We start from the raw sequence: 40,419 nt of genomic DNA, 5'->3' as shown, positions 1-40,419 counted from the left end.
TCAGCCCGATGCTCCCGGTGCGCGGGGGGGGCCGGGGGGGGGGGGGGGGGGTGCGGGGGGGCCCGGGGCCCGGGGCCTCCCCCGGGCCACCCCCCGGGGGCCGCCCCCCCCCCCCGCCCCCCACCCGCCCGCTGACCAGGCCGACTGCAGTGCTCGTCTACCTCCTCCGACGACTCGTCAATGTCGTCGTCATGCTGGTGATCGTCTCCATGGTCACCTTCGGCATCTTCTTCATGGTGCCGAAGATCACCGGAAGCGATCCCGCACTCCTCTATGCCGGCCGTGAGACCAACAAGACGGCCATCGAGGGCATCCGTAAGAAGATGGGCCTCGACAAGCCCGTGACCACCCAGTACGGGCTCTTCGTCAAGGGCATAGTCGTCGGCCGTGACTACGACACGGGCGCGACCATCACCCACTGCCCGGCGCCCTGCTTCGGTTACTCGTTCAAGAACGAGCAGCCGGTGTGGGAGGACCTGAAGCAGCGCGTGCCCGTCACGCTGTCGCTGGCGGCGGGAGCCTCCGTGCTCTGGCTGATCGGCGGTGTCTCCACCGGCGTGATCTCCGCACTACGCAGACGCACACTGCTCGACCGGGCCACCATGATCACCGCGTTGGCGGGTGTATCACTGCCCATCTACTTCACCGGGCTGGTCTGTTCGGCCGTCTTCGTCTACAGCCTGGAATGGCTGCAGGCGAGCGACTACGCGCCGTTCACCGACGATCCGTCGGCCTGGTTCAACAGCATGCTCCTGCCCTGGATCACCCTGGCCTTCCTCTTCGCGGCCACCTACGCCCGGCTCACCCGCGCCACCATGCTGGAGATCCTGGGCGAGGACTACATCCGTACGGCCCGCGCCAAGGGCCTCAAGGAGCCGGTGGTCATCCGCAAGCACGCGCTGCGGTCCACCCTGACTCCGATCATCACGATCTTCGGTCTGGACCTGGGCGCCCTGCTCGGCGGCGCGGTGCTGACCGAGTCGACCTTCAACCTTCCCGGACTCGGCAAGGCCGCCGTCGACGCCATCAACTCCGGTGACCTGCCGGTCATCATGGGCGTCACCATCATCGCGGCGTTCTTCGTCGTCATGGCCAACTTGATTGTCGACCTGCTGTACGCGGTCGTCGACCCGCGTGTGAGGCTGACGTGACCGACAACATCCCCACCCAGGACAAGCGGCCCGCCGCTCCGTTCGGTGCTCCCGAGCAGGGCGGCACACGGCCCGAGGCCTTCCTCTCCGTGCGCAACCTGCAGGTGCACTTCCCGACCGACGACGGCATCGTCAAGTCCGTCGACGGGCTCTCCTTCCAGCTGGAGAAGGGCAAGACCCTCGGCATCGTGGGCGAGTCCGGCTCCGGCAAGTCGGTCACCTCGCTGGCCATCATGGGCCTGCACCGGTCCGGTCACGCGCGCAGCCGCCCCGACATCAGCGGTGAGATCTGGCTGGACGGCGAGGAGCTGATCGGCGCGGGCGACGACCACGTGCGCAAGCTGCGGGGCCGGCAGATGTCCATGATCTTCCAGGACCCGCTGTCGGCGATGCACCCGTACTACACGGTGGGTGCGCAGATCGTCGAGGCGTACCGCAACCATCACGACGTCACCAAGAAGGTGGCCCGTGCGCGCGCCGTCGAGATGCTCGACCGGGTCGGCATTCCCGAGCCCGCCAAGCGCGTCGACGCCTATCCGCACGAGTTCTCCGGCGGTATGCGCCAGCGTGCGATGATCGCGATGTCGCTGGTCAACAACCCCGAGCTGCTCATCGCCGACGAGCCGACGACGGCCCTGGACGTGACCGTCCAGGCACAGATCCTCGACCTGATCCGCGATCTGCAGAAGGAGTTCGGCTCCGCGGTCATCATGATCACTCACGATCTGGGCGTCGTCGCCGAGATGGCCGACGACATCCTGGTCATGTACGGCGGTCGCTGCGTCGAGCGCGGCACCGCCGAGCAGGTCTTCTACGAGCCCCGGCACCCGTACACCTGGGGTCTGCTCACGTCGATGCCGCGCATCGACAAGGAGGAGACCGACCGACTCGTCCCGGTCAAGGGTTCCCCACCCAGCCTCATCAACATCCCGTCCGGCTGCGCCTTCAACCCGCGCTGCCCGTACGCGGATGTGCCCAAGGGCGGCATCACCCGGACCACGCGCCCGGAGCTGCAGCAGGTCGAGGGCGACCACTTCGCGGCCTGCCACATGTCGCCGGAGGACCGGACCCGGATCTGGACCGAAGAGATTGCGCCGAAGCTGTGAGCGACAAGAGCGAGAAGACCGAGAAGAGCGCCGCCGCGACGGCGATCCCGACGCAGGCGACGAGCTCGCCCGAACCGCTGCTCAAGGTCGACAACCTGGTCAAGCACTTCCCCATCAAGAAGGGGATGCTGCAACGTCAGGTCGCCGCGGTGAAGGCCGTGGACGGCATCTCCTTCGACGTGCGTGCGGGGGAGACCCTGGGGGTCGTGGGTGAGTCCGGCTGCGGCAAGTCGACGATGGGCCGGCTGATCACCCGGCTGCTCGAACCGACCGGTGGAAAGATCGAGTTCGAGGGCAAGGACATCACGCACCTGGGCGTCTCGGCGATGCGGCCGATGCGCCGCGACGTGCAGATGATCTTCCAGGACCCGTACTCCTCGCTGAACCCGCGGCACACGGTCGGCACGATCGTCAGTGCGCCGTTCAAGCTCCAGGGCGTCACGCCCGAAGGCGGGGTCAAGAAGACGGTCCAGGAGCTGCTCTCGCTGGTGGGCCTCAACCCCGAGCACTACAACCGCTATCCGCACGAGTTCTCCGGCGGGCAGCGCCAGCGCATCGGCATCGCCCGCGCGCTCGCGCTCAAGCCGAAGCTGGTGGTGGCGGACGAGCCGGTCTCGGCGCTGGACGTGTCGATCCAGGCGCAGGTCGTCAACCTGCTCGACGACCTCCAGGACGAGCTGGGTCTCACGTACGTGATCATCGCCCATGACCTCTCGGTCGTCCGGCACGTCTCGGACCGGATCGCGGTCATGTACCTCGGCAAGATCGTGGAGCTGGCCGACCGCGAGTCGCTGTTCAAGGCGCCGATGCACCCCTACACCAAGGCGCTGCTGTCGGCTGTGCCGGTCCCGGACCCGAGGCGCCGGTCGGCCAAGAGCGAGCGCATTCTGCTCAACGGTGACGTGCCGTCGCCGATCTCGCCGCCGAGCGGCTGCCACTTCCACACCCGCTGCTGGAAGGCGTCGGAGGCCTGCGCGACGCTGGAGCCGCCGCTGGTCGCGCTCAAGACCGGGCACCAGGTGGCCTGCCACCACCCGGAGAACGCGCCTGACCAGATGCCGGACGACACCGTGCTGGAATCGGCGCGGGACGCGGTGGAGATCGTGGCGCTGAAGAAGGAGCCGGAGCCGGCCGCACCGGAGGCCCCGGGCGAGATCACCGAGGTCTCCCAGGGCACCGGGGCCGCGACGGATTCGGAGGACGCGGCGGACTCCGCGGATGCGGGGGACGCCCCGAAGGAGTAGAACCGGCACAATTGCCCGGTGCTCAACGAACTGTTCACGCCCTCCGTCCAGCATGCGCTCGACATCGTCGGAATCTTCGTCTTCGCGATCTCCGGCGCACTGCTCGCCGTACGCAAGAACTTCGATGTCTTCGGCATCGCGGTACTCGCCGAGGTGACAGCGCTGGGCGGAGGGCTGTTCCGTGACGTGATCATCGGAGCGGTCCCGCCCGCCGCCTTCACCGATCTCGGCTACTTCCTCACCCCACTGCTCGCCGCCGGCCTGGTCTTCTTCCTGCATCCGCACGTCGAGCGGATCCAGGTCGCCGTCAACGTCTTCGACGCGGCGGGCCTCGGGCTGTTCTGTGTCGCCGGCACCGTCAAGGCGTACGACTACGGCCTCGGTCTCACCGCATCGGCTGCCCTGGGCCTGGCCACCGCGGTCGGCGGCGGTGTGCTGCGTGACGTACTCGCCAACGAGACGCCGTCGCTGCTGCGCTGGGACCGCGATCTGTACGCCGTGCCCGCGATCGTCGGCGCCACCATGACCGTGCTGTGCATCCGCTTCGACGCGCTGAACGCCTTCACCAGCGGCACGGCCGCGATCACAGCCTTTGTTCTGCGCCTGCTGGCGATGCGCTTCCACTGGCGGGCGCCCCGCGCCTACAACCGTTCCTCGGCCACGGCGGAGGAGAGCTCCGCGGCCACCTGACCGGACACCCCGTGCCCGCGATACGCCGATACACCGACGACCCAAAAAAGCTACCGCTCAGTAATGAGCTCGGTGTACGGTGCATCTCATGGCACAGGCAGCTCAGGCACTCATCGGTGACAGCGAGTTCGACAGAGACACCGCCGTCACCCTTCGCGAAGAAGGCGTCTACGACGCCGAGCTCTCCGCGGGCTGGACGATCATCCAGGCCGTCAACGGCGGCTATCTACTGGCCATGCTCGGCCGCGCGCTCGGCGAGGCCCTGCCCCACTCCGATCCTTTCTCGGTCTCCGCGCACTACCTCACCGCGTCCGTCCCAGGCCCCGCGGTGATCCGTACGCAGGTTGTCCGCACCGGCCGGTCCCTCTCCACCGGCCAGGCGTCCCTCTTCCAGTACGCGGAGGACGGCACCGAGGTCGAGCGCATCCGGGTCCTCGGCACCTACGGCGACCTGGACTCCCTCTCCGACGACATCCGTACGTCGGCGAAGCCGCCGGCCATGGCGCCGATCGAGCAGTGCTTCGGCCCGGACGACGGCCCGGCGCCCATCCCCGGAAGCTCCGCGATCACCGAGCGGCTCAGCATCAAGCTCGACCCGTCGACCGTGGGCTGGGCCGTCGGCGCCCCGTCCGGCAAGGGCGAGATGCGTGGCTGGTTCAGCCTTGCGGACGGCCGCGACGCCGACCCGTACTCCCTGCTGCTCACCGTCGACGCGCTGCCGCCGACCTCGTTCGAGCTGGGACTCAAGGGCTGGACGCCGACCATCGAGCTCACCACCCACATCCGCTGCCGCCCGGCCCCCGGCCCGCTGCGTGTCTCCATCACCACCCGCAACCTCGCGGGCGGCTTCCTGGAGGAGGACGCGGACGTCTGGGACAGCACCGACCGGCTGGTCGCTCAGTCCCGCCAGCTGGCCCGCGCCCCGCGCAGCTGACCCATGGGTTCGCCGGGCGGCGTGAAATCCGATGTCACCGGCCTGACCATCAACGAGGCGCGCGCCCTGCTCGTTCCGGCCGGGCAGGGCGCCCTCCTCGGGCTCGCGGATCTCGTCGTCCTGGCCTTCCCGGTCACCGGAAACGGCACCGTCTCCTGGAGCTTCGGCAGCCGGCCGACGGTGCGCCCCGGCACCGCTCCCGACCGGATCGGGCTCCGGGTCGGGACAGGCGGCACAGCACCCGCCCACCGTGCATGGGCACCGGACCGCGATGCGCCCGGCATGCGCCCCGCCACCGGCTCGTAGAATCGAGCCCACCATGGCTTACCTCGACCACGCTGCGACCACGCCGATGCTTCCGGAGGCGATCGCGGCGATGACCGCCCAGCTCGCCGTCACCGGCAACGCGTCCTCACTGCACGCCGCCGGGCGCCGGGCCCGCCGTACCGTCGAGGAGTCGAGAGAGACCCTCGCCGACGCCCTCGGCGCACGCCCCAGCGAGGTGGTCTTCACCTCCGGAGGCACCGAGGCCGACAACCTCGCCGTGAAGGGCCTCTACTGGGCCCGCCGCGACGCCGACCCACGGCGCACCCGCGTGCTCGCCGGTCCCGTCGAGCACCACGCGGTGCTGGACGCAGTCGACTGGCTCGCCGAACACGAGGGTGCGACCGTCGAGTACCTCCCCGTCGACACGTACGGGCGCGTCCACCCGGACGTACTGCGCGAGGCGATCGTGCGCAACCCCGACGATGTCGCGCTGGTCACCGTGATGTGGGCCAACAACGAGATCGGCACCATCATGCCGGTACGTGAACTGGCTGCCGTGGCAAACGAGTTCGACGTGCCGATGCATGCCGACGCGGTCCAGGCCTTCGGTCAGCTGGACGTCGACTTCGCCGGTTCGGGGCTGGCCGCGATGACCGTCAGTGCGCACAAGATCGGCGGCCCGTTCGGCATCGGCGCGCTGCTGCTCGGCCGCGAATACACCCCCGTACCCGTGCTGCACGGCGGCGGCCAGGAGCGGCATGTGCGCTCCGGGACCCTCGACGTGCCCGCCGTCGCCGCGTTCGCGGTGGCCGGACGGCTCGCCGCCGAACGGCGCGAGGAGTTCGCCCGCGAGATCGGCGGGCTCCGTGACGAGCTGGTCGCGGCCGTGCTGGCCGTGGTCCCCGACGCCATCCTCGGCGGCGACCCCGCCCCCGGCGGCCGGCTCCCGGCCAACGCCCACTTCACCTTTCCCGGCTGCGAGGGTGACTCCCTCCTGCTGTTGCTGGACGCCCAGGGCATCGAATGCTCCACCGGCTCCGCCTGTACGGCGGGTATCGCCCAGCCCAGCCATGTGCTGCTGGCCACCGGCACCGATCCGGACCTGGCCCGCGGCACGCTGCGGTTCTCGCTCGGTCACACGTCGACCAAGCAGGACGTCGAGGACGTGGCACGGGCGATCGGGCCGGCGGTCGAGCGCGCCAGGACGGCGGGGCTCAGCTGAGAGGAGCTCACACCATGGGCGCCCGGCTCGCGGCGTCTGGTGCGTGCCGGACGCCGCGAGCTGATCGGACGCCCATGGTGTGAGCTCCTCTAAGGGCTGTCGGGCCCTGATCCGCCGGACGCCTCCTGGGATCTCTGGCCCCCGGGGCCCTTCGTCGGGCCGGCAGCCGCGGTCCGTACCAGCTTGAGATACCGGTCCCAGTCCCAGTGCGGACCGGGATCGGTGTGGTCCGTGCCCGGCACCTCCACATGCCCGATGATGTGCTTGCGGTCCACCGGAATCCCGTACCGTCCGCATATCGCCGCCGTCAGCCGCGCCGACGATGCGTACATCGCCGCCGTGAAGTCCTGCGGCCGGTCCACGAACCCCTCGTGCTCAATGCCGATACTGCGCTCGTTGTACGACCTGTTCCCGGCGTGGAACGCCACATCCAGCTCGCGGATCATCTGCGCCACATGGCCGTCCCGGCGCACCACGTAGTGCGCCGCGGCCCCGTGGGCCGGGTTCTGGAAGACCTTGACCGCGCTGCGGTAGCTGCCCTGAGTGACATGGATGACGACCCGGTCGATGTCGTAGTCGGCGGGCCGGTCCGCCCGCCGCCAGTTCGCCGGGGACGCCGCTATCCACTCCGCCGGGGCGTAATCCAGTTCACCCGGCTTCCTGGGCTTGTTCACTCCTGGCAGGCGCCACCAGGCATGCTCCAGCTTGTTCCGCGCCAGCGCCGCCGTGCCCACGGCTGTGACGGCAGCGCCGATCAGCAGCCCGCGCCGGCTGATCCCGTGCTCCGACTTCGCCCCCGCGGAGCCCTTGGCGCCCGCCGTCCCCTTGGTCCCCATGCGATCGACAACGCATATCCGCGAGCGTTCGGTTCCCGGCGACCCGTACCCTGGAGGAGCTATGAACCAGACTTCTCCGCGCCCCCTCCGGGTGCTCGCCGCCATGTCGGGCGGTGTCGACTCCGCCGTCGCAGCCGCTCGCGCCGCCGAGGCGGGCCACGACGTGACCGGTGTGCACCTCGCCCTCTCCGCGAACCCGCAGTCGTTCCGTACCGGAGCGCGCGGCTGTTGCACCATCGAGGACTCCCGCGACGCCCGCCGCGCCGCGGACGTCATCGGCATCCCGTTCTACGTCTGGGACCTGGCGGAACGCTTCCGCGAGGACGTGGTCGAGGACTTCATCGCCGAGTACGAGGCGGGCCGCACCCCCAACCCCTGCCTGCGCTGCAACGAGAAGATCAAGTTCGCGGCGCTGCTCGACAAGGCGCTCGCCCTCGGCTTCGACGCCGTCTGCACCGGCCACTACGCCACGGTCGTGCTGAACGCGGACGGCAGCCGTGAGCTCCACCGCGCCTCGGACATGGCCAAGGACCAGTCGTACGTCCTCGGCGTCCTGGACGAGAAGCAGCTCGCCCACGCCATGTTCCCGCTCGGCGACACCCTCACCACCAAGGAAGAGATCCGCGCCGAGGCGGAGGCCCGCGGCCTGGCCGTCGCGAAGAAGCCCGACAGTCACGACATCTGCTTCATCGCCGACGGCGACACCCAGGGCTTCCTGGCGAGCCGGCTCGGCACGGCCGAAGGCGACATCGTTGACGAGTCGGGTCTGAAGGTCGGCACCCACGAGGGCGCCTTCGGCTTCACCATCGGCCAGCGCAAGGGCCTGCGCATCGGCCACCCGGCCCCCGACGGCAAGCCGCGCTACGTCCTGGACATCTCCCCGGTGAACAACACGGTGACGGTCGGCCCGGTCGAGGCGCTCGACGTCACCGCGCTGACCGCCATCAAGCCCCGCTGGTGCGGCACCGCCCCGGTCGGCCCCGGCACCTACACCGCCCAGCTCCGCGCCCACGGAGGCGAGACCGAGGTGACCGCCGAGCTCGTGGACGGCACACTGAACGTCACCTTCACCGAGGCGGTACGGGGCGTGGCCCCCGGCCAGGCGGTCGTGCTGTACGACGGGACGCGGGTGGTCGGCTCGGCGACGATCGCGACGACGATGCGGCGCACCGAAGCAGCGGTCGGCCAGGGCTGACCCCTGGCGAACACGCGGGGGAGTGACTCCGCAGCATCGCCGAACTCATCTCTTCGGCACGTGAGAACTGTGCCTGACGGTCAGCCGGATACCGTCTCGGTGTCGTAGAAGCAGAAGTGGTCCTTGATCGCGGCGACTTCGGGCTTCGGGTCCGGATAGGCCCAGACGAGATCGGCCGCGCCCGGCAGTGACCAGTAGGAGGCATCTCCCTTGAACGGACAGTGGGTGTGGGTGTCCGACGCCGTCAGCAGTTCCGTACGGACGTCGGCCGGCGGCAGGTAGTAGCGCACCGGACAGCCCGTCTCGCGCAGTACGAGCGGACGGCGGCTCTCGGCGAGCAACTGTCCGTCGCGCACCACGCGCACGTGCTCGGTGCCGGGCTCGACGGTGATGCGGTGTCCTGGAGTGGCAGTCATGTCAGGTGCAGCCGCTCCGTCCGCCGTTTTCTTCCCGGGCTCCGTGGAGTGTCAGTGGCGTCGCATACGGTGAATCCATGAATATCTGCGTCTTCCTCTCCGCCGCCGACCTCGACGACCGCTACACCGTGCCCGCCCGCGAATTCGCCGAGCTGCTCGGCAGGGGCGGACACACCCTGGTCTGGGGCGGGTCGGAGAGCGGGCTGATGAAGGTCGTCGCCGACGGCGTGCAGGAATCGGGCGGACGGCTGGTCGGGGTGTCGGTCGACTTCCTGGCCGCGAAGGCGCGTACCAACGCCGACGAGATGGTGATCGCGCGCGATCTCGCCGAGCGCAAGGCGCTGCTCCTGGAGAAGGCGGACGCGATCGTGATCATGGTCGGCGGCACCGGGACGCTCGACGAGGCGACCGAGATCCTGGAGCTGAAGAAGCACGGGAAGCACGACAAGCCGGTGGTCCTGCTCAACACGGCGGGCTTCTACGACGGGCTGCGCCAGCAGTTCCAGCGCATGGAGGACGAGGGCTTCCTGCCGGTTCCGCTCGCCGATCTGGTGTTCTTCGCGAAGGACGGGGTCGGGGCCCTGGCCTACCTGGAGGAGTGGTCCGGCCTGCGGTAGGCCCATGGGCGGATGCGACCATGGGGCCATGTCCACTCATCTCATCACCGGCGCCGGCTCCGGCATCGGCGCGGCTGTCGCACGCCGTCTTCTGGAGCGGGGCGACGAGCTCGTGCTGCTGGCCCGGGACGCGGGTCGCGCCAAGGAGCTTGCCGCGCTGTACCCCGGCGCCCGCACGCTCGTCGGCGACCTCGGCAACCCGGACCGGCTCTCCTGGGCGTTCGCCCAGCAGTCGCTGCCGGAGCGGCTCGACTCGCTGCTGCACATCGCGGGCGTCGTGGAGCTCGGCCGGGTCGGCGATCTCACGCCCAAGGCATGGCATTTCCAGCTCAACGCCAACCTGGTCGCCCCCGCCGAGCTGACCCGGCTCTTCCTGCCGCAGCTGCGGGTCGCCCAGGGCCATGTCGTCTTCGTGAACTCGGGTGCCGGGCTCAGCGCGCACGCGGAGTGGGGTGCGTACGCCGCGAGCAAGCACGGCCTGAAGGCGCTCGCCGACTCGCTGCGCCACGAGGAGCACGAGAACGGGGTACGGGTGACCTCCGTCTACCCCGGGCGCACCGCCAGCCCCATGCAGGCCAAGGTCCACCGGCAGGAGGGCAAGGAGTACGACGCCTCCCGGTTCATCGACCCGGAGTCCGTGGCCACCACGCTGTTGATGGCGCTCGATCTGCCGCGGGATGCCGAGGTCAACGACCTGACAGTCCGCCCTGGGCGCTGACCGGGACCAGGGGGTGTTTCGAAAGTCCCGCCTGCCGGGCGGCGTCCGGCACGCACGCTAGCCGGGTTGTCGGGCTCGCCCGGATACGACCGGTATCGGAGCGACCCTCCGCCTTGCGATCGCACGCACCAGACGCCGCCCGGTCCGCCCCAGGGGCGGACGACGCTTTCGAAACACGCCCTGGGGGCAGGGGCCGGGCGAGCGCTCTGCCGGGCCCGCCCCGCGCAGGGCCCGGCGACCGGGACCGTAGGCTTCCTGCGTGAGCGAGAAGAGCAAGTTCAGCGGATGCCGCGCCACCGGGATCGGGTCGATGCCCGGAGGAGACGCGCGGGAGGCGGCGAAGACCGTCACCGGGTCCTTCGGGGACGGCGAGGGGTTGCCGTATCTGCCGGAACTGCCCGCACGCGGGCCCGGCGCGGACATGATCGGGCGGACCGTCGGGCTGCTCGTCGACATGTACGGCCACGTCGAGCCGAGCGGCTGGCGGATCAGCGACCGGCCGGGCCGCGACACCCGGCGGGCCCGCTCCTGGCTCGGCGAGGACCTCGACGCCCTGGAGGAGTTCACCCAGGGGTACGAAGGACCGCTCAAGGTCCAGGCCGTCGGCCCCTGGACGCTGGCCGCCGCGCTGGAGCGCCGGGGTGGCGAGGCAGCGCTCGGCGATCCGGGCGCCTGCCGCGATCTGGCGGGCTCCCTGACGGAGGGGCTGCGGAACCACCTCGCCGACGTACGGCGCAGGGTGCCCGGCGCGCAGCTGATCCTGCAGCTCGACGAGCCGTCCCTGACCGGTGTGCTCCGTGGACAGATCCGGACGGCGAGCGGATACCGCACCTACCGCGCCGTGGACCGGCAGGTGGTGGAGGGCACGCTCCGCGAGGTGCTGGCGGCGAACGGGGGCGGCGCCACGGTCGTTCATACCTGCGCGCCGGACGTACCGTTCGCGCTGCTCCGGCGCGCCGGGGCCGACGGTATTTCGTTCGACTTCTCCTTGCTCACCGAGCGTGAGGAGGAGGCGATCGGGGAAGCGGTCGAGGGCGGGACCCAGCTCTTCCTCGGTGTGGTGCCCGGCGCCGACCCGGCTTCGGACGCATTGTCGGACCCGGGCGGTAGCGTCATGGGTGTCAGGACGCTGTGGCGCAGGCTGGGGCTGAATCCGGGGACTCTCGCCGAGTCGTTGGTGATCACCCCGTCGTGCGGCCTCGCGGGCGCGTCGCCTGCGTACGCGCGCGCCGCGCTCGCCCATTGCGCCCGGGCCGCGAGATCGCTCGCAGACAACCCTGAGTAACGGGTATCGGGTAACGGGAGGACGAGACGATGGCCGGCGGACAGCAGTCGGAAGTGCCCGCGGAGGTACAGGGGCGGCATGCGCTCCTCGCCGAGCAGATCGAGGAGCACCGCTTCCGCTACTACGTGAATGACCAGCCGGTCGTCAGCGACGCCGAGTTCGACCGGCTGATGCGCTCGCTGCAGGAGCTGGAGGACGAGTATCCGCAGCTGCGTACGCCCGAGTCGCCGACCCAGAAGGTCGCGGGGCCGTACCGGACGGAGTTCACCTCGGTCGAGCACCGCGAGCGGATGCTCTCCCTGGACAACGCCTTCGACGACGAGGGGCTCGCGGTCTGGGCCGAGCGCGTCGCCAAGGACATCGGCACGACCGGCTACCACTTCCTGTGCGAGCTCAAGGTGGACGGCCTCGCGGTCAACCTCACCTACGAACGAGGGGTGCTGACCCGCGCGGCGACCCGCGGGGACGGCCGCACCGGAGAGGACATCACTCCCAATGTCCGTACGATCGCCGAGATCCCGCACCGGCTGAAGGGCGACCGGATCCCGGAGCTGGTCGAGATCCGCGGCGAGGTCTTTTTCCCGATGGAGGCGTTCGAGGCGCTGAACGCCCGGCTGGTGGCGGCCGACGACAAGCCGTTCGCCAACCCGCGCAACGCGGCGGCGGGTTCGCTGCGCCAGAAGGACCCGAAGGTGACCGCGGGCCGCCCGCTGCACATGGTGGTGCACGGCATCGGCGCCCGTGAGGGCTTCGGGATCGACCGACTCTCGCACGCCTACGAGCTGTTGCACGAGTGGGGCCTGCCCACCGCGAGACACAACAAGGTCGTCGACTCCCTCGACGGCGTACGGGAGTTCATCGCGTATTTCGGCGAGAACCGGCACTCCGTGGAGCACGAGATCGACGGCGTCGTCGTCAAGGTCGACGAGATCGCGCTCCAGGGCCGGCTGGGCTCCACCTCGCGCGCCCCGCGCTGGGCGATCGCCTGGAAGTACCCGCCGGAGGAGGTGAACACCAAGCTGGTGAACATCCGGGTCGGCGTCGGACGCACCGGCCGGGTCACTCCGTACGCGCAGGTCGAGCCGGTCGAGGTGGCGGGCTCCGAGGTCGAGTTCGCCACGCTGCACAACCAGAACGTGGTGAAGGAGAAGGGCGTCCTCATCGGCGACACGGTGGTGATCCGCAAGGCGGGCGATGTGATCCCGGAGATCCTCGGCCCGGTCGTCGATCTGCGGAATGGCACCGAGCGGGCGTTCGTGATGCCGACCCACTGCCCCGAGTGCGGGACGGAGCTGCGGCCCATGAAGGAGGCCGACATTGACGTCCGCTGCCCCAACGCGCGCTCCTGTCCGGCCCAGTTGCGGGAGCGCGTCGCCTACCTCGCGAGCCGCAAGTGCCTGGACATCGATCACTTCGGCTACGTTGCCGCGGCCGCTCTGACCAGGCCGCTGGAGCCTCTGGACCCGCCGATGAGCGACGAGGGCGATCTTTTCGGACTGACCATCGAGCAGCTGCTGCCGATCCGGGCCTATGTGCTCGACATGGACAGCGGACTGCCCAAGCGTGACCCGAGGACCGGCGAGGAGAAGACCGCCCTGGTCTTCGCCAATCAGCACGGCGAGCCGAAGAAGAACGCCGTGGCGATGCTGGAATCCGTCGCTGCCGCCAAGGAAGCTCCCCTGGCCCGGATTCTCACCGGTCTGTCGATCCGTCATGTGGGCCCGGTCGCGGCCGCGGAGCTGGCCCGTCAGTTCCGTTCGATGGACCGCATCGAGGCGGCCACCGAGCAGGAGCTGGCCGACGCCGACGGGGTCGGACCCATCATCGCCGCCTCGGTCACCCAGTGGTTCGCGGAGGACTGGCACCGGGAGATCCTGCGCAAGTGGCGGGAGGCCGGGGTCCGGATGGCGGATGAGGCCGCGGGCGGGGACGAGGGGCCCCGGCCGCTCGAAGGTCTCACCGTCGTCGTCACCGGCACGCTGGCCGACCACACCAGGGACGGCGCGAAAGAGGCCCTGCAGAGCCGAGGAGCCAAGGTCACCGGTTCCGTTTCCAAGAAGACCTCCTTCGTGGTGGTCGGCGACAACCCGGGCTCGAAATACGACAAGGCCATGCAGCTGAAGGTTCCGGTTCTGGACGGGGCGGGCTTCGCCGTGCTGCTCGAAGAGGGCCCGGAAGCGGCGCGCGCGGCGGCTGTGCCTGTCGCCGAACCGGTTGAGGAGTAGCGGGTCGCGGTGGCGCCGGACGGGGTTCGGGACGGGTCCGGACGCGATACGGAACGGGCCCGTCCGGGCAGGAGGTGCTGTCGGAACGTCAGGGTTCACCCGTTCGGCGCGTAACCGGCGCTGACGGATGGTCGGATTGCATTCGGGCAAGAGCTGTAGAGCGCTGCCCGTAGGGGGTTTCGCGGCCTACTGTTGAGACGTGCGCCTGCCGTGCCCCGGCTGCATGACCGCCGTGGGGCCGTGGTGGCGTGGGAGCGGGACAACAGGTGACATCGGCACCGCCGGCTGTGAGAGGGACGGAATGAAACCGACCGAGAGCGCCGCGCCGGTGTCGCGGCTGCAAGGTTTCGTCGGCCTCACCCCCAAAGCGGGTGCCGTCGTCATGGCGATCGCCACTGTCCAGCTCGGGACCGGTTTCTACCGGAGCGTGAGCGACGGGCACGCGCTCTTCCCGGACGGCGAGGCCGGCTGGTCGCTCGCCGTCCTCACCGGAATGATCGTCTGCCATCTGGTGGCCCTCGGGCGCGACCGCTGGTGGGGCGGGACCGGATCAGGCGCCGCCCTCACTCTGGCCGTTCTGCTGCTCTACGGCTGGGTGTCCGCCGGACTCGTCAGCGTGGTCGTCGTCGTCCTCGTCGGCGTCGCACGAAGGCACCGCTGGTCGCAGGGGCTGCTGCACGGGGCGGTGGACATCCTGGGGATAGGGGCGGCGGCGCTGGTCCTTGCCGCGTTCGGTGAGGTGCAGACCGTCGAGTCGCCCTGGCAGCCACTCGACTGGGGCATCCACGCAGCCCCGGAAGTCCTCCTCTCCGCCACCACATATCTCCTCGTCACCCGGATCCTCCTGTGGTACGCGCGGGCAACTCAGGGCGGCGGGCTGCCGACCATCGCGCGCACGGCCCTGCTGCGGCAGGGACTCGTCGCGGTCGCCCTGCTCGGCATCGCCCCGCTGATCTGTGTCGTCGCGATGACCACCCCCGTTCTGCTGCCGCTCTTCGCGGTCCCGCTGATCACCCTGGACTCCGCCCTCTGGATCGCCCGGGCCAGAGCCGAGGAGCAGCTGCGGGACCCGCTGACCGGACTGCCCAACCGGCAGTGGATGCTGGAGCGCACCTGGACGGCCCTGGAGGACGCCAAGAGCACCGGCGCCAGATCCGCCCTCGTCCTGATCGACCTCGACCGGTTCCGGGCCGTCAACGACACCCTCGGTCATCCGGCGGGGGACCGGCTGCTGCTGCAGATAGCGGAACGGCTCCGGCTGGCCCTGCCGCGCGGAGCGGAGGCCGCGCGGCTCGGCGGCGACGAGTTCGCCGTACTGCTCCCGACCGCGGACTCCACCACCAGCGCCCAGCGCGTCGCCCGCCATCTGGTCGCCGAGCTCTCCTCACCGCTGGACCTCGACGGACTCACCCTGGTGCTGGAGGCCAGTGCCGGTGTCGCCGTCTACCCCGAGCACGCACTGGACGCGGAAGGGCTGCTCAGGCGCGCCGATGTGGCGATGTACCAGGCCAAGCGGGACCGTACGGGCGTCGAGGTGTACGAGTCGAAGCGGGACAGCAACACCCCGGACCGGCTCGGTCTCCTCGGTGACCTGCGGCGTGCCCTGGACGCCGGCGACGTGGAGCTCCACTACCAGCCGAAGGTCCGCTTCGACGGGCAGGTGGCGGGACTCGAGGCGCTGGTGCGCTGGGTGCATCCGGAGCGCGGGCGGGTCCCTCCGGACGAGTTCATCGCCATCGCCGAGTCGTCGGGTCTGATGCCGCATCTCACCGAGTACGTGCTGGAGACGGCGCTGGCACAGGTCGCCCGGTGGCGGGCGCAGGGGCTGTTCGTCCCCGTCGCGGTCAACGTCTCCCCGCGCGACGTCCACACCCCCGGCTTCGCGGGCGGCGTCGCGGCCCGGCTCGCCCGGCACGGCGTCCCTCCCGGCTCCCTGCAGCTGGAAATTACGGAACACGTACTGCTCGAGGACCCGCAGCGCGCCGCGGACACGCTGGCCGGGCTGACCGGGCACGGCGTGAAGATGTCGCTCGACGACTTCGGTACGGGGTACTCCTCGTTGGTCCACCTGCGCCGGCTGCCGGTCAGCGAGCTGAAGATCGACCGGTCGTTCGTGGCCCGGCTGGCTGTCGACCACGAGGACGCGGAGATCGTCCGCTGCACGATCGATCTGGCCCACTCGCTGGGCCTGCTGGTCGTCGCCGAGGGCGTCGAGGACGACGAGACGTGGGAGCGGCTGCGGGACCTGCGCTGCGACGCGGTGCAGGGATGGCTGGTGGCTGCCGCGATGCCGCCGCAGGAGACGACGGCCTGGCTGAGGGCGCGCGGCGAGCACGGGTGGCGTCGGCCGGCCGAGCTGGAAGCGGCGGCTGCGGCCGCAGCCGCCGCCGCCGCGACGGGGGTGGCCGAGCTGGAGCCGCGGTCCCCCGGGCGAGGGATTTCCTCGCGTCCGGCGACGACGTGAGCGGGCGGTCCGGCCGGGAGGAGAGCCCGGGGCGCGCGAGTGGTGTCCTGTCCTCGATCTCCCGCAGGGAATCGAGGACGCCTCACGCCCGGGGACCTTCTCGACGGGCCCGACCGGCCCCGATACGCGCAGTACAGAGCCCCGATACGCGCAGTACAGAGCAGTGTGTTCCATGGGTGGCGGCCCCTCCCACGGCGGACCCCATAGGATTGGGGCCAAAACCACAACACTCACCCCTGAGGATCGCTGCATGCCTGGCATCACGCGCGAGGAGGTCGTCCACCTCGCCCGGCTGGCGCGTCTGGAGCTGAAGGGCGAAGAGCTCGATCACTTCGCCGGTCAGCTCGACGACATCATCGGCGCGGTCGCCCGCGTCTCCGAGGTCGCCGACCAAGACGTACCGCCGACCTCCCACCCGCTGCCGCTGACCAACGTCATGCGCGCGGACGAGGTCCGTCCGTCGCTCACCCCCGAGCAGGCGCTCTCCGGCGCCCCGGCCCAGGAGCAGCAGCGTTTCAAGGTGCCGCAGATCCTGGGGGAGGACTAAAAGTCATGACGGACAACAGCTCCATCATCAAGCTCACCGCCGCCGAGATCGCCGCGAAGATCGCCTCCGGTGAGCTCACGGCCGTCGAGGTCACCGAGGCGCACCTGGCCCGGATCGACGCGGTCGACGAGAAGGTCCACGCCTTCCTGCACATCGACCGTGAGGGCGCGCTCGCGCAGGCCCGTGCCGTCGACGCGAAGAAGGCGGCGGGCGAGAAGCTCGGCCCGCTGGCCGGCGTCCCGCTCGCGCTCAAGGACATCTTCACCACGAAGGACATGCCGACCACCGTCGGCTCGAAGATCCTCGAGGGCTGGGTCCCGCCGTACGACGCGACCCTGACCAAGAAGCTGAAGGCGGCCGACGTCGTCATCCTCGGCAAGACCAACATGGACGAGTTCGCCATGGGGTCCTCCACCGAGAACAGCGCCTTCGGTCCGACCGGCAACCCGTGGGACCTCACCCGTGTCCCGGGCGGCTCCGGCGGTGGCTCCTCGGCCGCCCTGGCGTCGTACGAGGCCCCCCTCGCCATCGGCACGGACACCGGCGGTTCCATCCGCCAGCCCGCCGCCGTCACCGGCACGGTCGGCGTCAAGCCCACCTACGGCGGCGTCTCCCGCTACGGCATGGTCGCCTTCTCGTCCTCCCTCGACCAGGGCGGCCCCTGCGCCCGCACGGTCCTGGACGCGGCTCTCCTGCACGAAGTGATCGCCGGACACGACCCGCTGGACTCGACGTCCATCGACGCCCCGGTCCCGCCCGTCGTCGAAGCCGCCCGCAACGGCAGCGTCGACGGCATGCGCATCGGTGTCGTCAAGCAGTTCTCCGGCGAGGGCTACCAGGCCGGTGTCGTCCAGCGATTCAACGAGTCGGTCGAGCTGCTGAAGTCGCTCGGCGCCACGATCGTCGAGCTGGACTGCCCGTCCTTCGACCTGGGCCTGTCGGCGTACTACCTGATCGCGCCGTCCGAATGCTCGTCCAACCTGGCGCGCTTCGACGCCATGCGCTACGGCCTGCGGGTCGGCGACGACGGCACGAAGTCCGCCGAGGACGTCACCGCGCTCACCCGCGAGGCCGGCTTCGGTGACGAGGTCAAGCGCCGCGTCATCCTCGGGACGTACGCACTCAGCTCCGGCTACTACGACGCGTACTACGGCTCGGCGCAGAAGGTCCGCACGCTCATCACGCGGGACTTCGAGAAGGCCTTCGGGCAGGTGGACGTCATCGTCTCCCCGACGACCCCGACCACCGCCTTCCCGATCGGCGAGCGCACCGACGACCCGATGGCGATGTACCTGGCCGACCTGTGCACCATCCCGACCAACCTGGCCGGCAACTCCGCCATGTCGCTGCCCTGCGGTCTGGCACCGGAGGACGGCCTGCCGGTCGGTCTGCAGATCATCGCCCCCGCCATGAAGGACGACCGGCTGTACAAGGTCGGGGCCGCAGTCGAGGCCGCCTTCGTGGAAAAGTGGGGGCACCCGCTGCTGGAGGAGGCTCCCTCGCTGTGAGCGCACTGACCAAGGCCAAGGGCTTCAAGAAGTCCAAGACCGGTACGTACCTGTCCATCGGCACCACCGCCTTCGGCGCGATCGGTGTGCTCAAGCAGGCCAAGAAGGCACGCTCTGAGCACGACACGCTCCGGCTGGTCGACGCCGTCGTCTCCGCTGCCGCCATCGCCACCGGCATCGCTCTGCTCTGCCGAGAGCTGAAGCGCCTGGGCGACGACGACGTACTGCTGGGTTGAGAGGGAAAGTTTCACCGTGACTGTCACTGACCTGGTGCCGTACGAGGAAGCCCTCGCGACGTACGACCCCGTCATGGGCCTCGAGGTCCATGTCGAGCTCGGCACCAAGACCAAGATGTTCTGCGGCTGCTCGACCGAGCTGGGCGCGGAGCCCAACTCGCAGACGTGCCCGACGTGCCTCGGCATGCCCGGCTCGCTCCCGGTCGTCAACGCGATCGGCGTCGAGTCCGCCATCAAGATCGGCCTCGCGCTCAACTGCAAGATCGCCGAGTGGTGCCGCTTCGCCCGGAAGAACTACTTCTATCCGGACATGCCGAAGAACTTCCAGACCTCGCAGTACGACGAGCCGATCGCCTTCGACGGCTATCTGGACGTCCAGCTCGAGGACGGCGAGGTCTTCCGGGTGCAGATCGAGCGTGCCCACATGGAGGAGGACACCGGCAAGTCGCTGCACGTCGGCGGCGCCACCGGCCGTATCCAGGGCGCGTCCCACTCGCTGCTGGACTACAACCGTGCGGGCATTCCGCTCATCGAGATCGTCACCAAGCCGATCGAGGGAGCGGGTACGCGCGCACCCGAGGTCGCCAAGGCGTACGTCGCCGAGCTGCGCGAGCTCATCAAGGCGCTCGGCGTGTCCGAGGCCCGCATGGAGCAGGGCCAGATGCGCTGCGACGTGAACCTGTCGCTGCGCCCCAATGGCACCGAGACGTTCGGTACGCGCTCCGAGACGAAGAACGTGAACTCGCTGCGTTCCGTCGAGCGTGCCGCCCGTTACGAGATCCAGCGCCACGCCGCGGTGCTGAACTCCGGCGCCGAGGTCGTGCAGGAGACCCGGCACTTCCACGAGGAGGACGGCTCCACCACGGCCGGCCGCATCAAGGACAACGCCGAGGACTACCGCTACTTCCCGGAGCCGGACCTGGTGCCCGTCGCTCCGGCCCGCGACTGGGTCGAGGAGCTCCGCAAGGGCCTCCCCGAGCTGCCGCGCGTACGCCGCAACCGGCTGCGCGAGGAGTGGGGTGTCTCCGAGCACGACATGCAGTCCATCCTCAACGCGGGCGCGGTCGACCTGATCGTCGCCACGGCCGAGGCGGGCGCCCCGTCGGACCAGGCCCGCAAGTGGTGGATGGGCGAGCTGGCCCGTCACTCCAACGAGACCGGCACCGCCCTGGACGAGCTGGCGATCACCCCGGCGCAGGTCGCCCGGGTGACCGAGCTCGTCGCCGCCGGCGACCTCAACGACAAGCTGGCGCGCCAGGTCATCGAGGGTGTCCTCGCGGGCGAGGGCGACCCGGACACCGTCGTCGAGAAGCGCGGCCTGAAGGTCGTCTCGGACGAGGGCGCGCTGGGCACGGCCGTCGACGAGGCCATTGCCGCCAACGCGGCCATCGCGGACAAGATCCGCGGCGGCAAGGTCGCGGCGGCGGGCGCGCTCGTCGGCGCGGTCATGAAGGCCACCCGCGGCCAGGCGGACGCGGCCCGCGTCCGCGAGCTGATCCTGGAGAAGCTCGGCGTCGAAGGCTGAGCCCTTCCTGCCGCCGCATGCGGATGAAGGGGCGGTGCACCCGTTTGGCCGGGTGCACCGCCCCTTCCTGTTCTTCCCGTGCCCGGAGAAGGTCCGCTGAACACCGTCACGGCCGAAACCGTCGTCGTCGCGCTGCTCCTCGCGGTGCCGGCGTTCGCCGTCGTGAGACCGACCGGCACCTGGGAGGCGGCGTCGCGGGGCTGCCGGAGGCGAGCGTTGCCGTCCGCGGCCCTGCTGGGCGTCGTCATCGGCGTCGTGCCGTTCACCGACGTCCGGGCTCGGACCGGCGGCCCGCGGGTTGGATTTTCGCGGGCGACTTCTTGGACGTTCACCACAGGGCCGTGCGGTGGCCTTTCCGCAGCCACCTGCCTTCAATAGCTTCCCCGCTGTACAACCGGACTCGGGAGGCTCAACTTGAACACGGACATTTCACGGCGTCGGCTCTTCGCACTGGGTGGCGGCGCGCTCGGCGTCGCGGCGGCCGGTTCGCTGCTGCCGCCGTCGCTGCAGGCCGCGATGGCCGCACAGCCTTCGACTTCGGCGGGGTCCGGCGGCGGGCTCGGGGACATCAGGCACGTGGTGATCCTGATGCAGGAGAATCGTTCTTTCGATCATTACTTCGGGACCCTGCGCGGCGTACGCGGGTTCGGCGACCGCAATGCGATCGAGCTGCCCTCCGGAAAGCCGGTCTTCGAGCAGCCGGGCGCGGCAGGCACCTCCGTGCTGCCCTTCCCGGTCCGGGACGCCGCCGCGACGCAGAAGAAGGACCTCCAGTACATAGGCGCCCTCGACCACTCCTGGAGCGGCGGCGGCAAGGCATGGGCCGGCGGCTGGATGAACGGCTGGGTGACCGCGAAGACGGCCGCCACCATGGCGTACTACGACCGTCGCGACATCCCGCTGCACTACGAACTGGCCGACACCTTCACCGTCTGCGACGCCTACCACTCGTCCATTCACACCTCCACCAGCCCCAACCGCAACCACCTGTGGAGCGGGAAGACGGGCTTCGAGGCGAACGGCAAGCGGGCGGTCGGCAACGACGCGTACAACGAGGCCACGCATCGGGGGTACGACTGGTCCACGTACGCGGAACGGCTGGAGAAGGCCGGGCACAGCTGGAAGACGTACACCGAGTGGGAGAACTTCACCGACAACCAGATCGAGTTCTTCGCCACCTTCAAGGCGATCGCCCGCAAGGCGCTGGCGAAGACCGGCGGACACACCTACATGGAGTCCTTCTACGCGGTCGTCCGTGACACGGACGACGCGGCCGAGCGGGCCAGGCTGCTCGGTCTGCTGGAGGACGGTGTCGCCACGCTGACGGACACGGAACGCAGCCTGTTCGAGCGGGCGCTGCGCCGGGTCGAGACCGGCACGCTGGCCGACGCGTTCGCCGCGGACGTCGCGGCAGGCACGCTGCCCGAGGTCTCCTACCTGGTGCCGTCGGCGGTCGACTCGGAGCACCCGAGCGTCTCCTCCCCGATCCACAGCGCGACGATCGTCTACAAGGTCCTGGACGCGCTGGGCAAGCACCCCGATGTGTGGCAGCACACCGCCGTCATCATCAACTACGACGAGAACGACGGCTTCTTCGACCACGTCCCGCCGCCCGTGGCACCGCCCGAGGTGACCGAGGAACAGTGGGACTCCAAGCCCACCGGCCTCGGCGTACGGGTGCCGCTGCTCGTCGTGTCGCCGTGGACCGTGGGCGGTTACGTCTGCTCCGAGGTCTTCGACCACACCTCGGTGATCCGCTTCCTGGAGCGGTGGACGGGTGTGAAGGAGCCGAACATCAGTGAGTGGCGGCGCACCGTCACCGGCGATCTGACCTCTGCGTTCGACTTCACGCGCGGGCGGCGCAGGCCCGAGATCGAGCAGCCTGGCGCCATTCCGCCGTTCAGCGGACGCTGGCAGCCGAAGCCGCCGGCCGTCCAGCAGATGCCCGTACAGGAGCCCGGTGCCCGGCCCGCCCGTCCGCTGCCTTACCAGCCGGACGCCCAGTCGACCGTGGCGAACGGGGCAGTGCGGGTGGCCCTGAGCAACACGGGCCGTTCGTCGGCGCACTTCGCGCTGTACCCGTACGCGGGCGAGTTTCCCGTACCCCAGCACCAGGATGTACGGGGCACGGCGCAGTGGACGGTCCCCGTCACCGGTGACGCGTACCGGTTCACAGTGACCGGGCCGAACGGCTTCCGGCGCGAGTTCGCAGGACCTGCCGCCGGCGGACCCGAGGTCGCCACCCGGATCGATGCCCACGAGCGCGATCTGCACGTCACCCTGCGCAACACGGGGCAGCGGACGCTCACCTTCACCGTCCGGCCGCTGGGATACGTCGACGAGGCGGACCTGCGCGACTGGACCCGGACCATCAAGGTCAAGCCCGGCCGGAGCCGTACGGTCGTCCACTCGGCCGCCGACGCGCACGGCTGGTACGACCTGTCCGTCACCGTCGACGGGGACGACGTCTTCCGTCGCCGGCTGATGGGGCACATCGAGAACGGCCGGGCGAGCGTCTCCGGCTGACCGCCGGGCACCGCCGCGGACACGCGGAACCGTGCCCCGTGCGACGGACGCATTCGCGATCACGACTGAGCCGATCGAGTACCGGTCCGGCGTCACGACGGGGTCCGCCCCCACAAGGCGGACCCCACCCCTACGCCCCGGCAGCTGCCCCGCACCCGGGACCGACGGCGGCTTCGGCAGCGAGCCGCGCAGCTGTCCCGTCCGCGGTCAGTGACCGGCGGTGCGGGTAGGGGAAATATCAGTGCTTGTGAGCATCGCCACGAAACAGGCAATGGATCACTGAGGGCTGCAAGAGTGACGATCCTCAGGTCATGTGTTCTTTGCGGGCTGTTCATCAGATCTCCCGAAAAAGATCCACGAACCACCAGGGAGCACGTCCGTTGGCTGCCATCGCCCGCTGGTGCACAAGGCACCGTCTCCTCGTCGTCCTCATCTGGCTGCTCACCCTCGGCGGCGCGGCCACTGCGGCGGGGTTCGCGGGCTCCGCCTACTCCAACAACTACGACGTGCCCGGCACCGAGTCGGGGCGGGCGGCCGACCTGCTCAAGAGCGGGTTCACGCACCTCGGCGGCGACACCGACACCGTCGTCTGGCACACCACCGACTCCACCGTCCGGGCCGCCGACGTCCGGCAGACGATGACCCGGACCCTTCACGCGATCGAGCAACTGCCCGGCGTCGGCGGCGTAACCGGGCCCTACGGAGCCTCCGGCGCGGGGCAGATCAGCGCGGACGGACACACCGCCTACGCCACGATCACCTTCGACCACCAGGCGGACGACATCCCGGTGCAGCAGGCCCGGTCCGTCGTCGACACCGCGAAGGCGGCCGCCGGCAACGGACTCCAGGTGGAGCTGGGCGGCTCCGCCGTCGCCCTCACCGAGGCACCGTCCGCCCATCTCAGCGAGGCCATCGGAGTGGTCGTCGCCGCGGTCGTCCTCTTCCTCGCCTTCGGCTCGCTCGCCGCCAGCCTGCTGCCCATCGCCACCGCCCTCGTCTCGGTCGGAACGGCGTACGCGGCCATCGTGCTGCTCGGGCACCTGATGACGGTCGCCGACTTCGCCCCCATGCTCGGCATGCTGATCGGGCTCGGCGTCGGCATCGACTACGCGCTGTTCATCGTCACCCGGCACCGCACAGGACTGCGGCGCGGCATGACGGTCGCCGAGGCGGCGCAGAACGCCGTTGCGACGACCGGGCGCGCCGTCGTCTTCGCGGGGGCCACCGTCTGCATCGCCCTGCTCGGCATGCTCATCCTGCGGCTCGGTTTCCTCAACGGCGTCGCGATCGCCGCCTCGCTCACCGTGGTGCTGACCGTGGCCGCCTCGGTGACCCTGCTGCCCGCGCTGCTCTCCTTCATCGGTATGCGGGCGCTGAACCGGCGCGAGCGCAAGCAGCTCGCCGAGCACGGGCCGCGGCCCGAGCTGCCCACCGGTTTCGCCGCGCGCTGGGCGGCGTTCGTCGAACGCCACCCCAAACTGCTCGGCGCGGTCGCCGCTGTGGTGATGCTCGTCCTCGCTCTGCCCATGCTCGCGCTCCATCTCGGCAGCTCCGACCAGGGCAACAACGCCGCCTCGTCCACCACCAGGCGGGCATACGACCTGCTGGCCGATGGATTCGGGCCCGGCGTCAACGGCCCGCTGACCATCGCCGCGCAGCTCGACGGGGCCGACGACCGGCTCGCGATGGACGGTCTGCCCGCCACGCTCCGGGCCACCGACGGTGTCGCCTCGGTCGGCCCCGTCACGTACAACAGCAGCGGCGACGCGGCCTTCGTCACCGTCGTCCCGGCCTCGTCGCCGCAGTCGCGGGAGACAAGCGCGCTCGTCGACCGGCTGCGCACGGACGTCCTGCCGCACACCGAGGAGAACACCTCACTGCACGCGTACGTGGGCGGTGTGACGGCCGGCTACGACGACTTCGCCCAGGTCATCATCGGCAGACTGCCGCTCTTCGTCGGCGCGGTCATCGGGCTCGGCTGTCTGCTCCTGCTGCTGGCGTTCCGGTCGATCGCGATCCCGCTGAAGGCGGCCGCCATGAATGTGGCCGCCGTCGCCTCCTCCTTCGGCGTCGTCGTCGCGATCTTCCAGTGGGGATGGGGGAGCGAACTGCTGGGGCTGGGCAGTGCCGGGCCGATCGAACCCTTCCTCCCGGTCATCATGGTCTCCGTGCTCTTCGGCCTCTCCATGGACTACCAGGTGTTCCTCGTCGGCCGGATGTACGAGGAGTGGCTTGAGACCGGCGACAACCGGCGGGCGGTCCGGATCGGCCTTGCCGAGACCGGCCGGGTGATCAACTCCGCCGCGGTGATCATGATCTCCGTCTTCCTCGCCTTCGTCCTCAGCGGAGACCGGGTCATCGCGATGTTCGGCATCGCACTCGCCGCCGCGGTCGCCCTGGACGCCTTCGTCCTGCGCACCCTGCTGGTTCCGGCCCTGATGCACATGCTGGGCGGCGCCAACTGGTGGCTGCCGCGCCGGCTGGACCAATGGCTGCCGCGCATCAGCATCGAGCCGCCCGACTGCCGGGCCCCGCGTGCGAAAATTCATTCGGCGCGCAGCAGCGAGGACGACGAACCGGCCGCGCAGCGCGTCCACTGACTCGGCAGTTGGAGGAGCACGATGTTCGCGGTATCCCTGGGTGACGACGGTGCGGAACTGCGCCCGCTGGAAGTCTGGCAGGCGGAGGAGTTCCTCGCGCATATCGACCGGGCCCGCGAGCTCGTCGACCCGTGGATCCCGTTCGCGACCTTCGCCACCGATCTCGAATCGGCGCGTGCCCTGCTGCAGCGGTACGCCGACAAGCAGGCGGCCGACACGGGCCGGCTGTACGGCATCTGGCTGGACGGCACGCTCGTCGGCGGCGTCCTCTTCCGGATCTTCGACACCGAGTCCGGGAACTGTGAGGTCGGCTGCTGGCTGGAGTCCGCGGGAGAGGGGCGCGGTCTGGTCACCCGGGCGGTGCGCAAGCTGATCGACTGGGCGGTCGAGGAGCGCGGGATGCACCGCGTGGAGTGGGTGGCGTCCTCCGCCAACACCCGCAGTGTCGCGGTCGCGAAGCGGCTCGGCATGACGCGCGACGGGGTGCTCCGCGAGAGCTACCCGTACCGGGGGACACGGCACGACTCGGAGATCTGGTCCGTGCTGGCACCCGAGTGGCGTGCTCAGCGGGGCTGAGACGGGACCGCTGCCCGGTGCGGGTCCGCTCCGGGCCGGGGCGGTACCGCAACGGCCGCGGGCGTTGGAGGAGCTCACACCATGAGAGCCGGGCGCCCATTCTGTGAGCTCCTCTCAGAGCGTTCTCATCCAGGCCGCCTAGCGTGCGGCGCATGAACCCCACGACGTCCAAGACCACCGAAGCCCCTGCCACCGAGGAGCCCGAAGCCCCGGACGCGACGTCCACGACCCTTGTGAAGGGCGCGTCGGACGCTTCCGATGTGTCCGACGAGGCGGAGGGTGAGGCCGAGGGCGGACGGGCGCCGGGCGACGGTCCCGGGCACGGCAGCAGCGCCGATCCGGACTCCGAGCCGGACCTCGACTCCGAGCCGGACCTCGACTTCGAACCGAAGGGCGACGACATCCACCGGGCGCCGTCCGGGCTCGGCGCGGCCGCCGCGGCCGTCGTCGCCGTCGGCCTGGGCGTCGTCGGCCTCACCGGGGCATGGCCGGGCCGGGTCGCCGCCGAGCGGGAGACCCTGCTGGGCCAGATAAAGACCGCCTCCGGTGGCTCCGTGGCCCAGCAGATCTCCGAGATCTACGGCGACGCCTGGCATTCCACCGCCCTTGTCAACGGCCTCTTCGCGTTCCTCGCCCTGCTGGTCGGCGTCTTCGCCCTGGTCCGCCCGGCCTTCGGCGCACCTGCCAGGGACCCGCAGCCCGGCTGGGTCCGCGCCGTGGCGACCGCCGGAATCGCACTCGGTGTCCTCGGCGTACTGATCTCCGTCGGCATGTACTTCGACCTCATCGTTGCCCTGCCGACCGCGGGCGCCGCCGGCTGAGACAGGTGACCGGGCCGCAGCTGGGGCGGGTGACCGGGCCCGGCCGGAGACGGCCGATCGAGCGTGTGTGCCAGACGCCGCCCGGCAGGCGGGACTTTCGAAACACTAAGGCATCTGCCCGGGGGGCTTGGGCTCGGATGCGGCACCCGCCGCCTGCGCCTAAGGACCCCCGCCCCGCAGAGATGCGGAAGTCGCCCGATGCGGCGACACCCCCTGGAAGAGGAAAGTGGAAGCACGGCAGAGAACGAGCCCGGCAGAACCGGGACCGTCGCACCAACTGCCCCTCCACCAGGCCCCACCGGGCCGTCGACATCCAGGAGAACCACATGTACGCGTACAGCCTCCACAAGATCAGGGAAGCCGAACTCCTGCACCGGGCCGAGCACGAGCGCATCCTTCGGCAGGTCCGCCAGGACCGCCGCGCCGCTCGCCGATCCGGACACAAGGAGGACGAGGGGGCGGTGAGTTCGCTACGGAGCAGGTTCGTCCACGCCGCGTAACGGGCGAGAGATGACCACCGAATTCCCTCCCGCCGTCGCGGTGTCGCACCCATGTGCGATGCTCGGCGGCGTGGAGACCAGGTCTGTCAGTCCCGTGTTCGTCGGTCGCGCAGGCGAACTCACCTTGCTCACCGATGCGCTCGTCCGCGCAACCGGCGGACACCCCGACGGCGCCGGGGAGCCGCAGGCGCTGCTCATCGGTGGCGAGGCCGGCGTCGGCAAGACGCGGCTGGTCGAGGAGTTCCTGATCGCGGCCGGCCGCCGCGAGGCAGTCGTCGCCGTCGGCGGCTGCGTGGAGATCGGCGCCGACGGGCTGCCGTACGCCCCGTTCTCCACGGCCCTGCGCGCCCTGCGCCGCACCCTGCCCGACGAGATGGCCGCTGCCTGCGCCGGACAGGAAGGCGAACTGGCCCGGCTCCTCCCCGAACTCGGCGAGGCCGACCGGGACGCCACCGACGAGCACGGCACCGCCCGACTCTTCGAGCTCACCGCCCGTCTGCTGGAACGCATCTCCGCGGACCGGCCCGTCGTCTTCGTCCTGGAGGACCTGCACTGGGCCGACGCCTCCACCCGTCACCTCCTCGCCTATCTCTTCCGCACGCTGCGCAGCGGCCGCCTCGTCGTCATCGGTACCTACCGGGCCGATGACATCCACCGCCGCCACCCCCTGCGCCCCCTCCTCGCCGAACTGGACCGTCTCCGCACCGTCCGCCGCATCGAACTCGCCCGGTTCAGCCACGCCGAGGTTCGCCGTCAGCTCACCGGCATTCTCGCGGCCACCCCCGAGCCCGCCCTCGTGGACGAGATCTTCGAACGCTCCGACGGCAACGCCTTCTTCGTCGAAGAGCTCGCCTGCAGCCTGGAGTGCGGCGACAGTGCCGGACTCTCCGACTCGCTCCGCGACCTCCTCCTCGTCCGCGTCGAAGCGCTGTCCGAGGACGCCCAGAAGATCGCCCGGATCATCGCCGAAGGCGGCTCCACCGTCGAGTACGAACTGCTGGCCGCGGTCTGCGGACTGGCCGAGGACGAACTCATCGAGGCGCTGCGCGGAGCCGTCGGCGCCAACCTGCTGCTCACCACGGGGGAGGGCAACGGCTACCGCTTCCGGCACTCGCTGGTCCGCGAAGCCGTCAGCGACGACCTGCTGCCCGGCGAACGCTCCCGCCTCAACCGCCGCTATGCCGAGGCGCTGGAGGCCGACCCCACGCTCGTCCGCACGGGCGAACGCGCCACGCGCCTGGCCAGCTACTGGTACGGCGCCCACGATCCGGCCAAGGCCCTTCCCGCCGTACTGAAGGCCTCCGTCGAGGCCCGCCGCCGCTACGCCTTCACCGAGCAACTCCGGCTGCTGGAACGCGCGATGGAACTGTGGGACGACGTCCCCGACGAGATACGCCGCACCCTGCGCCCCATCGACTACGCAGAGGTCTACCCGGCCTGTGGCTGTGACCCCGAGACCACCCCGCTCCGCTATCTCGACCTGATGGCCGAAGCCACCGTTGCCGCCCGTTTCGGCGGCGAACGCGAACGCGCCCTCGCCATCTCCAAGAAGGCCATACGGGTCCTGGACGGCGACCCCGACCCGCTTCGGGCCGCCTGGTTCTGGGTGCAGCGCTCCCGGCTGATGCAGGACCTCGCCCGGGGCGACGGCTGGCAGGAACTGGCCATCGCCCAGGATCTGGTCCGTGGCCTGCCCCCGTCCGCCGTTCACGCCGATGTCCTCATGAGCGTGGCCGGATGGGGTGCCATGCACCGCCCCGGCGAGGAGACGCTCGCCGCAGTCGACCGGGCCGTGGAGTACGCGCAGCTCGTCGGCGACGAGTACATCGAACTTCACGCACGGCTCACCCGCGGCTGGCTCACTGCTGATGCGGGCGGTATCGAGGAGGGCATCGCCGAGATGTACGCCGTCCGCGACCGGGCCGATGAACTCCACCTCGTGGGCCTCATGGGCCGCGCCAGCATCAACCTCCCCTCGACGCTCGAAGCCATGGGCCGCTCCCTGGAAGCGGTCGCCGCCGCGGACCACGGCATCGAGGTCTGCCACAGCCACGGTGTTGCCGACATAGAGGCGTGGGTCCGCGCCAACCAGGCGAGGTCGTACTTCTCCCTCGGCCACTGGGACGAGAGCCGGGCGACCACGGATGCGGCGGCCCGCACCGCACAATCCAGCAAGGCGCAGGGCCTCGTGGCCGCGATCCGCACCGAGCTGGCCCTCGCCCGGGGCGACTTCGCGGAGGCCGAGGTCCAGCTCGCGCTGACCCGGCGGAACTTCGGGTCACGCGACCCGCAGCCCCAGTACCTCATCAATCCCGTGCGTCATGCCATGACCCTCGCCGTGCAGCAGGGGCGCCTCCTGGAGGCGCGGGCCGCCTTCGAGGCGCAGGCGGAGCAGGGCTTTCCGCCCGGCACCGAGCGGTACGCGCTGCCGCTCCTGCATACCGCCGCCGCGGCGGAGGCGGACGCCCGCGGGCTGCCCGCCATGGAGCCCGGCCGGCCTGCGGTCCTCGCCCTCATCCGTAAGCACCTGGGGCAGCTGCCCATGTTCGTCCAGGTCTGGGCCGCGTACGGTCTGCTGATCAACGCCGAGCTGGCCCGGGCGGAGGGCGCCGACACCCCCGACCACTGGTCCCGCGCGGCCGGCGCCTTCGCCCCCCTCTCCCGCCCGTACGAACAGGCCCAGGTCCACCACCGCTGGGCGGAGGCCATCCTCGTCGCCTCCGGTGACCGTGCCACGGCTGCCGGTCTCCTGCGCGACGCCCACGGCATCGCCGAACGGCTCGGTGCGCGCCCGCTGACCGAGACCATAGAGCTGCTGGCCGGCCGCGCGCGCATCCCGCTCGCCCCCTCGCCCGACGAGCTTCCGGTCGCCGTCACCGTCCCGGCCCAGGCGGGCTCCATGGGCGGGGCCCCGGAGCGGGAGCACTCCGAGGACCAGCTCCAGGAGGCGGCCGTCGCGGCAGTGGAGTCGTTCGGGCTGACGAGGCGCGAGCAGGACGTGCACCGGCTTGTCGCTGCGGGGCATACGAACCGGCGGATTGCCGAGGAGCTGTACATCTCACCCAAGACCGCGAGCGTGCATGTCTCGAACATCCTTGCCAAGCTCGGCGTCTCCAGCCGCGGCGAGGCTGCGGCCCTGGCGCACCGCCTCCGCCTGTACCCGGGCAACGGGGCGTCTTAGGGCGTGTTTCGAAAGTCCCGCCACGACGCCTGGCACGCACGCTCGCTGCGTTGTCGGGCTCGCCCCGATACGACCGGTATCGGGGCGACCCTCCGCCTTGCGATCGCACGCACCAGACGCCGCCCGGCCCGCCCTACGGCCGGACGACGCTACTTTCGAAACACGCCCTGGCTGGAGGAGCTCACACAATGGGCGCCCGGCTCGCGCTCCCATTTTGTCAGCACCTCTTGGACCGACCGGCATATCGGGGTGAAGAAGCGGGGCCGGTGCGGGGAGCGGGTACCCGGGCCGTCCGGTGACCGTTCCGTCCTCAATCGCTGCACGGGCCTGAGCGGCTTGAGGGGGCCTCCGTGTCTGCTGGGCCCTGACGGGGCGGCGGCGGGGGTGACGGGGTCCCCTCAGGACCGGGGACGCGCACCGTCACCTTTCCCGAGCTCAGGTCCACCGGGCCGCGGGCAGGGTCGCCCGTGCCCAGATCCACCCGGGTCAGCTCCAACCGCTTCTGTTCTTCCGTGGCGTGCTTACGGCTCGGGGCGAAGAGTTCCTCGAAGAAGTTGAACAACGGCTCGCACCCTTTCACCTTCTGTCGCCTGCCGCCGCTACCGCACCTGAAGCACCAGGATTCTGTCGTCTCCCGGCTTCGGGGTGCCGCGGGTGTCCGTGTTGCTGGTGACCAGCCAGAGTCTGTCGCTGCCCGCTGCGAGCACCGTGCGCAGACGGCCGTACTGCCCTTGCAGAAACGACTGCGGGGCCGCCAGAGGTTCCCGGCCCGGGTTGCCGGACAGCGGAATCCTCCAGAGCCGCTCACCGCGCAGGGCCGCCATCCAGATCGAGCCCTGGGCGAAGGCGATCCCGCTCGGGGATGCCTCGGACGGTCTCCACTGGGCCACGGGGTCGACAAAACCCGCCTTGCCCACCTTGCCCTCGTATTTCGGCCAGCCGTAATTCCCGCCGGGCACGATCTGATTCAGCTCGTCCCAGGTGTCCTGCCCGAATTCGGACGCCCACAGCCGTTTCTGCCCGTCCCAGGCGAGACCCTGCACATTGCGGTGCCCGTACGAATACATCAGCGAGCCGGGCACGGGGTTGCCCGGTGCCGGTCTGCCGTCCGGGGTCATCCGCAGGATCTTGCCCGCCAGGGACTTCTTGTCCTGCGAGAGCTCCCTGGTCTGCCCTGTCTCGCCCGTGCCCGCGTACAGCATGCCGTCCGGGCCGAAGGCGATCCGGCCGCCGTTGTGAATGTAGCCCTTCGGGATGCCCCGCAGGATCGTGTGCGGTGCACCCAGCTGCCGGCCGGGAGCCCTGCCGGTCCCGTCGTAGCGCATGCGGGCGATGCGGTTGTCGGACGCGGTCGTGAAGTACGCGTACACCAGATGGTCCGTGCCGAACGCCGGGGAGACCGCGATTCCCAGCAACCCGCCCTCCCCGGCGGGTGACACGCCGGGCACGGTGCCCACTCGCGTCTGCTTACCCGTGCTCCCGTCGATCCGGGTGATCGTTCTCCGGTCGCGGGAGGACACCAGCAGATCGCCGCCCGGCAGCTCCGCCAGCCCCCATGGAGAAGCGAGCCCCTTCGTCAGCGTCGACGCCACCTTCACCGAGCCCTTTGCTGAGGGTGGAGTGGAGGACGGTGAGGAGGTCACCGTGTCGGGTGTGCCCGTCGAGCGGACCCGCGTGTCTCCCGAGTCGTCGTTCGACGAGCATCCCGCGGACAGCAGCAGCGAGCCCGCAGCCAGCGTGGCCACCGCCACGCGGCGCGCGCCCGGGAGGACGCGCGGGTGTCCCGCAGTGCTTCTCGGCGATTCGAATACAGCAATGCGCACAGCACCGGTCCCTTCGACGGCTGCCTGACTACTGTTCCTACACCGCAGCCCGGCTCCGGGTTCCGCAAGCCCACGAACTTTCTCGGCGGGTGCAGGACCCGCGCACCCCCGCTTTCAGAGCCTGTCGGGTGACCTCCGGCCGGGCGGCCACGCCCTCGCACGCACGCTTCCCGCGTTGTCGTCAGTCACCAACGCTCCGCGTTGACTCCCTCCTCCGCCTTGGAATCGCACGCACCAGACCGCGTCCGCTATCCGATCAGAGGTCACCCGACAGGCTCTCAGTCCCACGACCCCCGTGCCCGCGGCAATCGCGCGATCTCGGCCAGATCCTGTGCTGTCAACTCCAGCCCTGCCGCCGCCGCGTTCTCCACCGCCCACTGCTCCCGCTTCGTGCCCGGCACCGGCACCACATGCGGGCCCTGCCGCAGCACCCAGGCCAGCGCCACCTGGGCCGGAGTCGCCCCGTGCCGCTCGGCGATCCGGCGCAGTCCCACCACCAGCGGCTGGTTCGCCGCCATCATCTCGGCGGTGAACCGCGGATGCCTGGCCCGGAGATCGTCAGGCTCGAAGCCCTGACCCGGCGTCAGCGTGCCCGTCAGATAGCCGTTCCCCAGCGGCATCGCAGCCAGCAGGCCCACACCCCGCGCCTCGCACCATGGCAGCAGCGCGTCCAGCGCCTCCGGCGACCACACCGAGAGCTCCGCCTGGACTGCGCTCACCGGAAAGACCTGCTGCACCCGCTCCAGCTGCCGGATCGTTCCGTCATGCATCCGTGCCCCCGGCCGGCGCGAGGCCCGTGCCCCGACCGCGCTCAGCCCGAGCGCCCGCACCTTCCCCGCGGTGACCAGTTCCGCCATCGCCCCCCAGGTCTCCTCCACCGGCACCTCGGGGTCGGCCCGGTGCAGGTGGTACAGATCGATCACATCGGTCTGCAGCCGGCGCAGCGACGCGTCACAGGCCCGGCGCACATAGCCGGGACGGCCATTGGCGACGATGTGCTGATCGCCCACCAGCAGCCCGCACTTGGTGGAGACGAACGCCTCGTCCCGGCGCCCCTTCAACGCCCTGCCGATCAGGAGCTCATTGGTGAAGGGGCCGTACATATCGGCCGTGTCGAGCAGGTCGGCACCCGCGTCGAGCGCAGCGTGCACGGCGCGCAACGCACGGTCACCACGCTGCTGCGACGCGGTGTACGCCCAGCTCATAGGCATGCAGCCGAGTCCGACCGCACCCACGGCGAGCGCCGCCGCCCCGAGACTCCTGCGCTCCAACTCCCCGAACCCTCCTTGGTACCCCGCCCGGCGAGGCACTCGGCCCCGCCGTCAGGGGACCGCACCGCACCCAAACGTAACCTCTGCCGCCCGCCGGGCTTCGCATAGCCTCCTGACCATGACTTCTACGAAGACTCCCGACGTATGGCTGCCGATTCCGGCCGACGAGATCGAAGGGCTCCCCAAGGGTCTCAACTACCGGTTCTGGGACGGTGAGCAGGACTTCCCCGCCGATCCCGCGGACTGTGCCTTCTACGTTGTCCCCTACATGAAGGGCATGGAGATCGCGGTCCGACCGCTCGCCGGGATGGGGGCCGTGCAGGTCGTGCAGACGCTCTCCGCGGGCATCGATCATGTCCAGCCAGGGCTCGGCCAGTTGCCCGCCGGGGTGCGGCTGTGCAACGCCAAGGGCGTCCACGAGGCCTCGACGGCGGAGCTCACCCTCGCTCTGATCCTCGCCTCGCTGCGCGGCGTCCCCGGATTCGTCCACGGACAGGACAAGGAGGAGTGGCGTTCCGGCTTTTACCCGGCGCTCGCGGACAAGTCCGTACTGATCGTGGGGTACGGATCGATCGGCGCCGCGATCGAGGACCGGCTCGTGCCCTTCGAGTGTGCGCGGGTGGCGCGCGTCGCGCGCTCCGCACGGACCACTGTGCGCGGCCCCGTACACGCGCTCGCCGACCTGCCCGCACTGCTGCCCGAGGCCGACATCGTCGTCCTGTCCACTCCGCTGAACGCCTCCACACAAGGGCTGGTGGGCGCCGACTTCCTGGCCGCGATGGCGGACGGCGCACTGCTCGTGAACGTCGCGCGCGGTGGTGTCGTGGACACCGAGGCCCTGCTGTCCGCACTCGAGTCCGGCCGACTGCGGGCCGCCCTCGATGTCACCGACCCCGAACCGCTTCCCGCCGGCCATCCCCTCTGGCATGCTCCGAACGTCCTGATCACGCCACATGTGGGAGGCAGCACCTCGGCATTCCTGCCGCGTGCCAAGCGCCTGCTGGCCGGCCAGCTCACCCGGTTCGCAGCAGGGGAGCCGGTGCAGAACGTCGTACTCACCACCGGCTGACCATGCTGCGGATCCGTTCCGCAGCTCACCGTGTCGACAACTCCCCAGACCGTCACGCTGAGTGAAGTGGCTATGTCGCTGCGTGACGAGTCTGGTGTATCGTCCCGGATGGGGGGCTGCGTTGCGGAAGGGGCGGCACCGGGGTGGCAGCGGAAGGCGAGGGGGTCGACGGGCGATGTATGGCCGATGGACGAACGATCCGACGCGACAGAGCGGTCGGCGGCGACCGCCGGGCCGGTCCCCCCGCCGGGCCCGCGCCCATCCGATGACATCAGGGGCACCCCGGTGAGCGCCCCGGCAAGCGCACTCGGGGCGCTCCTCTCCCGGCAACCGACCGCCGGCGGGGCCTCCGGGCTGGTCTCGCAGATCCTCCTCGGCCTGGTCTGCGGTGGTTACGCCGTGGGGGCGGCCCTGGGCTGGGGCTCGTCCGAACTGGCACTCGTCATGGGTGACTTCGGCCTCAGCGGTGCCGCCCTGATCGCGGCTGTCTCCTGCTTCCGCTACGCGCGCGCCGCGGAGAGCCGATTCCGGCCCGCCTGGCTGCTGTTCTCGTTCTCCTCGCTGATGGCTGCCGGGGGCAACGCCGTCTGGGGGTGGTACGAGGTGGTGCTCGGGCTCCCGGTGCCCACCCCGTCCCTCGCCGACGTCTTCTACCTCTGCTTCGCCCCGCCCGCGATCGTCGGACTGCTCGTCCTCGCCAAACGCCCCGCCACCCGGGCCGGCTGGGTCTGCCTCGTACTGGACTCCTGGCTGATCGGCGGATCGCTCCTGACCTCGTCCTGGAGCCTCGCCCTCGCCCACACCGCGCACCTCGCGGACACCGGGGGGACGAGCGTGGCCCGCGTGGCGCTCTCGCTCGCCTATCCGCTGCTCGACATCGTGCTGGTCTCCATGGTCCTCGCCCTGCACTTCCGGCGGTCCAGCGTCAACCGCTCCGCGGTGAACACCGCCATCGCCGCGCTCGCCCTGACCGTCCTGTCGGATGCGCTGTTCACCTCGCCGCTGCTCCGTCAGACCTACCATTCCGGCCAGTTGCTGGACGCCGGCTGGTTCGCCGGATCGCTGCTCCTCGCGTACGCCCCCTGGCGTGCGAACCGGCCATCGGACAACGCTGTCGAACAGCGCCCCGCCGCACGGACCACCAGCCGCCCGATCGCCGGTTCGCTGGCCGCCCTGACGCCGTATCTCGCCGCGGCCGTCTGCACCCTCGGCATCCTCTACAACGTCATCGAGGGTCACAGGGTGGACCGCGTCGTGGTGTTCACCGGGTGCACGGTGGTGCTCGCCCTGGTCGTCCGGCAGGGCATCATGCTCGTCGACAACATCGCCCTCACTCAGGAGCTGGCGCAGAAGGAGAACCACTTCCGCTCCCTGGTCCAGGGCTCCAGCGACGTCATCATGATCGCCGCACCCACCGGAATACTCCGGTACGTCAGCCCCGCCGCCTCCGGGGTGTACGGACGCGAGGCCGACGACCTGATCGGCGCCGAGCTCGCCTCGATCATCCATCCCGAGGACCTGGGGCGCGTGGTCCACGAGGTGCGGCGGTTTCTGGCCGCCCCGCCCAGCGAGGAACCCACCACCCGGATCGAGTGCCGGTTCAGGTCCGGCACCGGTGACTGGCTCAATGTCGAGTCCACCGTCAACCGTCACCAGGGCGGCCTGATCCTCAACAGCCGGGACGTGACCGAACGGGTCAGGCTCCAGGCCCAGCTGCAGCACAACGCCGAGCACGACCCGCTCACCGACCTGCCCAACCGCGCCCTGTTCACCAACCGGGTCCGGCAGGCCCTCGGTGGCCGCCGCTCCGGCGACCCGGGCACCGCGGTGCTCTTCATCGACCTCGACGGCTTCAAGGCGGTCAACGACCGGCTGGGCCATCAGGCGGGCGACGAACTGCTCATCCAGGCAGCCCGCCGCCTCCAGGAGTCCGTACGAGTGGGGGACACCGCCGCCCGCCTCGGCGGCGACGAGTTCGCGGCGCTGATCCTCGGCGACGGCACCCGTGACCAGTCGGCGCGTGAGTACCACGTCCACGAGATCGCCGACCGGTTGCGCCTCACGCTCTCCCAGCCCTACCGGATCGGCGGCGGCGACGTCCGCGTCGCCGCCTCCATCGGCGTCGCCTTCGCCGAGCCCGCCATCACCCCGACCGACCTCATGCGCAACGCCGATCTCGCCATGTACCGGGCCAAGGCGAGCGGCAAGGACCGCGTCGAGCTGTACGCCCCGCAGATGCAGGCCGACGTCGTACGACGCTCGGAACTCGCGGCCCGGCTGCGCACCGCCCTGCGGGACGGCGATTTCGCCCTGCTCCACCAGCCCGTGATCCATCTCGCCACCGGCAATGTCGCCGCCGTTGCCGCACAGGCCCGCTGGCGCTCCGCCCAGGGAATCCTGTTCACCCCCGCCGAGTTCCTCCGTGTTGCCGAGGACAGCGACCGCACCGCTGAGCTCGGCCGCTGGCTCCTCGAGGAGGCCGTCGAGCAGGCCGCGGACCGGGCCAGGGCCGGGCACCACGTCTCCGTGGCCGTCCGGCTCTCCGCCCGCAGACTGCTGGACAAGGCAATGCCGATCGGTTCCGTCGAGGCTCTCCTCACCCGCTACAGCCTGCCGTCAGGGGCACTGATGATCGAGGTCTCCGACAGCGACCCCCGGGTCTCCTTCGACGAGCTCGAGCAGCGCCTCGTCGCGCTGCGCCGGCTCGGCGTACGGATCGCGCTCGACGGCTTCGGCAGCGGTTACGCCGCGATCAACGCGTTGCGCCGGCTCCCCATCGACGTACTGAAACTGGACCGCGGTCTCGTCGAGGGCGTCGTGGAATCGGCCCGGCTGCACAAGATCACCAGCGGGCTGCTGCGGATCGCCTGCGATCTCGGTCTACAGTCCGTCGCCGACGGTGTCGACGTACCGGAGCAGGTCCTCGCGCTGCGCGCCATGGGCTGTACGCATGGGCAGGGAATGGCCTTCTCGGGGCCATTGGACGAGTACCGGCTGCGCCGCGCACTGGCCCGCGGTGAGTTCCCGGTGCCCGGCGGCCCGGTCGCACAGCCCGTCCTGGCAGGCGGCTCGATCCCACTCCTCAGCGGCTCACATGGTGAGACGCCCGTCCCACCCACTTGACACGTCGGGCGCGTCGGAGAGAGGGTCAATGCCATGCGCACCCGAATTCTCGTACTTGGAAAGCGCGTCGGCTGAAGCAGAGGCCCTCGTTGGCACTCTGCAGACCACTCCGACGCGCTCCCCTCGCTTGCCTCACGGCACGAGGGGTTTTTTGTTGCACAGGTACACCCCAAAACCCCGCAAAAACCCTCAGCTTCGAGAAGAGAATGCCGATGACCGAGCAGGCCACCGGGGCCCACCATCCGCAGCCGCGGGCCCGTAGCGGCGGATCGTCCCCCGCCACCGTTGAGCACGTCACGGGTGCGCAGTCCCTCATCCGGTCTCTTGAGGAGGTGGGGGCCGACACGGTATTCGGCATTCCCGGCGGCGCCATCCTTCCGGCGTACGACCCGATGATGGACTCCACCCGGGTCCGTCATGTGCTGGTCCGCCACGAGCAGGGTGCGGGCCACGCCGCCACCGGCTACGCGCAGGCCACCGGCAAGGTCGGTGTCTGCATGGCCACCTCGGGCCCTGGCGCCACCAACCTGGTCACCCCGATCGCCGACGCGCACATGGACTCCGTCCCGCTGGTCGCGATCACCGGCCAGGTCGCCTCGCAGGCGATCGGTACGGACGCCTTCCAGGAGGCCGACATCTGCGGCATCACGATGCCGGTCACCAAGCACAACTTCCTGGTCACCCGCGCCGAGGACATCCCGCACACGATCGCCGAGGCCTTCCACATCGCCTCCACCGGCCGTCCGGGCCCCGTCCTCGTCGACATCGCCAAGGACGCCCTGCAGGCACAGACCACGTTCAGCTGGCCGCCGACCCAGGACCTGCCCGGCTACCGCCCGGTCACCAAGCCGCACGCCAAGCAGATCCGCGAGGCCGCCCGGCTCATCACCCAGGCCAAGCGCCCCGTGCTGTACGTCGGCGGCGGCGTCATGAAGGCCGGCGCCACCGCCGAACTGAAGGTGCTCGCCGAGCTCACCGGAGCGCCCGTCACCACCACCCTGATGGCGCTCGGTTCGTTCCCCGACAGCCACCCGCTGCACGTGGGAATGCCGGGCATGCACGGTTCGGTCACCGCCGTCACCGCGCTGCAGAAGGCCGACCTGATCGTCGCCCTCGGAGCCCGTTTCGACGACCGCGTCACCGGCAAGCTGGACAGCTTCGCCCCGTACGCAAAGATCGTCCACGCCGACATCGACCCGGCGGAGATCGGCAAGAACCGTGCCGCCGACGTGCCGATCGTCGGTGACGCCCGCGAGGTCATCGCCGACCTCGTCCAGGCGGTCCAGGCCGAGCACACCGACGGTCACGTCGGCGACTACTCCGCCTGGTGGAAGGACCTCGACCGCTGGCGCGAGACCTACCCCGTCGGCTACGACCTGCCGGAGGACGGCAGCCTCTCGCCGCAGCAGGTCATCCAGCGCATCGGCGAGCTGGCCCCCGAGGGCACGATCTTCGCGGCGGGCGTCGGCCAGCACCAGATGTGGGCCTCGCACTTCATCCGGTTCGAGAAGCCCGCCACCTGGCTGAACTCCGGCGGCGCCGGAACGATGGGCTACGCGGTCCCGGCCGCGATGGGCGCGAAGGCCGGCATGCCGGACCGTGCGGTCTGGGCGATCGACGGCGACGGCTGCTTCCAGATGACCAACCAGGAACTGACCACCTGCGCGCTCAACAACATCCCGATCAAGGTCGCGATCATCAACAACGGCGCGCTCGGGATGGTTCGCCAATGGCAGACCCTGTTCTACAACCAGCGGTACTCCAACACCGTGCTGCACTCCGGCGCCGACACCGAGGGCACCCCGGCGAAGGGGACCCGGATCCCGGACTTCGTCAAGCTGTCCGAGGCCATGGGCTGCTACGCGATCCGCTGCGAGGACCCGGCCGACCTCGACAAGGTCATCGCCGAGGCAAACTCCATCAACGACCGCCCCGTCGTGATCGACTTCATCGTCCACGAGGACGCCATGGTCTGGCCCATGGTCGCCGCCGGTACCTCCAACGACGAGGTCATGGCCGCCCGCGGTGTCCGCCCCGACTTCGGCGACAACGAAGACGACTGAGAGACAGAGAGAGACCGACTCCATGTCCAGCAAGCACACGCTCTCCGTCCTGGTCGAGAACAAGCCCGGTGTCCTCGCCCGGATCACGGCCCTGTTCTCCCGCCGCGGCTTCAATATCGACTCACTTGCGGTCGGTACCACCGAGCATCCCGACATCTCCCGCATCACCATCGTCGTGAATGTCGAGGACCTGCCTCTCGAGCAGGTGACCAAGCAGCTCAACAAGCTGGTCAACGTACTGAAGATCGTCGAACTCGAGCCCTCCGCTGCGATCCAGCGTGAGCTCGTCCTGGTGAAGGTCCGCGCCGACAACGAGACCCGCTCCCAGATCGTCGAAATCGTTCAGCTGTTCCGCGCCAAGACCGTGGACGTCTCTCCGGAGGCCGTCACGATCGAGGCGACCGGCGGCGCCGACAAGCTGGAGGCCATGCTCAAGATGCTGGAGCAGTACGGCATCAAGGAGCTCGTCCAGTCCGGCACCATCGCCATAGGGCGCGGCGCGCGCTCGATCACCGACCGTTCCCTGCGCGCCCTCGACCGTACGGCCTAGGGCGTGTTTCGAAAGTCCCGTCTGCCGGGCGGCGTCCGGCACGCACGCTCGCCGCGTTGTCGGGCTCGCCCCGATACGACCGGTATCGGGGCGGCCCTCCGCCTTGCGATCGCACGCACCGGACGCCGCC

General features: G+C 70.3%; 32 protein-coding genes. 27 read left to right on the top strand and 5 right to left on the bottom strand.

Features of this window, described 5'->3' with window-relative positions; genetic code table 11:
* The first annotated feature begins 149 nt into the window (after positions 1-149).
* The 7 genes from ACNPQM_RS34730 to ACNPQM_RS34700 all read left to right on the top strand — a co-directional run bounded on the left by ACNPQM_RS34730 (position 150) and on the right by ACNPQM_RS34700 (position 6,614).
* Entirely contained in the window at positions 150-1,151 is a 1,002-nt protein-coding gene (locus ACNPQM_RS34730; RefSeq protein ID WP_418087089.1) for an ABC transporter permease, read from the top strand.
* An 8-nt stretch (positions 1,152-1,159) separates the two neighbouring features.
* On the top strand, positions 1,160-2,257 hold the full coding sequence (locus tag ACNPQM_RS34725; protein WP_418087094.1) for an ABC transporter ATP-binding protein: 1,098 nt from the start codon (positions 1,160-1,162) through the stop codon (positions 2,255-2,257).
* 44 nt (positions 2,258-2,301) lie between these two features.
* Entirely contained in the window at positions 2,302-3,501 is a 1,200-nt protein-coding gene (locus tag ACNPQM_RS34720; protein WP_418087093.1) for an ABC transporter ATP-binding protein, read from the top strand.
* 18 nt (positions 3,502-3,519) lie between these two features.
* Positions 3,520-4,191, top strand: a complete 672-nt coding sequence (locus ACNPQM_RS34715) for a trimeric intracellular cation channel family protein (protein WP_358857500.1) — start codon at positions 3,520-3,522, stop codon at positions 4,189-4,191.
* A gap of 88 nt (positions 4,192-4,279) precedes the next feature.
* Positions 4,280-5,125 carry a thioesterase family protein gene (locus ACNPQM_RS34710; RefSeq protein WP_358857501.1) on the top strand — a complete coding sequence of 282 codons (846 nt, stop codon included), beginning with the start codon at positions 4,280-4,282 and terminating at the stop codon, positions 5,123-5,125.
* A gap of 21 nt (positions 5,126-5,146) precedes the next feature.
* A complete protein-coding gene (locus ACNPQM_RS34705; RefSeq protein ID WP_418087088.1) occupies positions 5,147-5,431 on the top strand; it encodes a hypothetical protein in 285 nt (94 codons plus the stop codon).
* 13 nt (positions 5,432-5,444) lie between these two features.
* Positions 5,445-6,614 (top strand): cysteine desulfurase family protein, encoded by a 1,170-nt coding sequence (locus ACNPQM_RS34700; protein WP_418087087.1) that lies wholly within the window; start codon positions 5,445-5,447, stop codon positions 6,612-6,614.
* Between the two features lie 89 nt (positions 6,615-6,703).
* Here ACNPQM_RS34700 and ACNPQM_RS34695 read toward each other — a convergent pair whose 3' ends face one another.
* Positions 6,704-7,450: an N-acetylmuramoyl-L-alanine amidase gene (locus ACNPQM_RS34695; protein ID WP_418087086.1), complete on the bottom strand. Its 747-nt coding sequence runs from the start codon at positions 7,448-7,450 to the stop codon at positions 6,704-6,706.
* 61 nt (positions 7,451-7,511) lie between these two features.
* On the opposite strand from ACNPQM_RS34695, the gene mnmA reads away from it, so the two are divergent.
* Complete coding sequence (gene mnmA, locus ACNPQM_RS34690; RefSeq protein ID WP_418087085.1) at positions 7,512-8,645, top strand: tRNA 2-thiouridine(34) synthase MnmA; 1,134 nt, start codon at positions 7,512-7,514, stop codon at positions 8,643-8,645.
* An 80-nt stretch (positions 8,646-8,725) separates the two neighbouring features.
* Here mnmA and ACNPQM_RS34685 read toward each other — a convergent pair whose 3' ends face one another.
* On the bottom strand, positions 8,726-9,061 hold the full coding sequence (locus ACNPQM_RS34685) for a DUF427 domain-containing protein (RefSeq protein ID WP_358857506.1): 336 nt from the start codon (positions 9,059-9,061) through the stop codon (positions 8,726-8,728).
* 77 nt (positions 9,062-9,138) lie between these two features.
* On the opposite strand from ACNPQM_RS34685, the gene ACNPQM_RS34680 reads away from it, so the two are divergent.
* The 15 genes from ACNPQM_RS34680 to ACNPQM_RS34610 all read left to right on the top strand — a co-directional run bounded on the left by ACNPQM_RS34680 (position 9,139) and on the right by ACNPQM_RS34610 (position 30,390).
* Positions 9,139-9,678: a TIGR00730 family Rossman fold protein gene (locus tag ACNPQM_RS34680; protein WP_358857507.1), complete on the top strand. Its 540-nt coding sequence runs from the start codon at positions 9,139-9,141 to the stop codon at positions 9,676-9,678.
* 28 nt (positions 9,679-9,706) lie between these two features.
* Entirely contained in the window at positions 9,707-10,396 is a 690-nt protein-coding gene (locus ACNPQM_RS34675) for an SDR family oxidoreductase (RefSeq protein WP_358857508.1), read from the top strand.
* Between the two features lie 259 nt (positions 10,397-10,655).
* Positions 10,656-11,681, top strand: coding sequence for a methionine synthase (locus tag ACNPQM_RS34670; protein WP_418087084.1), 1,026 nt, complete (start codon positions 10,656-10,658; stop codon positions 11,679-11,681).
* 29 nt (positions 11,682-11,710) lie between these two features.
* Positions 11,711-13,906: an NAD-dependent DNA ligase LigA gene (gene ligA / locus ACNPQM_RS34665; RefSeq protein WP_418087083.1), complete on the top strand. Its 2,196-nt coding sequence runs from the start codon at positions 11,711-11,713 to the stop codon at positions 13,904-13,906.
* Positions 13,907-14,207: 301 nt separating this feature from the next.
* Positions 14,208-16,370 (top strand): putative bifunctional diguanylate cyclase/phosphodiesterase, encoded by a 2,163-nt coding sequence (locus tag ACNPQM_RS34660; RefSeq protein ID WP_418087082.1) that lies wholly within the window; start codon positions 14,208-14,210, stop codon positions 16,368-16,370.
* Between the two features lie 250 nt (positions 16,371-16,620).
* On the top strand, positions 16,621-16,917 hold the full coding sequence (gene gatC / locus ACNPQM_RS34655) for an Asp-tRNA(Asn)/Glu-tRNA(Gln) amidotransferase subunit GatC (protein ID WP_358862620.1): 297 nt from the start codon (positions 16,621-16,623) through the stop codon (positions 16,915-16,917).
* A gap of 5 nt (positions 16,918-16,922) precedes the next feature.
* On the top strand, positions 16,923-18,425 hold the full coding sequence (gene gatA, locus ACNPQM_RS34650) for an Asp-tRNA(Asn)/Glu-tRNA(Gln) amidotransferase subunit GatA (RefSeq protein ID WP_358862619.1): 1,503 nt from the start codon (positions 16,923-16,925) through the stop codon (positions 18,423-18,425).
* Positions 18,422-18,661, top strand: a complete 240-nt coding sequence (locus ACNPQM_RS34645) for a hypothetical protein (protein WP_037690052.1) — start codon at positions 18,422-18,424, stop codon at positions 18,659-18,661. The genes gatA and ACNPQM_RS34645 overlap by 4 nt, the downstream gene beginning before the upstream one ends.
* Before the next feature lie 16 nt (positions 18,662-18,677).
* Positions 18,678-20,186 (top strand): Asp-tRNA(Asn)/Glu-tRNA(Gln) amidotransferase subunit GatB, encoded by a 1,509-nt coding sequence (gene gatB / locus ACNPQM_RS34640; protein WP_418087081.1) that lies wholly within the window; start codon positions 18,678-18,680, stop codon positions 20,184-20,186.
* Positions 20,187-20,600: 414 nt separating this feature from the next.
* The gene (locus ACNPQM_RS34635) at positions 20,601-22,712 is read left to right on the top strand and encodes a phosphocholine-specific phospholipase C (RefSeq protein ID WP_358862617.1); all 2,112 of its coding nucleotides are present in this window, start codon (positions 20,601-20,603) and stop codon (positions 22,710-22,712) included.
* A gap of 380 nt (positions 22,713-23,092) precedes the next feature.
* On the top strand, positions 23,093-25,312 hold the full coding sequence (locus ACNPQM_RS34630; protein WP_418087080.1) for an MMPL family transporter: 2,220 nt from the start codon (positions 23,093-23,095) through the stop codon (positions 25,310-25,312).
* A 21-nt stretch (positions 25,313-25,333) separates the two neighbouring features.
* Positions 25,334-25,888 carry a GNAT family N-acetyltransferase gene (locus tag ACNPQM_RS34625; protein ID WP_358862615.1) on the top strand — a complete coding sequence of 185 codons (555 nt, stop codon included), beginning with the start codon at positions 25,334-25,336 and terminating at the stop codon, positions 25,886-25,888.
* 152 nt (positions 25,889-26,040) lie between these two features.
* Positions 26,041-26,709 (top strand): hypothetical protein, encoded by a 669-nt coding sequence (locus ACNPQM_RS34620; protein WP_418087079.1) that lies wholly within the window; start codon positions 26,041-26,043, stop codon positions 26,707-26,709.
* A 326-nt stretch (positions 26,710-27,035) separates the two neighbouring features.
* Positions 27,036-27,209 carry a hypothetical protein gene (locus ACNPQM_RS34615; protein ID WP_418087078.1) on the top strand — a complete coding sequence of 58 codons (174 nt, stop codon included), beginning with the start codon at positions 27,036-27,038 and terminating at the stop codon, positions 27,207-27,209.
* A gap of 58 nt (positions 27,210-27,267) precedes the next feature.
* Positions 27,268-30,390 carry a helix-turn-helix transcriptional regulator gene (locus tag ACNPQM_RS34610; RefSeq protein WP_418087092.1) on the top strand — a complete coding sequence of 1,041 codons (3,123 nt, stop codon included), beginning with the start codon at positions 27,268-27,270 and terminating at the stop codon, positions 30,388-30,390.
* A 310-nt stretch (positions 30,391-30,700) separates the two neighbouring features.
* On the opposite strand, the gene ACNPQM_RS34605 is transcribed toward ACNPQM_RS34610, so the two are convergent.
* The 3 genes from ACNPQM_RS34605 to ACNPQM_RS34595 all read right to left on the bottom strand — a co-directional run bounded on the left by ACNPQM_RS34605 (position 30,701) and on the right by ACNPQM_RS34595 (position 33,484).
* Entirely contained in the window at positions 30,701-30,871 is a 171-nt protein-coding gene (locus tag ACNPQM_RS34605) for a DUF6191 domain-containing protein (RefSeq protein WP_418087091.1), read from the bottom strand.
* A gap of 118 nt (positions 30,872-30,989) precedes the next feature.
* On the bottom strand, positions 30,990-32,135 hold the full coding sequence (locus ACNPQM_RS34600; protein ID WP_418087090.1) for a PQQ-dependent sugar dehydrogenase: 1,146 nt from the start codon (positions 32,133-32,135) through the stop codon (positions 30,990-30,992).
* 356 nt (positions 32,136-32,491) lie between these two features.
* Positions 32,492-33,484, bottom strand: a complete 993-nt coding sequence (locus ACNPQM_RS34595; RefSeq protein WP_418087077.1) for an aldo/keto reductase — start codon at positions 33,482-33,484, stop codon at positions 32,492-32,494.
* Between the two features lie 118 nt (positions 33,485-33,602).
* Here ACNPQM_RS34595 and ACNPQM_RS34590 point away from each other — a divergent pair, with 118 nt between their 5' ends.
* The 4 genes from ACNPQM_RS34590 (at position 33,603) to ilvN (ending at position 40,289) form a co-directional block, all read left to right on the top strand.
* Positions 33,603-34,553, top strand: a complete 951-nt coding sequence (locus ACNPQM_RS34590) for a 2-hydroxyacid dehydrogenase (protein ID WP_418087076.1) — start codon at positions 33,603-33,605, stop codon at positions 34,551-34,553.
* 285 nt (positions 34,554-34,838) lie between these two features.
* Positions 34,839-37,676 carry a putative bifunctional diguanylate cyclase/phosphodiesterase gene (locus ACNPQM_RS34585; protein WP_418087075.1) on the top strand — a complete coding sequence of 946 codons (2,838 nt, stop codon included), beginning with the start codon at positions 34,839-34,841 and terminating at the stop codon, positions 37,674-37,676.
* Between the two features lie 206 nt (positions 37,677-37,882).
* Entirely contained in the window at positions 37,883-39,739 is a 1,857-nt protein-coding gene (locus ACNPQM_RS34580; protein WP_418087074.1) for an acetolactate synthase large subunit, read from the top strand.
* Positions 39,740-39,761: 22 nt separating this feature from the next.
* Entirely contained in the window at positions 39,762-40,289 is a 528-nt protein-coding gene (gene ilvN, locus ACNPQM_RS34575) for an acetolactate synthase small subunit (protein ID WP_266981212.1), read from the top strand.
* The last annotated feature ends 130 nt before the right edge of the window (positions 40,290-40,419 follow it).

The organism is Streptomyces sp. NPDC056231, assembly GCF_048270745.1.
Taxonomy (GTDB): Bacteria; Actinomycetota; Actinomycetes; order Streptomycetales; family Streptomycetaceae; genus Streptomyces.
Note: the sequence above shows the minus strand (reverse complement) of the source record. Positions and strands in the feature narration are given on the sequence as shown.

What these genes read in the sequence shown, in the direction of transcription:
- ACNPQM_RS34610 (WP_418087092.1), top strand. Translation starts at nt 27,268, where the DNA reads ATGCTCGGCGGCGTGGAGACCAGGTCTGTCAGTCCCGTGTTCGTCGGT.
- ACNPQM_RS34685 (WP_358857506.1), bottom strand. Translation starts at nt 9,061, where the DNA reads ATGACTGCCACTCCAGGACACCGCATCACCGTCGAGCCCGGCACCGAG.
- ACNPQM_RS34590 (WP_418087076.1), top strand. Translation starts at nt 33,603, where the DNA reads ATGACTTCTACGAAGACTCCCGACGTATGGCTGCCGATTCCGGCCGAC.
- ligA (WP_418087083.1), top strand. Translation starts at nt 11,711, where the DNA reads ATGGCCGGCGGACAGCAGTCGGAAGTGCCCGCGGAGGTACAGGGGCGG.
- ACNPQM_RS34620 (WP_418087079.1), top strand. Translation starts at nt 26,041, where the DNA reads ATGAACCCCACGACGTCCAAGACCACCGAAGCCCCTGCCACCGAGGAG.
- ACNPQM_RS34625 (WP_358862615.1), top strand. Translation starts at nt 25,334, where the DNA reads ATGTTCGCGGTATCCCTGGGTGACGACGGTGCGGAACTGCGCCCGCTG.
- ACNPQM_RS34700 (WP_418087087.1), top strand. Translation starts at nt 5,445, where the DNA reads ATGGCTTACCTCGACCACGCTGCGACCACGCCGATGCTTCCGGAGGCG.
- ACNPQM_RS34615 (WP_418087078.1), top strand. Translation starts at nt 27,036, where the DNA reads ATGTACGCGTACAGCCTCCACAAGATCAGGGAAGCCGAACTCCTGCAC.
- ilvN (WP_266981212.1), top strand. Translation starts at nt 39,762, where the DNA reads ATGTCCAGCAAGCACACGCTCTCCGTCCTGGTCGAGAACAAGCCCGGT.
- mnmA (WP_418087085.1), top strand. Translation starts at nt 7,512, where the DNA reads ATGAACCAGACTTCTCCGCGCCCCCTCCGGGTGCTCGCCGCCATGTCG.
- ACNPQM_RS34675 (WP_358857508.1), top strand. Translation starts at nt 9,707, where the DNA reads ATGTCCACTCATCTCATCACCGGCGCCGGCTCCGGCATCGGCGCGGCT.
- ACNPQM_RS34695 (WP_418087086.1), bottom strand. Translation starts at nt 7,450, where the DNA reads ATGGGGACCAAGGGGACGGCGGGCGCCAAGGGCTCCGCGGGGGCGAAG.
- ACNPQM_RS34580 (WP_418087074.1), top strand. Translation starts at nt 37,883, where the DNA reads ATGCCGATGACCGAGCAGGCCACCGGGGCCCACCATCCGCAGCCGCGG.
- gatA (WP_358862619.1), top strand. Translation starts at nt 16,923, where the DNA reads ATGACGGACAACAGCTCCATCATCAAGCTCACCGCCGCCGAGATCGCC.
- ACNPQM_RS34660 (WP_418087082.1), top strand. Translation starts at nt 14,208, where the DNA reads ATGAAACCGACCGAGAGCGCCGCGCCGGTGTCGCGGCTGCAAGGTTTC.
- gatC (WP_358862620.1), top strand. Translation starts at nt 16,621, where the DNA reads ATGCCTGGCATCACGCGCGAGGAGGTCGTCCACCTCGCCCGGCTGGCG.
- ACNPQM_RS34680 (WP_358857507.1), top strand. Translation starts at nt 9,139, where the DNA reads ATGAATATCTGCGTCTTCCTCTCCGCCGCCGACCTCGACGACCGCTAC.
- ACNPQM_RS34710 (WP_358857501.1), top strand. Translation starts at nt 4,280, where the DNA reads ATGGCACAGGCAGCTCAGGCACTCATCGGTGACAGCGAGTTCGACAGA.